Genomic DNA, 57671 nt, shown 5'->3' on the forward strand with positions numbered 1-57671 from the left:
TTGTTAGTTTATTATTAGCACTCTCCGTTATTTTACTATTAATTAGTATTTTTGCCATATTTTCTAACTTGCCAATAAAACGAGAACAACCTTCAAGACCATTTGCCGACCATTCAAAATCTTTCTCTGGCGGACTATCGGAGAGGACAAATAACCTAATAGCATCAGCACTATGGTTGGTCAATATTGACTCTAAATCCACGACATTCTTTTTGGATTTACTCATTTTTTCTATTCGCCCTTGAAATACTTCTTCTCCATTATTCTTATTAACCCACTTGTCAGATTGTTTTATTACCTCATCTGGATAAAGCCAATTATTATTCGTATCTCTATAGGTAGCATGTAGAACCATACCTTGAGTTAGTAAATTAGTAAAAGGCTCGCGAATGCTAAGATAGCCTTGTTCGTTCATTACTTTCGTAAAAAACCTAGAATAAAGAAGGTGCATTACTGCATGTTCAATTCCACCAATATACTGATCAACAGGTAGCCAATAATCGCAGGCTTGTTTGTCAGTGATATCTTTTGCTGCCACACTACAATAACGGGTAAAATACCAAGAAGACTCAAAGAATGTATCTAATGTGTCGGTCTCACGAGTAGCTTGTTTTTGACATTTTGGGCAATTAGTATGTTTCCAAGTAGGATGCAAATCAAGAGGGTTGCCATGCCCAGAAAATGCAACATCGCTTGGTAAAGTTATTGGCAAGTCTTTTTCAGCTACTGGCACAGTTCCACAATTTGAGCAATAGATTATTGGAATAGGGCAACCCCAGTATCTTTGTCTTGATACCCCCCAGTCTTTCAGGCGGTAGTTAATAGTACGTTTGCCCAAACCACGCTTCTCAAGCTCTTCTATAGATTTTTGTTTAGCCTCATGAATAGTCAGATCATTTAGAAAATCTGAGTTGATCATGATACCATCACATGTGTAAGATTCTGAGTGCGCATCTATTGGAATATCCTTATTAATTACCACTTGTTTTATTGGTAATCCCATTTTCTTTGCTAATTCATGATCTCTTTCATCATGTGTTGGGCATCCAAAGATCGCTCCAGTACCATAATCCATTAATACAAAATTTGTTATTATCACAGGAATAATAATTGTCGGATCAAATGGGTGAATAGCAAAAAGGTCAGTAAACACCCCTTCTTTCTCGGCTTTATCTATTGCAGCATTAGTGTGTAATTGTGAACATTTTTCAATAAAAGATACTATATCTTTATTATTATCAACTAACTGCTCTATTATTGGATGGTTATAGGCTATTGCAAGAAAACTTGCGCCAAAGATAGTTTCTGGTCGAGTAGAAAATACTTCAATACTAGCTTGACGATCTTTAATTCTAAAACTAAAATTTACTCCTTCCGATTTGCCTATCCATTTTTCCTGCATAGATTTAACAGAATCAGGCCAGAAATCCAGTTTCGAAATTTCATTTAATAGTTCCTCAGCATAATTAGTGATTTTTAAAAACCATTGTTTTAAATATTTTTTCTCAACTAAGGCACCTGAACGCCATCCACGACCATCTACTACTTGCTCGTTAGCTAAAACAGTATTATCCACAGGATCCCAATTGACTAAAGACTCTTTTTGATAGGCTAAACCTCTCTCATAGAGTTCTAAAAAGAATTTTTGTTCATGCTTATAATAATCTGGATCACAAGTTGTTATTTCTCTTGACCAATCATATGAAAAGCCAATTGATTTTAGCTGATCTTGCATAGTTGCGATGTTTGAATAAGTCCAATCTTTAGGATTAGAGTTATTATTAATGGCAGCATTCTCTGCTGGCAAGCCAAAAGCATCCCAACCCATAGGATGTAATACGTTATATCCCTGTGATTTCATAAAACGAGCTATGCAATCTCCAATAGAATAGTTACGTATATGTCCAACATGAATTTTCCCGGAAGGATATGGTAACATTTCAAGTACATAATATTTAGGCTTGATACTGTCATTTTCTGCTGCAAAAGCTTTTTCCTCAAGCCAAATTTCTTGCCATTTTTTCTCAATATTTTTCATAATTCATACGTTACTTATTGGTATTTTGTAGCTAACCATATTAGCATTTAGCCATAGTAACCTAATGTTATTACGAGAAGGCGTAAGCCGATGAAGCAATCCATTTCTAATCACTTTTCTGGATTGCTTCATCGCTACTAAAGTAGCTCCTTTCAATGACGGGAAAGCTATCTAAATATTTTCTGGTTAGCTATATAGCGAGTATATCATTATTTTCTTTCTGCACTAATATATAATTCTCTAGCTTTTCGTAAAATTTTATCTTCTATGTTATTAGCTAGCTCTGGGGTAGTATGATTGTCTAGCCAGTGACCATTTTTAAGTGTTTGTTCAAATATTCTTACTTGAATTGCATCTGGACTAATAACGTTATCCTTAATAAAAATATTTATTTTAAATCGAAAATCTGTTTTTCCTTTTGGACTATACCATTCAGTAATAATAACTCCACCGATTGAATCGCTTGAAGCAAGAGGAACAAAACTTAAGGTTTCTATAGAAGCTTGCCATAAATATTTATTGATATTACCTACCTCCGTTTTTGTAGATTCATTCTTTATTCTACCTGGTCTAAATATCAAACCTTCTCCTCCAACTATCGATCCCATTTCCTCCATCTGTCTTTCTTGTTCGCTTTCTGGATATTTTGAATCTCTAGCAATTGCCGAAATTGGGGAGAAGAATAGGCTTGACATTAAGCCAATAATGATTTTTTTGGAGTGTTCTTTCATAAATATTCTATTTTTATAGTGTTAATTTGATATAGTTAACTCGATTAGCATTATGCCGTTATTGTGGGCAATAGCGGAGTACGATGAAGTAATCCATAAAGTAACTATAAATTGTTTCGTTCGGACTTCTCGCCTTCTCGCAATGACGCTAGACACTGTTAACAAAGCTTATTTGATTGATGAATTAATGGATTTTTTAGCGAAAATTAATAAGATTTTTGCCGGAATAGTATACCTATTTCAAAAAAATCTTATAATTTGCAGCAAAAAAAAACTTTATTCACCAACTAAATAAGCTTTGTTAACAGTGTCTAGTTATTTTCCTGCAACTTTTAAACTGCTATGATGACCTATAAAACTCCTTCCTCTTCTAATTTTCGATAATTGTAGCGTAAGATCGACTCAAAATATAGAATTTAAATTTTGTTCACAGCAACCTAAAATCATGGCTTTGAATGAATGGATGTACAAACGTTACTTTCATCATGATTACGATTTAATGCTGTTATACCGTATAGTAAGCCCTTATCATTATTTTTCATTGAATTATCAAGGCAAATTTGCTGCTTACCAATCTTGCGACGAACTGTAGATATCAAACATTCAACACATTTACCTCTCTTATCCCTTTTTTTATACTCGAATTATCTGAATACATGATGGACACCTCATAGGAAGATTTTGTATTAAACCAATGATATAAAGCTATACCTATAGTAAGCATTATAATAAAAATACCGAAATAACACAAAGAATGGTAGGTTTTTTGCGTTTTTAGGAAAAAAACTTTATACATATTTTACTACTTACAATCTTTAAGTTGTTTAATATCCGCCCCTACTATGACTTCGATATTTCTAGTAATTTTATCATAATTCCAATCCCACCATTTTATTTGTACTAACTCATTGATTATATCATCTGAGAATCTTTTCCTAATAATTCGACTAGGATTACCTGCAACGATAGAGTAGGGTGGTACATCCTTGGTGACCACTGCATATGCTCCGATAATTGCTCCATCCCCTATTGTTACTCCCGGCATAATGACTGCATTGATACCAAACCACACATCATTGCCAACTATTGTACTTCTAACCTTGTTGCAAGTTGGAGTATAAGTATTCCAACCTTCAAAAATAAAAAATGGATAAGTAGAAAAACCATCCATAAGATGGTTTACATCATCCATGATGAAAGTAGTTCCCTTGGCAATAGCACAAAACTTACCGATAATTAACTTACACTGGTGACAGCCTATAATATTATTACGTTCAAACTGTTCTGGATAGTGGTTATCATGATAGTAACTATAATCACCTACCATTATGTTAGGATTATGAATAAAATGTTTTAAAAATATAGTTTCTTTAACCTGTTTTGGGTAAATATGTGGATAATTATTGCTAGACTGTACCATAAAACCTCGTTCATTTAGTGAATATTAACTTTTATTTTGAGTATATACTAAAAATATCTAGCACTAAGCTTTTCACTTAATTTAACTTAAAAAATATTTATTATTTATAGTGTCTGAGTAAAATCGCTGATGTCATCCTAGGCCAAAGGCATGAACAACAGACCGTCCACGGTCATCCTGAACTTGTTTCAGGCTCTATATACATTTAACAAGATCCTGAAATAAATTCAGGATGACTATAAAATTGATTCTCTAAAAAGGGTTGCTTCGTCGACCTCATGATCTCTTCGCAATAACGTTTGTTTTTGCTTTCATAGAGAATTTACTTTTTGTTGCAATCAGCCAATTTTGGAAGTCTTCCTTGCTTACCACTTCAATGGCAATCGGCATAAAACCGTGATTAACACCACAAAGCTCTGAACACTGACCGTAATATACACCTTTCTTGTTAATTTTAGTCCAAGTTTCGTTGATTTTCCCAGGAACTGCATCCATCTTTATGCCTAATGCTGGTACTGCAAAACTATGTATAACATCTCCTGCGGTAATTAAAAATTTTACAGTAGTATTTTCTGGTATAATAATACGGTTGTCAACTTCTAATAGTCTTTTTTGACCAAGTTTTAAGTTTTCATCAGTAATTAAATAACTATCAAACTCAATATTATCATGATCAGGGTAGATATAGTGCCAGTACCATTGATATCCTACAACTTTAACCGTCATATCTACTTCAGGAATTTTTTCAGCAAACCGTAAAATACGGAACGATGGTACAGCAATAATAATCAAAATTATTATCGGAATTATTGTCCAAATAACTTCAATCAATATATTATGAGAGAATTTTGCTGGAATGGGATTTGCTTTAGCATTGAATCTGATACAAACATACATTAGTAGAACAAAAATAAAGAGAACTATTTCCCCTGATATGAGTAGCAAGAAATTATGAAACCCCTGTAGCTCCTCCATAAGAGGGCTTGCTGGAGTTTGCAGCAGCATTTGCCACGCCTGAGGTTCTGATGCTAGGCAATCGTGAGCAAATAAAAGATATAAAATTACAAATTTTTTCATAAATAATACTTAGTGGGCTTAACTCTATATGCTATAGTCGGACAATATAGCTAAATTGTTATTAGTTCCTAAATGTCATTGCGAGGAAGAGGATTGCTGCTACGAAGCAATCCTCTTCTGGTCTTTTGGATTGTGCTTCGTCGCTACTAAAGTAGTTCCTCGCAATGACGGAGAGGCTATCTAGAACCTTAACGAATTAGCTAATAATAAGATGATATGTAGTTTTATTAAAGTAAAAAATAAGGGATGCTAAAAAAACTTGAAGAATTTATTATTAAATTATTGGAGATTCAATTATGGAAAGTGTGGTGCGAGGGTTTAACAGACGAATAAGTATCAGCAAAGAATTGATAGAAGCCTCAGGAGGGGTTCTAGTATTAGGAGTTATTACAGCAAAGGTGCAAGTAAGTTCATTAAACCAAAACTTATGGGATTTATTGCAAGATAGTAGCAAAAGTCAAAGAAAACATGATCCTAAAACAATTAGTGAATTGATTCCTATTAAAGCTTTACGCGATGCTTACAAGAACTTAGGAGTAAAAGTTTCTAGTTATCTAGGATCTAATGAAGCTTTATTAAAAAGAATTCTTTCAGATAAGGGATTATATCAAATTAATACGGTTGTAGACATAAATAATTATGTTTCTATTACTTCGTTACGGTCTGTAGGATCTTATGATTTATCTAAGTTATCAGGAGATATTGAATTTCGACCAGGAAAATCAGGGGAAACTTATATTGGCACTACAAATAGGGCAATTAATCTTGAGCATTTACCCGTATTATGTGATCGGGATGGACCATTTGGCAGCCCTACATCTGATTCAAGTAAGGCTTTAATTCAGGACTCAACGACTGATATTATTACAGTAATTTTTAGTTTTGATGGAGATCGGTTGTTAAAAGAGCAAATGCATGAAATGACAAGGTTATTGATACAATATGCTGGTGCTACTAATGTGCATACTTATTCGATCAAAGATGGGTTTCAAGAATTACTTCTGTAACTTGAAGAATTTATTATTGACTTTAAGTAGCCTTCTGATACGATCCGGCTTACTATAGTTAACCTGATTAGCTTTACTCCAACGTCATTGCGAGGAGGCGCGAAGCCCGAACGAAGCAATCTATAAAAGAAATTAGAATGGATTGCTTCGTCGGTTTACGCCTCCTCGCAATGACGCCAGTTTGCTGTGGATAAATACTAACCGGATTAGCTATAATGAGTAGATTTTTTAAAATGATTTAAGATTACAATATGGCAGGTCATTCAAAATTTAAAAATATTCAGCATCGAAAAGGTGCACAAGATAAAAAAAGGGCAAAGATTTTTACTAAGTTAGTTAGAGAAATTATTACTGCTGCTAAACTAGGAGTTGATATAAGCAATAATCCACGGTTGCGGAGTAGTATAGCGGCAGCTCGGAGTCAAAATTTGCCAAAAGAGCGAATAGATAAGGCGATAAGTGCAGCCAGTGATTCGAGTAATAACGAAAATTATACAGAAATTAGATATGAGGGCTTTGCTCCTGGTGGGATTGCGATAATAATAGAAGCTTTAACTGATAATAAAAATCGTACGGCTGCGGAGATTAGGGCAGCTTTTAGTAAATTTGGTGGTAATTTAGGTGAGACTGGCAGTGTCAGTTATATGTTTGATCATCTTGGAGTAATACAATATCCAGCAAATTTAGCAACAACAGAAGATATGTTTGACAGTAGCCTAGAGGCGGGAGCAAAAGATATGATTTCTGAAGAAGATACATATTTAATCTACACAGATATTGAGAACTTTGTACAAGCTCTTGAATTTCTAACCAATAAATATGGGCATCCTGAAGAATCTTACATAGGTTGGATGCCTAAGAATGTCACGATCATAGAGGACAAAGATAAGGCGGAGAAGCTACTAAAATTAGTGGATATTTTAGAAGAAAGTGATGATGTGCAGAAAGTTTTTGGTAATTATGAATTATCTGATGCAATTTATGAAACTATGAAGGATGTTTAATATGGAGTGCCAAATTATTGTTTTAGCTGCAGGTAATGGTAAAAGAATGGATTCTACTTTGCCAAAAGTAATGCATAAAGTTGGTGGTAAACCGATGCTTGATAGGGTGATAACCAATGCAAAGCAAGTGAGCAATGAAGTTATTTTGGTTCATTCATGGCAATTAGAAGAACATATTGCTTGTTATAAAGATATTTGTAAATTTGTCTTGCAGCCAGAACCTCTTGGTACTGCTCATGCGGTGTATAGTGCTATGGATTTAATTGATGAGAACAAAATTGTGGCAGTACTTTATGGAGATAATCCTTTAATTACCGTAGATATTATTAATGATTTACTAGAGCATCTAGTGTCAACAAATTCTGCCATAACAACATTGTGCTTTAAGCGAGATAATCCTGGACAATATGGACGAATAGTTACTGATGAATTAGGGAATTTTTTAAGGATTGTCGAATTTAAACAAGCAACGAGCGAGGAGCTAGATATAACAATTTGTAATTCTGGTATTATGGCTTTTGCCAGCGGTATATTAAAAAAATATTTACCTACTATTTTTTTAGAGAAACCTGATAAATTAAAAGAGTTGTATTTAACGGAACTGGTAAAAATCGTTAAGGATGCTGGAGAAGAAGTATCATATCTTCTATCTTCTGACCATGACATAGTGGTTGGAGTAAATACTAAACAAGAACTGGAGGAAGCTAATAGAACTATTGCTAGGTTAACTGGGGTGTCATCTTGAGGCAAAAGTCATCCTGAAACAAGTTCAGGATGACCTTTACTAGGCGAACTATAAAATTAAGAGCTTAAAAAATGACTAAAAATGAAATATTATCTTATCCGGAAGTAAAAAGTTTGAACAGCGAATGTAAAAAGCTAGTTGTATTATTACATGGACTTGGTTCAGATGGAAATGATTTAATAGGATTAGTTCCTTTTATGTCTAAAGAATTACCTGATTGTCATTTTATTGCCCCGCATGGTGTTGAAAAATTTGATAATGCTCCTTATGGCAGACAGTGGTTTAGTTTAAATAACCGTACCCCTGACATAGTCAAGGAATTAGCTGCTAAAAATAGCGGTTTAGTTACTAGTATAATTCAAAAGAAACAGCTAGAGCTAAATTTAACCAATAAAGATACCATCATAATTGGGTTTTCACAGGGAACCATGATGGGACTATATTTAAATTTTATACAAAAAGAACCTTTTAATTGTGTGGTAGGGTTTTCTGGCAGATTAATTTCGCCACAAGAATGTATCAATAAAACTACACCAGTTTGTGTAATACATGGTGAATCAGATGATGTAGTTGATGTAAGTAGCATGGACGAAATAATAGAATATTTACAGAAACATAATATTGCTTATAGTAACTGCAAAATACCAAATCTTGTGCATTCTATTGATGATAGGGGGATACAATTTGCCGTTAAGTTTATAAAAACCCTTAAAATAGGTCACGGCAGTTAAAAATTATAGGGGAAAACAGCTGGTGTAATTGCGAGAAGCTACTTTAGCGGCAACAAAGCAATCTAGAAAGTAATCAGAAGTGAATTGCCACGACCGCTCACGTGGTCTTGCATTATGCATCCACATCGTCATTGCGAGGGGAAGGTCGTAGGTCGAGGAAGCAATCCATAAAAGCAGCTAAAAATTGCTTCCTTGGCTTATGCCTCCTCGCAATGACCTTGGTTATTAAATAGTAGGTTAAATCAATGAATATCTTTACCAATAAATTGTCTGAAACAGATAACGAAATACACCAAATTATTAATGGTGAAAAAAAACGACAGCATGATTTTATTGAATTGATTGCCTCTGAGAACTTTGTAAGCCCAGCAATATTAGAAGCACAAGGCTCAATTCTGACCAATAAATATGCTGAAGGATATCCGGGGAAACGCTATTATAATGGTTGCATAGAGGTTGATAAAGCTGAGGATTTAGCTATAGAGCGGGTTAAAAAACTATTTAATTGTAAATATGCTAATGTTCAGCCTCATTCCGGCTCTCAGGCTAATCAGGCAGTATTTTTAACTCTATTAAAACCACATGATACTATACTTGGTATGTCGCTAGATACTGGGGGGCATTTGACTCATGGTGCTTCGCCTAACTTGTCTGGCAAATGGTTTAACTCTGTGTTCTATTCGGTAAATAAGGAGACTTATCTAATTGATTATCAGCAAATAGAGCAATTAGCAGTGCAGCATAAACCAAAATTAATTATAGCTGGCTATTCCGCCCACTCACGCCAATTAGATTTTGCTAAATTTAGGGAGATTGCTGATAGAGTAGGGGCATATTTGCTAGCGGATATTGCTCATATTGCTGGATTAGTTGCGGTAGGTGAGCATCCAAGTCCTTTGCCTTATGCTCATGTCGTGACTTCTACTACTCATAAAACTCTGCGTGGTCCACGTGGTGGTCTTATTCTGTCAAATGATGAGGAATTGGGTAAAAAGATAAATTCTGCTTTATTTCCTGGGCTGCAAGGTGGACCATTAATGCATATTGTTGCAGCAAAAGCAGTAGCGTTTTTGGAAGCCTTAACACAAAATTATCATCTTTATATAAAACAGGTTATGAGTAATGCAAAAGCTCTTGCTAACAGTTTAATGGCAAGAGGCTATGATATTTTAACTAACGGTACTGATAATCATATAGTATTAGTGGACTTACGAAAATATGGTATAACTGGTAAGATGGCAGCAGATTCACTTGAAAGAGCAGGGATAACCTGTAATAAAAATGCTATACCATTTGATGCCACTTCACCATTTATTACTTCTGGTATTAGGCTTGGTACTCCCGCATGCACCACTAGAGGATTTAAAGAAAAAGAATTTGTCGAAGTTGGTAATATGATTAGCGATGTATTAGATGGCTTGAAAACTGCTGAAGATAATAGTGATTGTGAGCAAAAAATTTTCCAACAGGTTGAAAAGTTGCTAGATAATTTCCCAGTTTATGTTTAAACTATATCGTTATTGCAGAAAAGTACAAGACGCTATTAGCGAGAAGCCACCTTGGTGTGGCAACGAAGCAATTGTAACGAATGTGGATTGCCACAACCACTACGTGGTTTCGCTAATAGCGTCTTGTACTTTTCTGCAATTTTTAAATTGTCATGGGGGTTATGCGTAAGGTGAGTTATTTTATAGATATTTCAACCATCTCTGATCGCTTGAAATTGAAGGTTTTATAAATCTTCCTTGCCTCATGTTGCCTAACACTTAACAAAGCTTATTTAGTTGGTGAATAAAGTCTTTTTTGCTGCAAATTATAAGATTTTTTTGAAATAGGTATACTATTCCGGCAAAAATCTTATTAATTTTCGCTAAAAAATCGATTAATTCATCAATCAAACAAGCTTTGTTAAGTGTCTAGTATACTCAAATGATTTGGAGAATTGGAATGTAAAACAAGGAGGGAGTGAGAGGAGGATAGACTCTTACCAACTTAAAATCAACATATCCCGATCTATTCTGAAACTTTTAAAACGCTCTAATACTGACATGCCTAGTAGTGATATATCAAGACCACCAGTACCTATGTGAGCTTCGACATTTCTAAAAAAAGCCCTGTTATCAATCTCTATACTATTTAATCTCACGGGAGCATCCTTACTCGTACCGTTAGCTGTCGAGTAAGTTCTAGTGTAATTTAGTTTTGATAAGTCAAATCCTAACATTTTAGCATCGCTAGTAGTAAGGGCAACATCACTTGCTCCGGTATCAATCATAAATTTAATTTTTATTCCATTTACTAATGCATTAATATAAAAATGTCCATCACTACTACGACTAATCACTAGTTCCCCTTGTTTATTAACCCAATTATGTGATGGTATTAGTACGGATATGACTCTTTGTGTTGTATAATTTAATTCAAATCTGAAAGCATAACCAATAATTACGATTAAGAAAATTGCCCCCCAAGTTAATAATTGAATAAAAACTATCTTTATTCCCTTCTGACTAAGGGAATTATAAACGATACTGATAATAATCAAAATCATTATAAAGCAAGATATACTATTCTGATTACTCCAAGAAAATTCAGGAAATTGTGTATCTATCAATTTACGTATCAAGAAGGTAATGACAGTACTAATACATAGAAGCATTGTTAATTTTATAAGACTTTTATTGCTCACATTAAGTCACCTATATTCTCTAAAAATAATCTTGCTCTATGAGATTTTGGTTTTTCAAAAAATTCTGCTGCTGGTTGATCACCTAAAACTTGTCCGTGATTCATAAAAATTATCCTATCTGCTATCGCTTTGGCAAATTTAATATGGTGAGTAACAACGATCATCATCATTTGACTTCTTAATAAAGAGATAATATCAATAATATCTTTAATATTTTCAGGGTCTAGAGCTGAAGTAGGCTCGTCAAATAACATTATTTCTGGATTCATCATCAAGGCTCGACAAATTGCTATTCGCTGCTTTTGCCCCCCAGATAGATTGATAGGGAAAGCAGTAATTTTCTGTTTTAAACCAAATTGTTCTAATAATTTTTCCGCATTAGAAATGGCAGTCACTGGTTTCATTCCTAAAATATTAACAGGAGCATATATTAAATTGTCTTGAACATTTAAATGCGGGAAAAGATTAAAGGCTTGAAAAACCATACCAATTTTAAGACAAAGTTTCCTTTTATTCTTTTGAGTCAACTTTTTGTTATCGATGAATACTTGCCCGGTAGTAGGTATTTCTAAAGCATTGATAATCCGCAATAAAGTGGATTTACCACTACCAGAAGAACCTATAATTGCTATAGTTTCCTTTTTTTTGAACTCGAGACTAACATCTTTGACTGCATAGGTTTTACTATACTTTTTTGAAACCTTATCAACTATTATCATACTAAACTATAAATTTATAACCATCATATAGAGGTTTTATATTGTTTGGCAATATTTTTGATATTTCGTGATAATCAATAAAATGATTCATATTAGTTAATAATATTTGTTGTGGCTTGTATTCATCGTTCCATTGTAAAATTTTATCTAATCCTGCATGGCAATCATTAGATTCATACGCCATACAATCTAATATCCACACTTTGATGTTTCTTAAGAATGGTTTGGATTCTACCGGGAAAGCTGCCACATCACTAGAATATACAAAATCACCCACTCTAATACCCAAACTATCTATAGGACCGTGATGCTGTCTAAGAAATTGTACATCTATGGTCTTAATTTTAAATTTTGCAAACAAATCTACCGGTCTTACAATCAGCCTATCAGGAGCAAACAAATGTTGGTGATGATTCTCAGTTTTTAATGCTGTAGCATTATCAGTAAAAATTTCTAAAGGTCTCTTCTGAAAGAATGGGAATACCCGTAAATCATCAATACCATTAACGTGATCTGCATGATAGTGGGTTAATATAGCACCATCCACTTTTTTAATCTTTTCTCGTAGTAATTGTCCTTTAATGTCGAAACCAAAATCAACAAGAATTTGACTATTACCATCATCCATATATATTGATGATCTAGTTCTTTTATTGTAACTTGAAGTCGAGCTACATGTACTGCAATCACAATTAATTATTGGTAAACCAAGAGATGAGCCACATCCTAGTACTGTTATCTGTAGCATAATATTATTTTACTTAAACTAAATAAAATTAAAAATGTTTGAACTTTTATATAATTTCCAAGGTCTTAATCAAGAAATATTCTTGTGGATCAATAGAATAACTAACCATTTTAGCATAATAGCTCATGTTCTACAAATTATCTCTTATTGTTTTAATATTGCCAACTTTGCTATCGCCTATTTGATATATTGTGTATATTTTTACATTCAGCTAAAAAAGATGCAAGATTTTAATCAACGTCATATCAAATTTTGGTCTATCTATAATAAAATGGTATTGATTGGTATAATTTATACGATATTCGGTTGTACTTATGCTCTACTTAAGTTTTCAGTTAATCTACCTAGACCATTCTGCTCATTGCCTATTAACAGTTTTGTAACAATTGCTAATATTGAACTTGAAAGATGTTTATCCAGCTTTCCAAGCAGTCATTCTGGGTTAGCATTATTAACTACCTACTTTATTTGGTCATATATAACAATGGGACAAAAAATTATAGCCCTTTTGATTGTTTTGTTAGTGGCAATCTCACGTATTACTCTTGCTATGCACTATCCAGCTGATATTATTTATAGTTTCCTTATCACCATAATAATTATAATAGTTGGCAGAATAGTTTTTAGAATCTTTGCCAACAATTTAATAAAATGTTTAGGTAATAGTATTTTCAAGATTTTATAGCTAACCCGATTAGCATTACCCAGTCTATTAGACACTGTTAACAAAGCTTATTTGATTGATGAATTAATGGATTTTTTAGCGAAAATTAATAAGATTTTTGCCGGAATAGTATACCTATTTCAAAAAAATCTTATAATTTGCAGCAAAAAAGACTTTATTCACCAATTAAATAAGCTTTGTTAACAGTGTCTAAAGTTTCTGTTTCGGCTTTGCGTAATGATGAAGGAGAGTTAGTAATTATAGCAACCAATGATAATCCTTATCATGCTTTGGATATTTACAAAAGACGCTGGGAAATTGAAAGTCTTTTTGCTTGCCTTAAAACTAGGGGTTTTAATTTTGAAAATACTCATTTGGTACATTTAGATAGAATAAGCAAATTACTAGGAATATTAGCTATAGCTTTTACATTTGCTTATACTGTTGGCATATGGAGACATTCCATTAAACCTATAAAATTGAAAGCCCACGGTAGAAAAGCAATGTCAATTTTCAGATATGGACTTGATTATTTACAAAGAACATATTTAAATCAAGATAAAATGCATAAGGAACTAACTGGCATTATTGACATGTTTATTAAACCATTAATTCCCAGATTGCCCATTATTATATCATGTTAATCTTTTTATCATGTACTGAGGATTTCTCTATATTTTCTATCGGCATAAATCAACTAATCCATAAGGTTTATGCCCTTATTATAGCATTTTCTTATGGATTTTCTATCTTTTTTTACTCGCTACACATATTAGATATTATATCTCTAGACTTTTGACGGGGAGACTAATTAAAAGATGTGAAAATTACGTCTTAAAATTTGGTTTATAGAAGCAAAATCATCTTTTAGTTGCTCCATCGCCAAATCTCAGCTAATCCCTTGAACAGATACGCTTATTTAACAATTTCCCACTGACCATCAGGTTTACGACAAGCTTTACCATAAACTTTCTCCTGCTTACCACCCACAACAGCTGTTTGAGTATATTCACGACAATATTGACCTTGATCATTTTTAAAAGCTCTTTCTGGTGTTACATATCCGTAATTACCACTATCCGGATTACGCCACTCTACGCTTTGACCGCTAGCGCCAGTTTCTAGTGCTTTCTGAGAGCTTAATTGTGCCAACTGCCTATCATGTTCATCCATAGTCTGACCAATTTGACCACCAATAAGGGCTCCAGCTAAAGCCCCTATACCAGTTGCTGCAAGTCGCCCTGTGCCTTTACCAAATTGCGATCCTAAAAGTCCACCAGCTACACCACCAATTAATGTTCCACCACCTTGTTTATTCATACCGGTACAACCATGCAACATTGTTGCTGCCAAAATAATTGCCGTAATTTTGAATGTTAAATTCATAAAAACCATATAATTTTAAGTTAAAGATATACAAGAAACCTTATTAAGAGTTGTTAAATTTGACACATCTCTTGATTAGAGTATACTAAGCCGGATAATAATGTATTTTATATTATAAAACAATTGAAATTTTATATGGCTACTTTAGAGCATCAAAATTTAATTAAATCTGCATCTTACGTATCTTTTATTGTAGCTACATGTATTTTACTTATTAAATATTATGGATGGCTTGTGACTGATTCTCAGTCTATTTTAGCATCTTTAATTGATGCTATGCTTGATATTTCATCGTCTTTTATTAATTTAATTGCTATTCGTTTTGCACTGCAACCTCCTGATTATCACCATAGATTTGGGCATGAGAAAATCCAAGATTTAGCAATTTTTTCACAATCAGTATTCTTTTGTGTTTCTAGTTTATTTATTTGTTCTTCTTCAGTAAAATCTCTTGTAGATGGATCAGTTCCAAACAATATAGAGTCTGGCATCAATGTAATGTATTTATGTATTATCCTAACTTTTATTTTGGTGGCTTATCAAAGTTATGTAATAAAAAAGACTGGTTCGGAAATAATAAAAGTAGACAAATTACATTATTTTACAGATTTATTAACAAATATTGCGGTAATTGTTTCCATAAACTTAACTACTAGTTTTTGGTTTATAGATTCATTATTTGGTATAGGTATTTCAGTATATATAATGTATACTTCTTATGTTTTATTCAGAAAGGCTTTTAAGAATCTTATTGATGAAGAGCTGCCGGAAAAAGATAGAGCAAAAATTCTATCAATAATTACTCAATTTAAAGAAGTAAAAGGCATCCATGAAATGAAAACTAGATATGCTGCAAGTAAACCATTTATACAATGTCACATAGAAATGGATGGAGATATGTCATTATATAGTTCTCATTATCATAGTGATCAAATTTCTAGTGCATTGCTATTAGAGTTTCCAGGGGCAGAAATAATTATTCATCTAGATCCATATGGTTATGAAGAAAAAGTTAATTACCGTGAAAACATCAAGCCAGTTTAACAATTTTTTCATGGAGGAGGCTCTAAAGCAAGCACAACTTGCTTTAGATAACAATGAAATTCCAGTAGGTGCTGTTATAGTCAATAGAGTAAGTAACAAAGTTATTGCAAAGACTCATAATATTGTTGAACAAGTAAATAATCCGATATTGCATGCTGAAATTGTAGCAATAAATCAGTCTTGTCAGATTTTGGCTAGTAAGAATTTATCAGACTGTGATATGTATGTTACTTTAGAACCATGTGCAATGTGTTCTGCTGCAATATCTTTTGCCAGAATGGGTAGATTATTTTATGCTGCAAACGATCCAAAACAGGGGGCAGTTGAGAATGGGGGACGTTTCTTCAATAGTAAATCTTGTTTCTACCGTCCTGAAATATATAGTGGCTTTTCAGCAAAATTTTCTGAAAATCTAATCAGAAAATTCTTTAAAAAAATAAGATATAAAAAATGTCATTCCTAGGTGTTCCTCTCTTGATGGTAATTCTTCATAATACACACCACCACTCTTTGGGACTAAACCCCTAGACACTTATATCATAATTTAAAGATATAAGTGTCTAGAACATTATCGGGTTAGCTATATAATCTGTTTCGAATTATTGAACTTTAATTTTAATTCATCAAGGCTAAATGTTATGTTGATAATAGCGCCACCTTCTGACCGGTTTGCTAATTCTAATGTTGCACAATGATCTTGTGCTATTTTTTTGATAATAGCTAACCCTAAACCAGTTCCTTTAGATCTAGTTGTTATATAAGCTTCTGTTACCCTATCAATTAAATTTGCTTGGAAACCCACCCCATTGTCATCTACTGTAATAGTAACTTGATGATTAGATTTAGTTATAGAAACAGTAATAATACCCTGTTGAAATCTAGTAAGCCTTATAGATTCTTCGGCATTTTTTAATAAATTAACCATGATTTGATTAATTTGAGTTGTGTCGCAAATAAAATCTATATACTGATCAGTTGTGATAAATTTATATAATATTTTATCATTAATTAATTTTCGTGATTCAACCATATTTTTTATAAGAATTACTAGATCACAATCCATAAATACTGGGGCTGGTAATCTTGCAAAATTAACAAATTCAGAGACAATCTTCTTAATATCATCAGTGTGACGTACTATCATTTGTATGTATTTGTTAAATTCCGCTTTATCTTCAACTTGATTACTAAATTTTCTCAACAATCTTTCGGAGGCAAGGTGAATGGGTGTCAAAGGGTTCTTAATCTCATGTGCTACTTTCCTTGCAACATCAGACCAAGCAAGTGCACGCTGAGCTATAACTAAATCTCTTTGTTGACGATCAATTTGTTTAATCATCCTATTAAAAGCTGAGGATAAAACACTTATCTCATCTTTATTAATAACGTCTTCTGGCACTTGGATGGTTAAGTCACCATTTTTAACTTTTTCAGCAGCACTCACTAATTTTCTAATAGGCGTTACTATCTTTGTAGCAAAGATCATACCCCAACTTATTGCAGCTAACAACAGTAATAATGCAATAAAAATAAATACTATAAAAAATTTAATCTGCATACTGGATATATGTTTTTTAAGACGATAATATTCCTCAGCTGCACCGTTAGTTTTATCAATATGATCGGTAATTTTAGCATCAATCAATCTACCTACCAATAAATATATATCATTCTGCTCTTTAAGTTTTATAAGCATTCGAATCTTTGTTGGATCAGATTTTATCTCAACAATCTCTCCTATTTCAGCTCTTTTCATTAAATGAGCTGGAATAGTAGCGAATGAAATTGCAAAACTTAGGAAGGTGTTAGCAATAACAGTATTAGTAGGTTTATGTAAAACTATAACTTCATCAAGAGAACGCATTTCAGCTTCAGAATTTAATGTTTCATTAAATAAAATGGGGTTATGTATTAAGTCATAATACATTTCACTTAAATCATAAGCGACAGATAACGCTGTTTCTCGCAATTGCAGTTTATGCTCATTGATATAAGATTCTGCTACTATTATCGATTGATCAAGCACCGCAGAAATCTTTTTATCGAACCAAGACTGAATGCCAAAATTAAAAAAATATGCTGAAAATACTGAAACAACAATAGTTGGGATTGTAGCAACCAAACTAAAGGCAATGATGATACGATTTTGTAATTTCGAAGACTTATCGATTTCTTCTTTATCAACAAAAGCTCGTAAAAATTTACGAGCTAATAAAATACCTAAAAGTAAGAATATAGTAAGATCTACTAATATGAGTCCGATAACTCTAATTGGGTCTGGTCCAAGAGACTTTGACTCAATTGAAATTACATAATAGGTTGAGCAAGCCAATAAGATGGCTATAATTATTAGGACAAATAGTAATTTACTGCTATCACAATATTTTCTAAGATATCGATAAAAGTGATTCAACATTTTTTTACCTAAGCAAATTCTAGTAATACCTGACCACTAACCACCTGATCCTTTTCATTAACTAGGATTTTAACAATTTTTCCATTACGTTCAGCAACAAGTATATTTTCCATTTTCATAGCAGTTAAAACCATAATCTCTTGACCAACAATTACTTCACTACCTTCTTGCACTTTAATTGCAATAATTTGCCCTGCAAGCGGAGCTTTCATCTCTGTTTGCTCTTCTTGGATATTTTTGGTAATCATTAACGCTTCTAGTTCGGACATTCTTGGAGAACGAACATAAGCTTTCACAGTAATGCCTGAATGTGATAACATATAGCCTGTTACGATATTTTCAATTTTTACATTGGCTTTTCTACCATTTACAATACAGGGAAAAAGCCTACTACCTAAAGTCCAATTACTGCGTATGTAGATTCTATCATTTTCTTGTCTTATGTTATAACCATAATCTACGGATTTAATTAACACTGAAAATAGCTTGTCATCAATTGATACAACCCATCTAGTACCAATTTTATTGGTTTGATCGATTATTTGACCAGAAATTAACGATGCCCGTTTCTGCTCAGCCATATAAATAAAAATGGTTGTAGCAAGGAATATTTTAGTAATTTCAGATGTTAAGCTTGCCCCAGAGAAACCATCTGGATATTCTTCTTCTATAAACGCGGTATTTATATCACCTACTATAAAGCGAGGATGTGATATTACTGCTTCTAGAAAACTAATATTATGGGAAATACCTTGTATTATATAGGAGCTTAAAGCAGAACGCATAACTTCAATAGCTTGCTCTCTAGTTTCTCCATAAGTACAAAGTTTTGCAATCATTGAATCATAAAACATACTGACTTCCCCTCCAAGTCCGAAACCAGTATCCACACGGATATTAGCATTCTTTGGGGGCTCTGAATATTCAGTAATTCTACCACCAGACGGCAAAAATCCACGTATTGGATTTTCTGCACAAATTCTAGATTCAAATGCGTGACCCTTTAACTTTATATCTTCTTGGGAAAATGATAATTTCTCACCAGCAGCAATTTTTATCATCTCTTCTACTATATCAATACCAGTAATTAGCTCCGTCACTGGATGCTCAACTTGTAGTCTAGTATTCATTTCAAGAAAATAAAAATTCTTATTTAAATCAACTATAAATTCAACTGTACCAGCAGAATAATAACCTACTTTACTAGATAAAGCCACGGTCTCTTGATACATTTTTTGTCGTATTTCCTCGGTAATAAAGGAGCTTGGGGCTTCTTCGAGCACTTTTTGATGATAGCGTTGAATTGAACATTCTCTCTCACCTAGACACACACTATTACCATACTGGTCAGCTAATAATTGTATTTCAATATGCCTTGGGGACTTAATTAATTTTTCAATGAATAATCTACCATCACTAAAATTATTTACTGCCTCAAGCTTAGCTGATTCAAAGGCATTAGCCATTTCCTCAGAGTTCCTCACCACTCTCATTCCTCGTCCACCGCCACCAGCTGTTGCTTTAACTATAACAGGGAAACCTATTCCCTCTGCAATTTCTATTGCCTGATTTATAGTACTGATAGTACCCATATAACCAGGAACTGTGCTGACTCCTGCTTCCAAAGCGATCTTCTTTGCTTCAATTTTATCGCCCATTTTCTTAATGGCAGAAGCATTTGGACCTATTAAGGTTACTCCTTCCCTTTTTAGAATATTTGCGAAATTTGAATTTTCTGATAGAAACCCATATCCTGGATGTACCGCCCCAGCACCACTCGCTCTAATAGCATTTATAATATTTTTAATTGACAAATAACTTTCAGTGGCAGGAGAATTGCCGATATAATAAGCTTCATCAGCATATTGTACATGCATTGAATGTGTATCAGTTTCCGAATATACTGCAACTGATGTAATACCCATCTTTTTTAGTGTTCGCATTATTCTCAAAGCTATTTCACCACGATTGGCGATTAGAATTTTATCAAATAACGGTTTAGTCATAAAATCTCGTGCTTAAATATAATATTAGGTATTATACCAGATGTTCTGCTCCCCACTAATAGGTAATTAGAAATAATTTCACTAATTTTTGTGTGTATCTTCTTCACAGCTATGAGATACACACAGAATTAGTAAGATGGTGTGTACCTAAGTGTTATTGTGAGGAGCAATAACACTGCTTGTTACTAATAGACGAAGTATACACTTTACTAATTTTTGCGTATATCTCTTTGATTAGTGCCTATAGTGGCAAGTTATCATGTTTCTTCCATGGTAACTGTACTTTCTTGTTTTGAAGAAAGTTTAGTGCTTTGCATATACGCCATCTAGTGTTTTGAGGTTTGATAATATCATCTAGATAGCCCCTAGACGCTGCAACAAAAGGAGAGGTAACAGTATCTTTATACTCCTGAATCTTCTGTTTTTTTGATTCTGGATATTTACATTCTTCTTTAAATATTATTTCAGCAGCCCCTTCAGCCCCAAGTACCGCAATTTCTGAATTAAACCAAGCGTAATTGACATCACCACGAAGATGCTTTGAGTTCATTACTATATAAGCTCCACCATAAGCTTTCCTAGTAATTATGGTAATTTTTGGTACAGTTGCTTCAGCATACGCATATAATAATTTTGCTCCATGTTTAATAATCCCATTATACTCTTGAGCAGTACCAGGTAAAAAACCTGGTACATCAACTAGAGTCACTATCGGAATATTAAATGCATCACAAAAACGTACAAATCTTGCTGCCTTTCTTGATGCGTTAATATCCAAACAACCAGCTAAATGTAATGGTTGATTCGCAACAAATCCTACAGATTTTCCTTCCATATAACCAAAGCCGATTATAACGTTTTTAGCAAAATCTGGTTGCAACTCAAAAAAGTCTCCTTCATCCACAATACGCTCAATTAATTCTTTCATATCATAAGCTTTGTTTGGAATGTTTGGGACTAAGGTGTTTAGAGACATATCAACTCGATCAGCTGGATCTTCGGTACGACGACATGGTAGTGGATTACGGTTTGATAGAGGTAAAAAATTAAAAAATCTTCTAGTTTCTAGAAGTAGCTCTATATCATTTTTAAAAGCAAGGTCAGCAACGCCACTCTTTGTAGTATGCATTTTTGCACCACCAAGCTGTTCTTGGCTTACCTCTTCACCTGTAACAGTTTTAACTACCTCCGGTCCTGTTACAAACATATAAGAAGTATTTTTAACCATGAAGATAAAATCTGTTAAGGCAGGAGAATAAACAGCCCCTCCAGCACAAGGTCCCATAATTAAGGTGATTTGTGGAATAATACCGGAAGCAATTACATTGCGTTGGAATAATTCGCCATAACCAGCGAGAGCATCGACTCCCTCTTGGATTCTTGCTCCTCCCGAATCATTTATTCCAATAACTGGGGCTCCTACCGCCAGAGCAGAATCAAGTATAGAACATATCTTTTTAGCATGATACTCACCAAGGGAACCACCGAATACCGTAAAATCTTGACTATATACAAAAACTAACCTACCATTTATGGTGCCATGTCCAGTTATTACAGCATCACCTAGGAATTTTTTATCGTTCATTCCAAAATTACTACATCTATGTTCAACAAACATTCCTGTTTCTTCAAAACTCTCAGGATCTAGCAATAGTTCTATTCTTTCCCTAGCAGTAAGCTTACCTTTCTTATGTTGTACGGCAATTCTTTCTTCCCCTCCCCCTTGACGGGCATTATTACTCTTTTCATCAAGTGAATCAGAAAAATTTGCAATATGTTGATTCATATATGGCTATTATAGTTCATTATAATCATAACTCGTAGTATAATAACAAAATGATGAAAAGATAGTAGAAATTTATTTGAATAGTTATAGAATTTAACTTATTACTGAATTTGTCAGTTCTTTACTTGACAGATGAAATGGTTTAGATATAGACATTGTTCAGGAATAATATTTACTAAATAACTAAATAATACTAAAGGAAAAAAATGAATTATGCCGAAATCTCTAAGAACACAATGTCATGTATATATAAATCTTATGAAAGTCTTAATGAATCTCCTCTTGATAATGGACTAAGATCCTTAATTGAACTGAGGGTATCACAAATAAATAGCTGCTTTTATTGTTGCAATTTACATCTTACAGATGCTAGAAAGAATAATGTGCCTCAAAAGAAATTAGATTTATTACCAATTTGGTCCTCTAGTAAAGAGGTATTTAGTGAAAAAGAAGTTATAGCTCTAAGATGGTGTGAATTAATAACGCGGGGTTTCTTCGAGGAAGTTGACGCAATGAAAGGTGAAATATTACAGTATTTTTCTGAGAGAGAAATTGTAGATATTACTATTTGTATTTCAATTATGAATGCCTTAAACAGAATAGCTATAAGCTTAAAAACACTTTAACTGTAGGTATATATCTATAGTTTTTGGGTGGTATAACATAAGTGATATGTATTTTATAGAATGCAGTGAAAAACTTAAAAAAGTTTATAGGAAGGGTTTTATAACAAAGGAAAAGTAGCAGAAATTATAAAATAGTGACAGTAAATTTCAAGAACTGTCTCGTGCTTTAAAACAGAATATAGTAAGAAGGCAAAATAGCCAAAAAGTTCATATTGAGGATAAAAACAAAAGTGAAAATAATTAAGATCGCACCTTCTTTACTATCAGCAGATTTTGCTAATTTACAACAAGAAATTAGTTCTTTGGAAAAGGCTGGTGCTGATATGATCCATATAGACGTTATGGATGGACATTTTGTACCTAATTTAACATTTGGACCTCCTATAATAAAAGCCTTGAGACCTCATACTATATTACCATTTGATATCCATTTAATGATTAATAACCCAGAATATTCGGTTAAAGATTATGCTAATAGCGGAGCGGATCTTATCACTATTCACCCCGAAACAACTACCCATCTTGACAAAACTTTAAGCATTATGCAAAATTTAGGGGTAAAAGTAGGAGTGGCACTACTTCCTTCCACTAATCCAAATTCTATAGATTATATCATTGATAAATTGGACATAATTTTAGTAATGACCGTAAATCCTGGCTTTTCTGGTCAAAAATTTATCGAGAATCAGTTAGAGAAAATCGAAATTATTTCAAAAAAAATCAAAAATTCCGGCAAGAGCATATTGCTGTCTGTTGATGGGGGAATAAATGATGTTACAGGCAAGAATTGTATCAAAGCCGGAACAGATATTTTGGTATCAGGTAACTTTATTCTTCAATCAAAAAATTATCAAAAACAAATAAATTTACTAAGACGTTAATCTATTTGTCCAGCTTTTAAATTTCCCTACTTGTCTTTATTGTTAAAAATGAAATTTAACTCTTAGTTGATGTTATATGTTTGTCTTTTAATAATGAAACAAGATCACCATTTTCATACATTTCACGTACTATGTCGCAACCACCTATAAATTCTCCTTTTATATAAAGCTGTGGTATGGTAGGCCAATCACTGAAAGATTTGATATCCTCACGTAAGCTAAGACTGGTCAAAATATTAATATCACGAAATTCTATGCCAAGTTTTTTTAAGATAAAAACGACAGTAGCAGAAAAATTACATTGAGGAAAATTGCTAGTGCCTTTCATAAACAACACAACATCATTATCAGCAATTTCATTTCTTATAAAATCAAAATTTTTATTCTCTAACATCCTCAAACCTGATACAAATTATAATTTCTTTTTACTCTTAAATGTTGTATTATGCAAGCTCAAATAATAGATAAAATTTTTGAAATTTTAAGCCAGAATAATGCTAGCCCTCGAACAGAATTGGAATATGTTAATAATTTCACACTATTAGTATCAGTCGTATTATCCGCACAAGCAACTGATATTTCAGTTAACAAAGCAACAAGGTTGTTGTTTGGGGAATATAATACACCGAAAAAAATATTAGAACTTGGGGAGGAAAGATTAAAAAATTATATAAGATCAATAGGTTTATTTATAACCAAAGCAAAGAATATTGTTGCGCTTTCTCGTATTTTGATAGATAAGTATGATAGCAAGGTGCCAAATAATTTTGACGAATTAATTAAATTACCTGGCGTTGGAAGAAAAACTGCTAATGTAGTATTAAATTGTCTATTTGATAAACCAACTATAGCAGTTGATACACATGTATTCAGAGTTTCTAGAAGATTAGGGTTAGCAAGTAGTAATACTCCCAAAAAAGTGGAATTTGAATTACTTGAAATTATCGATACAAAATGGTTACAACACGCTCATCACTGGTTAATATTGCTTGGTAGGTATATTTGCAAAGCACGAGTACCAAATTGTCCTGCTTGCCCAGTGAAAGAATATTGTGAATATTATGCTAATAATTTTCTGAAGTAGCAAATTATTAGTTTTATAGCTAACACGATTAGTATTTAGCCATAGTAAATTGACATCATTGCGAGCGAACGTATGTGAGCGTGGTAATCCATGAAGGTGGTTATAGTGACCCCAATTGTCAAACCAAAAAAAATAAGTTAATCCATTAATTCATCAATCAAATAAGCTTTGTTAACAGTGTCTAATAACCTTGCTTGTTGCCTAATTGACAGATTATCGTGAATATCTAACATACTGACTCTACTATTATAATCTACAGTTTTAATTTTTTTTTAAGAAAATTATTTTCAACTGTAATTTCTCCAATCAGCTTATGTAAAATATTTATCTCTTGCTCTAATATTTTCAACTGCTTATTTCTTTCTGATTCGGGCAGAAAAATATCTTTAGCAGAGTCAAGTAATTTTGCTTTCCACTCATGTAAATTAGTTTGAGGCACCTTATGTTCACTACTAATCTCCACTACACTCTTTTTATCACTAATTAATTCTATAGCTAACTTCGCCTTAAATCCTGGTGCATATTGTTTCTTAATACTCATTTTCTTTCCTTTCAATTTACTTGTTTTTAATAAATTTACTCGGATTAATATATTTTTTTGGTCCTATTTTAGGGGGCATTATAGTTCAATTTATCAAAAAGGTTTAGCAGGAAATTGCCCTAATTTTTATGATAAATTGACAAATATATTAAGTTTAGATAGTGTTTAAATATTAATGCAAATTATAGGAGAAAAGCTTATTAGTACTAAGGCTTTAAGGGTTGCAACTAATAAAAATCTGGGGCGAAAGACGGGACTTGAACCCGCGACCCTCAGATCCACAATCTGATGCTCTAACCAACTGAGCTACATCCGCCATATAATCTGTGCTAAAGTAAATTATTATCACTTGTAAGTCAAGTATATTTAAGGAAAAATATTTCTAGGACGGTGTAAAAGTTGCAGGAAAAACAGTCTAGAGACCCAAAACGTTATTGCAAGGAATACCAATAAACCAAAGAAAAACCTAGGAAGAATTTATACAAAGGATGTAACTTAAATAGAACAAAGTATAAAAATTACTTATTTTTTTAATCAATATATAATAAACTATTGCAAGAAATTTTATTTCTAGTTATTATATACTTTATAATTAAAATAATGTAGTGGATAGTTATATGGAAGATTCTAATACTTTAGAGTATGCTTGGGAAGAAAGATATACAAATTGTCAATATGCTGAAAAATTACTCAATAGGCTATCTGAGCTTAACAAGCAAGTAACGCATCCAGTAGATATTAATGAGATTCAAAAAGGTATCTATTATGCTAAAAAATATCATGGTAGCCAAATACGACAATCCGGCGATCCCTATTATTCTCATCCGATAGAGGTGGCATACATGGTTGCAGAATATACTACATTAGAAATGTCACAATATTTCAGGACTGATATGATTATTACTAGCTTACTGCATGATACTCTTGAAGATACGGATTTGAGTGAAAAGATGATTTTCATGGTTTTTGGTGAACAAATTGCTAGCCAAGTAGTAGATTTAACCAGAGTTAAAACCTATGGCAAGATTAGTGCGGCAGAAACATTGAATATACTATTTCAACAAAAGAAATATGATATTTTATTGATTAAGCTATTTGACCGACTTCATAATATGCAAACTATTAGTGCTAAATCTCCAGATAAGATTCAGAAGATAATAAGAGAGACTTTAAGAGAGTTTATAGTGGTGGCTATGTACCTTGGAATGCCAAAAGTAGAACAAGAATTTAAAAGAATTTGTTTACAGAAGAAAGTTATACTTCCTAATTTCATGTCGGTTGAACAAATATTTAATTATGAGCATAACAGCCAGCTTGCTTCTCCAATTTTATAAAATGTCTTAGGCCAAATGCATAGCCTGCACAAGTTGGTATCATTACAATTAATAGTCCCCAGTGACCAAAATATTCTGTTAAGTATACCATGCCAAAGACGGTGATAATAGACATTATCATACGTGCAAAAGCATATGCAAGGCTACCAGCAGTAAAGCGTTTGAAAACAGGTAAGTGTTTAAAAAAGATTGGCATAGCAGTTGTAACGCTTGGTCCTAATGCAACAACAAAGGATTGAATTAAAAATAATTCAAATGTACTGTGGATATTATACAAAAAATACGGACATAATAAAATAAAGGTAAAAATTATTATTATCATTACTTTAAGAATCTTTAATGGATATATTCTGTAACTTAAGTAAGTTAATACTATAGAAGCAGCTAACTCTATTATTGATATGATAAAGTTCTGATGAATTACTTCTGCAGTCGTATAATCAAAAGAATTTTTTAGGATATTGCCACAATGAATATATGAGAAATAAAGCCAAACTGGCCAAGAACATTGTAATAAAAACAAAGAAAAGAGTGTCTTTTTACTGATTTTTTCTTGTACAATAGGATTATCATTTAATATATTCACATCTTCTTGAGCTTCCTCTAAAGTCTTTTTTATTCGACGTTTTGCATCTGCGAAATCTGGTGTTTCCCTTAGGGTTGTCCTAGCAACTGAGCCTATTACGGCAATCACCATGCCGAAAGCAAAGGCATAACGCCAATTAACTCCATATAATGTTACCAGCGATGCTATACCTAAAGCAAATGTTGTACCTATACTGCCACAAACCGAAATTGATGTTACAGCTGGATATTGTATAGGAGGTTTTATTGTCTCAGTTAAATAAAGTTCTGCCCCTATTCTTTCTCCCATGGAGGTTATACCTTGTATCACACGACATATTGTAATAATCCAAGAAGCAGTAACACCTATCTGGGCGTATGTCGGGAGAATAGCTACTATAAAACAAGAGAAAGCCATCAGTAACGTTGTAATAATCACTGTTTCTCTACGACCTATATTATCACCTATCCAGCCAAATAACAAGGCGCCAAATGGTCTAAGAACATAAGTAGAACAAAAAGCAAACGCAGTAAGCAAAGAAGTGCTAAGGGGACTAGCTGGTTCAAAAAATAGTTCATTCAACAATGCTGCCATGTGAATATAAAGCATTAGATCAAAATACTCCAAGAATGTTCCTACTGAGAGTAATCCGATAGCAGATTTTTGTTCTCTAGTGAGACTAATGCAATCATGAGTAACCCTAGCATTTAGTTGAATATGTTCACTCATAGCTGATTTAATGTTACTGTTAACCTCGGATAGTTCATATTTCTCCAATTACTATAAAATGTTATCCTGAATTTATTGCAGGATTTAAGCTACACTTAACATATCCCTCGCCCCTTTCATGATAACCTTTTCTGTTCCGATTTCGCAAGGTTAACGCAAAACAGGATTGCTTTGTTGGCTTATGCTTTTCGCAATGATAGTTTTTTCTAAACTCTTGCATAACCAAACAATATACCAATGGGAATGGTAAGAATTCTTCCCACCAAGCTTAATATCTATTGCCCTAGCTAAAGAAGCTAAATCATCAGTCATTGTTACATTTTTATCATCTTTAAAGTTTAGTCGAAATAGCTACTAATTATGATTAAATATAACCTAGATTAAATAGTCAACTAATTTTATATTAGAATATTATTTTTCGTTAATAAAAATAATATTCAATAATTCACAGCATTGGATATGGTTTTAATGGTTAATATCTCCTTAATTTCATGTGGTATTTTAGCAATATCTCTTTTATTACCTTTTGAGATGAGTACTTAGACACTTATATCTTTAAATTATGATACAAGTGTCTAGACACTGTTAACGAAGCTTATTTAATCGGTGAATAAAGTCTTTTTTGTTGCAAATTATAAGATTTTTTTGAAATAGGTATACTTTCCGGCAAAAATCTTATTAATTTTCGCTAAAAAATCCATTAATTCATCAATCAAATAAGCTTTGTTAACAGTGTCTAATAAATTCATCAATTTAAGCATCTTGCCTCTATTTATCCTTTATCTACCATAGAATAAGGCATAGTGTACTCTAAAATTTGGGGTTGAATGATTTCATTTTTGGTTTGTTAGGTGGTTTGAATCAGATTATTTGACATAATGCAAGGAATTGCATACTATACCGCAATTATAATGTCTTTGGAGAAAGCATGCCATCAAATCGATTATATTTATTTCGAGATACGCGTTTTTTGCCTATCTTTATAGTGCAATTTTGTGGTTGTCTGAATGATAGTATACTAAAAAATGCTTTAATTATATTAATTATCTATAAACTATCTAGTCAATTGATAGGATCAACCCAATTGCTTGTACTCGCTGCTAATACTATTTTTGTATTGCCTTTCGTCATATTTGCAAGTATTGCAGGACAAATAGCTGATAGGTATGAGCGATCAGCTTTAGTTAAAATTATTAAATTATTTGAACTCGCCATAGTGCTTCTTGCTACTTATGGATTTTTTAATAATAATTTAGTAATACTTTTTTTATCTATATTTCTTATGGGTATACATTCGACATTTTTTGGGCCAATTAAATACAGTGTTCTACCAGACCATTTATACCGGAATGAATTATTGGGAGCTAATGGATTCGTTGAGGCAGGAACATTTATTTCTATTTTAGTTGGTACTATTATTGGAGGATATTACACCATAAGTGGCAATTTAATAATCACTATTCTGATAATAATTGCTATAGTTGGCGTTGTTGCTAGTTATTTTATGCCAAAATCGAATAATTCTAACTGTGAAATCAAAATAAATTTAAATTTATTTCGTGAAAGTATAGAGATGATTAAATATGCTAAAGCTAAAAAGCAAGTATATCTGGCAATTCTTGGTATATCTTGGTTTTGGTTTATTAGTGCAGCAATACTTGCTCAAATTCCATCTCTTGCTAAAGATACTTTTGGAGCTGATGAAAATGTTGCTAATTTGTTCCTTGCAACATTTTCAATTGGAGTAGGGGTTGGTTCTTTTTGGTGTAGTAAGATTCTTGGAAATGAAATTACCACGAAATATGTTTTTGTCTCGGCGATTGGCATCAGTATATTTGGTATTGATTTATTCTTCGCCAGTCGAATTAGTGCGGTTCATTATGAACCGGAACAGTTAAAGAGTATATTTGTCTTTTTATCTAAAAAGCATAATTGGCGGATCATTATCGATTTATTTTTTATAGCTGCTATTGCGGGGCTATATATTGTTCCACTTTTTGCAGTATTACAATATTTGAGTTCTTCAGCTCATCGTAGTAGAATAATTGCTATAAATAATTTTGTTAATGCTATATTTATGGCTGGGTCTACTGTAATACTATCACTGTTATTCTATTGGGAATATTCAATACCATCTGTTATATTATTCATTAGCCTGCTTAACATAGTGGTCGCTTATTATATTTATCAATTAATTCCTGAAGTAAAAATAGTACCTTTTGCTGTCAATCGAGCTATTTTAAAATTTCTTTTTGATTGTATGTACAGAGTGGAAGTGAAAGGTATTGAAAATTTTTATAAAGCTGGCAAAAGATCAGTAGTTACCGCCAATCATATTTCATATCTTGATCCTGCATTACTTGCAACTTATCTACCTGAAGAGATGACTTTTGCCATTAATACAACTATGGCTAAAGTGTGGTGGGTAAAACCATTCTTAACAATGGCAAAAACTTTACCAATTGATCCTACTAATGCAATGGCTATAAAGAGCTTGATTAGGGAAGTACAAAAAGATAAAAAAGTTGCTATATTCCCTGAGGGAAGAATAAGTATTACTGGCTCCTTAATGAAGATATATGAAGGACCTGGCATGATTGCTGAGAAAGCTGATGCAACAATTTTACCTGTAAGAATAGATGGTACACAATTTACTCATTTTTCTAAACTTAAGAATATATTAAAAACACGGATATTTCCTAAGGTTACTATCACTGTTTTACCACCAGTAAATTCTCCTACTAATCAGAATATGGATAATAGGGAAAAACGTAAATATATAGGTCAAGCTCTCTATGATATCATGGTTGATATGATATTTGAAAGCTCCGATTACCAGAATACCATATTTCAGTCTCTCATTGATACAGCAAAAGCTTATGGTTTTAACAAAAAAATAATCCAAGATATTGATGATAAGTATGTTACCTATCGTCAATTAATATTACAATCTTTTACTTTAGCAAATTTAATAAAACAGGATACAGAAGTAGCTGACTATCTAGGTATTATGCTACCTAATATGGTTGAAACTATTATTATTTTTTATGCTATGCAAGCCTGCTGCCGTCGACCAGTGATGATTGATTATATGAGTGAGGTTAGCAATATAGTAGCTTCGTGTGAAACAACTTCAGTAAAAACAATATATACTTCAAAACAATTTGTTGAAAAAGCTGGTTTACAAGAAGCGGTGGTAAAGATTTTGGAAGTTAATATAAAAGTTATTTACCTTGAAGATTTAATATCAAAAATTAGTTTATATTTAAAAATTAAGGCGGTGATTGGTAGCTTCTTTCCACAGAGTTATTATAGCAGTATGTGTAATAGTTATGATGACAGTGATCCAGCAGTTGTAGTATTTACTTCAGGTACTTCGGCAACTCCTAAAGCTGTAGTCTTATCACATAGAAACCTGCAAGCTAATAGATGCCAGGTTTTAGCTAAGTTACATTTTAGTCTAGATGATTTTGCCTTTATGGCTTTACCATTATTTCACTGTTTTGGTTTATCTGGTACAATAATGATGACACTTAACGGTATACCAGCATTTTTATATCCTTCTCCTTTGCATTATCGGAGTGTTCCTGAGGTAATATATGATATCGGAGCAACGATTATGTTTGGTACGGATGTATTTTTACATGGTTATGCCACCTATGCTCACCCTTATGATTTTTATTCTATAAGATATGTGTTTGCTAGTAGTGAGAAACTGAGAAAAGAAACAACGCAATTATGGCTTGATAAGTTTGGTATAAGAATTTTTGAAGGGTATGGTGCGTCTGAAACATCTCCAATAATAGCGTGTAATACTCCAATGCATTATCGTGGTGGAAGTGTAGGCCGCTTGATGCCCAAAATAGAATATTATATTAAACCAATTAACGGAATAGAAGAAGGGGGGCAGCTATTTATCAAGGGACCAAATATTATGCTTGGCTATATGTACTCTAATAATCCTGGGGTTATTCATCCTACATCATCAGAAGATTTGGGTCTAGGTTGGTATGATACTGGGGATATTGTAAAAATTGATAAAGATGGTTATCTTACCTTATTGGGTCGTACACAACAATTTATTACAATAGAAGAAGTAAACTCATTGCTATTAATAGAGGATTTAGCTAATATGGTTGATGTTGATAGTAGGCATGTAGCTGTTTGTCCTGATGATGGTAATAAAGACAGGCAAATTTTTCTCTTTACCACCAGTCAGACTATGAATAGAGAAAATTTTATAGAAATGATGGCTAAAAATGCAGTATATTTGAAACAAAATACTGCATCAAAAAGCTATTTACCAGTAGTTATTTCTGTTAAAGAAATACCAATTCTACCAATAGGTAAAGTAAATTATAGGCAAATAACTAAAATGCTTGAAAATTATAGAAAAGTCACTACAATGCTAGAATGAGGTAGGAAACTTATATTTTATAGAAAAATTGATGTAGCTAACGTTACGCCAAATTCACATATGTCATTGTAAGAAGGCGCTTTAGTGGCGACGAAACAATCCAAGAAAGTGATTATATTTGGGTTGCTTACACACTTCTAGCAATGATGGAGTAATGCTAATCAAATTAGCTATATAAACCTTTTTTCGTAATCTAAAATTGAATATATTTAATAGAAAAGATATTATGCATAATGTTATTAGTAAAGTATTATTGATTATTGTCGTTGTCCTAATAGCATTATTTGCTTATAAAACTATTAAGACTCCTAATGCTGTTTCTGCTACGGTTTCGATTAACACTGCCGATCAGCAATTATTAGAAAAAAAAGAAGCAGTAGAAAAAATTGAGCAGATTGTAAAAGAATATTTACTAAAAAATCCTGAAGTAATAATTCAGTCAATAGAAGGTCTTCAGCGGCGTAAAATGCAGGAAATGGAAATAAAAACTGCTGAATATATCAGAAACAATAAATCTGAAATAGAAAATTCTCCTACATCTCCAGTGCTTGGTAATACTAATGGCGATATAACCATCGTTGCTTTTTATGATTATAGTTGTGGTTATTGTAAAAAAGGTAGTCATTTTATTAATCAGTTAATTAAATCAGATGCGAACGTTAAAGTTGTTTTGCAACTATACCCACTTCTTGGTGATGCATCTAATTATGCTGCAACTATTGCTTTGGCTGTTTATAAGACAACTCCTGATAAGTTTCAGGATATTCATAATGGTTTAATGGAGCTAAAACCTATTACCAAAGAATCTGTAGAAGAATTGCTACTAGCAAATGATTTAAATCTTGAAGTAATCACAGAAGAAATTAATAAAGGGGAGGTAAAAAATCTTCTTGACAAAAATGTTAAATTAGCAAAAGGCTTAAAGATACAGGGAGTTCCTGCCTATATTGTTAATGGTAAATTAATAGCGGGCATGATGGATATAGAACAATTACAAAAAATAATTGCCGATATAAGAAGTCAAAATAAATAATAATTATATACTGGTATATTTCAAATAGATTTGGAGAATTGGATTTGAAGGTGTGGGGCAAGCCCACTCAGCGTATATGGGTATGCGAATCTCTAATATTTTCAAAAATAATGCTTTAAAGCAGCATGGTATATTTGCTATTGATTGTGACCTTTTAATTACTTTGGTACGGTTGTTTTGTATAAATTGTTTGACAAATGTGAAATAATTTGATAAATACTAGGTTCTGTGAAGTTTTGTAAAAAAATAAATTAAAAAGAAGGAGAGGTAGTGTATTTTCTATTTTAGACAATCAAAAACACTACCGGAATGAATTATCATATAAAAATCAGAGAATGGCAACAAATTATTGAAATATTAAGAAAAAGAAAAGATATAAAAACAAGAAATGAGGATAAGCTTAGACGATTTATTGAAGCAATATGGTACATAACACGTTCAGGATGCCAATGGCGGTTGTTACCGAGTGTTTATGGTTCATGGCGAGCAGTGCATATGAGGTTTAAAACTTGGTCTAATAAAGGAATATGGACCGATTTGTTTGAGCAAGTACAAGCTAATCCTGACATGGAATCAACAATGATTGACGCTACTATAGTTCGTGCCCATGCATGCTCAGCAGGTTATAAAAAAGATAGCCAAGATCAAGAAGCTTTAGGGCGTAGTAAAGGAGGTTTTACTACTAAAATCCATGCCTTAGTTGACGCTCTTGGTAATCCTTTAAAGTTTATTTTAACTGCAGGTCAAAGACATGACATTACACAAGCCAACTCATTGGTTAAAGATATTAAAAATACTATGCTCCTTGCCGATAAGGCATATGATAGCAATGCTTTTATTGAGCAGCTTGAAGAGCAAAATTGTATAGCTGTTATTCCATCAAAAAAGAACCGAAAACAGCAAAGGGAGTACGATAAACATATCTATAAAGAACGTCATTCGATCGAATGTTTTTTTGGTAAAATTAAACATTTTAGACGAATTTTTTCGAGATTTGATAAAACTGCTACTGCTTTCTTGTCTTTTTTGCAATTTGTTGGAGCTTTTATATGGCTTCGTTAGAAAACTTCACAGAACCTAATATAATTGGTGCTAGTGTTAATATCCCAAAGTTAAGTTAGTTACCCGAAAATATAAATGCTCTCTATGTTTTACTTAAACCTAGCTGGGTTGTTGGAATTTTGTGATGCTAATTTCTTAGAATCATTCTAGTAGTAGTCTAAACCTCAATCTTTAAGTAACTTAATCTTTCATAGGTTTCATGATTTTTCCGGTTTTTAAGCAATAAACCTCTTGCAAAACTAGCTATGAGAGAAGAATTTTTAATAAAAATTAATCAAAAATCGTAACTAGTACTTAAAATAAATGTACGCGAATATCCACTCGATTGATTTTGACAACAAAATGACCTGAAAGAATAAAATTTCTATAGCAGTCTCATCTTAACTAATCTAAAGAAAATAAAATATGGCAAGAAATACAGTAGCTGACAATAAGGAATCATCTGATAATCATTACAATAATGGTATCAAGTATGATAGTTCTAATAATGATGGTATTATTACCGTCAATCTTAAACAATTAAAGCGGAAATCACCTGAAGAGTTACAAGTACAAGCAGAAAATCTTAATATTGAAAACTCTAGTGCTTTGCTAAAACAAGAGCTAGTCTTTGCTATACTCAAGAAATCTGTTGAGCAGGGCGATTTGATTTCAGGAGAAGGGGTGCTGGAAATTCTACCTGATGGATTTGGTTTCCTTAGATCCCCAGAGGTAAATTACTCCGCCGGTCCTGATGATATTTATATTTCCCCAAGCCAGATTCGTCGTTTTGGATTACGTACAGGGGATACGGTAGAAGGGCAAATTAGAGCCCCAAAACCGGGAGAACGTTATTTTGCATTATTAAAAGTAAATAAAGTTAACTTTGAAGACCCTTCTAAGGCATATCATAGAGTACATTTTGACAATTTAACGCCACTTTATCCTGAAGAGAAATTATCACTAGAGCTAGAAGATAATAGCAAGGATTTTAGTACAAGAATAATTGAATTGGTTGCTCCCATGGGTAAAGGACAGCGGGCGTTGATTGTTGCTCCCCCAAGAACTGGCAAAACTGTTCTATTGCAAAATATCGCACATGCTATTACCACCAATAATCCAGAAGTATTTTTAATTGTTTTGTTAATAGACGAACGTCCAGAAGAAGTTACTGATATGCAGCGTTCAGTGCGTGGTGAAGTAGTTAGCTCAACTTTTGATGAACCAGCTATTAGACACGTTCAGCTTGCAGAAATGGTTATTGAGAAAGCTAAACGGTTAGTAGAGCATAAAAGAGATGTGGTAATATTGGTTGATGCGATAACGAGACTTGCACGAGCTTATAATACTGTTGTCCCATCGTCTGGTAAGGTTTTGACAGGAGGGGTTGATGCCAATGCATTACAACGACCAAAAAGATTCTTTGGGGCGGCAAGAAATATTGAGAATGGTGGTTCATTAACTATAATAGGAACGGCTTTAATTGATACCGGTTCACGTATGGACGAGGTGATCTTTGAAGAATTTAAAGGTACCGGTAATTCCGAGATAGTTCTTGATCGCAAAATAGCTGATAAACGTATTTATCCTGCAATTGATATTACTAAATCTGGTACACGTAAAGAGGAGTTGTTGGTTGATAAAGCCATTTTAACCAAAATGTGGGTTCTTCGTAGAATCATTAACCCAATGGGAACTATAGATGCAGCAGAATTTTTAATTGATAAACTTAAAAACACTAAAACTAATACAGAATTCTTTGATTCAATGAATTCATAGAATGCTTTTCAGGAGGAAGTATGGCTAAAAAAACAAAAATTACCTTAATTGGTGGTGGCAATATTGGTGGAACACTAGCACATTTGATAGCCTTTAGAGAACTTGGTGACGTAGTTATGTTTGATATATCTAACGGTTTCCCACAGGGTAAGACTTTAGATATATCACAAGCTGGAGCTATTACCGGTTCAGATGTAGTTACCATAGGTACTAATGATTATAAAGACATGGAAGGTTCAGATGCAATAATTGTTACAGCCGGAGTGCCACGTTTGCCTGGAATGAGTCGTGATGACTTAATTAATGTTAATAGCACTGTTATAAAAACTGTGGCTAGCAATATTAAGCAATATGCACCGAATGCTTTTGTCATTGTTGTAACCAACCCGCTTGATGCGATGGTTTATGTAATGTTAAAGGAAAGTGGACTGCCTAGCAATAGGGTAGTTGGTATGGCCGGGGTACTTGACTCCGCAAGATTTAACCTTTTCTTAGCCCATGAGTTTAATGTTTCTGTAGAAAATGTTAGTAGTTTTGTCCTTGGAGGGCATGGTGACTCGATGGTTCCTTTGGTTAGATATTCGACAATTAATGGGATACCAGTTTTAGATTTAGTAGAAATGGGATGGTCAACGAAGGAGCGTATTGATGCAATAATAGATCGTACAAGAAATGGTGGTGGAGAAATTGTTTCACTACTTAAAAGTGGTTCTGCCTATTATGCTCCAGCAACATCTGCTATTGAAATGTTAGAGAGTTATCTAAAAGATAAACGCAAAATATTAAGTTGTGCGGCTTATCTTCAAGGGGAATATGGAGTAAAAAATATGTATGTTGGTGTACCGGTTATTATTGGTAAAAATGGTGTAGAAAAAATAGTAGAAATAAAATTAAATGATGAAGAACAAAATTTATTTAACAAATCAGTAGATGGAGTTAGGAAGTTGATTGAGTCAGTAAAATTGTAAACTTATGGTTAACCAAAATAGTATTTATCCATAGCAAACTGACGTCATTGAGAAGCTATGTGATGCACGAAAATTAGTAATATTGATACATCTTTTAGTTAAACATCATTGTAAGGAATCACTTTAGTGACGACGTGGCAATCCAAATTACTTATTGTATTTTTTGTGTATTGCTTTGTCACAACAAAGCTATTGTTCGTAATGACGTTGAAGAATTTTATGTGTATCGCCCAGATTGATAGAGACCGATTTAACTGTAACGAAGCAGTCTAGATTTATATAAGCCTAAACATTGGTGATACGCTACGCACCACGTAACAAAATGGAAGAAACTACCAAAATATGTGCAGTTTCTTAGAAGAAGTTTTTAGCTATATGACAGAAAAGAATCTAAATAATCCTTAAAATTTAAGGTCTTAGCAACAGAAGTGTAATTTTTAAACTGTCATGAGTTATAAAAATACTTGCTTTTTGATATTTTTTTTATTAATCTGTGTAATCTTTACATAATCTGCAATAGCCAAGTTATTTCAAATGTAGCTGTGTGAGCCATCAGGATTAACTTACCTTGCCCGCGTGATGGAATGGTAGACATAACGGACTTAAAATCCGTGGGGTGCAAGCCCTTGCCAGTTCAAGTCTGGCCGCGGGTACCATTTATTTTTTATCAAGGAAGATGTGTATGTTTATTCAAACTGAAATTACTCCTAATCCTAATGCGATAAAATTTTTCCCTAATATATCAATTAGCCCTAATCAACCGATGCATTTTAGTAATCTTGATGAGGCAAAAGGTAAAAGCAGCTTAGTAGTTCAATTGTTCAGTATAAATAACATAAAATCGGTATTTCTTGGTAGTGACTTTATTACTATTACTAAGGAAGAAGAGAGTGATTGGTTGGTTTTAAAACCTGAAATTTTGATGATTATTATGGATCATTTTACTTCTGGTTTTACTGTTTTTGATGGACAAAATTTTGAAGAGCAAAATGCTAAATCTAGCGTAAATAATTTTGACGAGATGTCTGAAATCGAACAACAGATTGTGGAAATTATTGAAACACGTTTACGTCCTTCTGTTGCCATGGATGGAGGCGATATAATATATCGAGGGTTTGAGAATGGAGTGGTAAAATTACAGTTGCGTGGATCTTGTAAGGGATGCCCTAGTTCTAGTATTACTCTAAAAAATGGTATTGAATCAATGCTTAAACACTTCATTCCTGAGGTAGAATCTGTTGAAGCTGTAGAAGATTAGATACTGTTAACAAAGGTGTATAGTGACCCGAATTGTCAAACCAAAAAAAATAAGTTAATCCGTTTTTAACTATGTAGAAATTAATTATTTTTTATAATTAAAAATACAGATAATACAAAATTTCAACATAGTTAATTCTCTTTTATTGGCCGATAAACATCAGCTGGTCTTTTATAATTGAGAGATTGTTTTAGTAAATAAAGACATAAAATTTTTGGAAGTAGCATTTGCTATTGTTTCTATATTTGTTTCTTTTATTTCAGCTATTTTCTCTGCTACATATTTAACAAAAGCCGGTTCATTTTGTTTGCCTCGCATCGGAACAGGGGCAAGATAAGGAGAATCTGTTTCAATTAATAATCGGTCTAGTGGAATATAACGTACTATACCCTGCAAAGCGGTGGCATTTTTAAAAGTTACAATTCCAGCAATTGATATATACATACCAAGGTCAAGCATTTTCTTTGCCAAATGCTTTGAAGCGGTAAAGCAATGAATAAGACCGCGAAACGCGGTATTTTGCATTTCGCTACTTATAATATCAATAGTATCTTCTTCTGCTTCTCTTGTATGGACTATAATTGGCAATCCCGTGCTTTGAGATGCTTTTATATGTTCTTGAAAAGAACATATTTGTTTATTTTTGTCGAATGTCTGGTAATAATAATCAAGACCAGTTTCACCAATTCCAATAATTTTCGGGTGATTACAATATTCCATTATAGTTTCACACGAGATAATTTCCTTGACCTCATTAGGGTGAATACCGCACGAAGCAAATATGTTACTGTATTTTTTGATTATTTCTAGAATATCCGGGAATTCCTCAAGAGTAGTACATATAGTCTGCATGTACTTAACATTATTATTTTCAGCCCTGCTTATTATTGCTGATAAATCTTCTCTTAACATGTTAAGGTGACAATGAGAGTCAATTAATATACCATTCTGAATCATGATTTTACCCAATTTTTTGCAACTATTATATTAGCTATTTTTTCTACTTCATTAAGTGGAGTATAATTATATTGTTCAAGTTGAGTTACAGATTGGTCTAATATTTTAGCTATTCCTAACTCTAGCAAATTTTGAGTAAATGATAGATGTTTAGGTGATTTAAAATTACTAGGACAGAATATATAAAGAGGTTTGCCAGTGGAAGCTGCCTCACTACACATAGAAATCGAATCAGCAGTAGAAATTATGTAATCTGCCTGTGCCAACATACCAAAATAAGGGTTAGGTTTAGATTCTCCCTCTGTTGGATCATAAATAATAGCAGACGAAGGTACCTTATTTTTGATAATTTGTTTTGCTGAATTAGGAGTACGTCTACTAAAGCTAATAAACAGGGTATATTCTGCATCTTGATTTTTACTAATATTAGATAATATTGCAGCAAATTCACGAGCATTCTCGTCGGTAAACTGATAATTTTTGCTATTACCACCAATAATTACCGATATAAATTGCTTAAGATTTGGATAATTTTTATGTAATTCGATACCACCAGCCTGTATTTTTGCTTGGACATTATTAAGAGCCCCAGTAATTCTTAGTATATTCTTTTCATTTGTACATAGCTCTTCTCTGCTAACCTTATCGTGATGTGGTAAAATAATTAGGTCAAATTGCTCAAATGGTAGGTTAGGGTGCATAATTTGCACAATTTTTACTTTACCAGCAGACTTGTGTTTTAAATAACTTGCTAAAGAAGCAGTTCTTCTCCCAGCAGAAATTATTAAATTAGGAAACCCCTCCATTTCCCACGATTGTAACAGCTGCTTTTTTACATGGATAGGGCTGAAGGCTAATAAAAAATTTGGTAATTTACCCCAAAAATTATAGTCAACAGGTTTTAATTGGTAACCAAAACCGATTTTCTCTGCTAGAGCTATGGCTTGATTTACATTACCTACCCTGCTATCAGCTAATACCCAAATTTTAGCTTTAATAGTATACATGTTTAATAATTCTCATTTTTCTGGGTTGTTTAGTCGCAGCGAAGTTGCTTCCTATAAGTTTTATAACACTCTCCGCACTATACCTATTGCCACGAGATTTTTTTAAATCTTTGACTTTTTCTAGAGATAAAGATATGCTCATCATGATCTATTATTTATAGTTGAAAAATCTTTAACGGAATACTTACACTATTATCATTTATTATATTCTAGATTTTTTTACTTTTATTCAATTTTTTAAAATTTTCAATCATTTTACATATTAGCTAAAAGTAATTAATATTCAACTTATAACCTTTGCCGTATAATGGTTACAACGATAGAACCTCCTACAAACTTTTAATATTTATAGTACTATTCTTAATACAATTGTCTCACCCATCCTCCCAAATTAAGCTAATATTAGCTTAATTGATTATGACTTTTAAACTGTCATGTTATTCTGGCTAGCTATAAAGGTGTTGCATTACAAAACTTTTTATGTTTAGATTATACTGCTGGATACATAGTTTTTTCGGAAAAAAGAGATTCTCCGTTACATCCCGAAACTTTTTATTTATACGTGTTACAAATCTTTGAACGTTCACCAATAAAGTTGCTGATACAGAAAATCTTATTCATTTTCCCACTCAGGCAAGTATTATGATGCTTATTACAAGCAATAAATTCAGCGATATCTTTTTTGTTTTATGTACCAGTTCACAGGATCATTGTATACCAAGAAAGTGTAAAAAATCTCGCAATTCTTGACGAGCAGCTACATGTGATATACTAAGCGTTTTGCCATGATTAGCTGTTGTTAAGTCAAGTAATGTTAGTCCTTGTAAAAATAATTCTCGAAAAATTACTCTTTCACTAAAGCCTGGAGCAATCTTAAAACTAATTCTTTTGGCTAATTGTTCAAGAGCAGTACCAACCTTCCTTTTATTTACAGCATCTAAGTTGCTTAATCGATTACGCATAACAATCCAATTAATTGTTTCACCATTACGATTAGCTTTCTGCATTTTTTGCTCCCAAATCATTTGGCTATAGATTGATGGGGAAATAATTGACAAATTGTCAGCGTTAACTTTGGCTAGTACGTCAAAATCAAGGAAACTATCATTAATTGGGGTGATTACCGTATCAGCATAAGAGTGAGCTAATCTTGATAAGAAAGAGTAACTTCCTGGTGTATCAATTACTACATAATCAGCATTTTTGGTCTGTTCAATTATTTGTTCAAACCTAGTTTTTTCGTCCTCTTCTTTAGCCCCAACAACTTGTTCTTGACTTTCAGTCAAATGAAAATGTTGAGGAATTTTAACCGTATTATCCGGATTTTTTGAATTGTAATCCCCTCTGTTCTTTAAATAATTTGTTAAAGAACCTTGGCGTGAATCAGTATCAATACTAGCTACCGTATGACCATTATACAATAAGCCAGTAATTAGATGCATGGAGCAAGTAGTTTTACCCGCTCCACCTTTTTCATTACCAACTACAAAAATACGATTTGTTTGATTTGCTTGATTATTTTTCATAGTGATCTTGGATAAATTGGTTAAGAAGCCTTACACCATAACCTACTGCTCCTTTGGGACCAAGAGGATTACCTGTTTTATTATAGGCAACACCGGCAATGTCAAGATGAGCCCAAACCATACCTTCCTTAATAAAATTTCCTATAAATTGAGCTGCCGTACAACTACCAGCCGCTCCAGGGACATTAGCAATATTGGCAAGATCAGCAATGTCAGACTTTATCATCTCATCAAAATCTTTATGCATAGGCATACGCCATAATTTTTCATTAACTTTATTACCAACCTCTATTAGTTTATTAGCTAATTCATCATTATTGGCAAAGCAACCAGCATAAGTTTTGCCGAGAGCTACAACAATAGCTCCAGTAAGGGTAGCAAGATCGATTACGCATTGGGGCTTAAATTTTTCTTGAGTATACCAAATTGCATCAGCCAGAACTAACCTACCTTCTGCATCAGTGTTATCTACCACCACTGTTTTTTTAGACATAGTGGTTACCACATCTCCTGGTCGTTGGGCATTGCCTGACGGCATATTTTCCACAAGACCAACTACCCCGACCACATTAACTTGGGCGTTACGACTAGCCAAAGCCATTATTGCTCCAACTACTGCAGCTGAACCAGCCATATCATATTTCATATCTCCCATGTTGGCTGCTGGCTTAAGAGAAATCCCCCCACTATCAAAAGTAACTCCTTTACCAACGAAAGCTACAGGCGGGGTGTCATCATCCAAACCATTATATTGCATTACTACAAGTTTAGATTCATTTTGCGAACCTTGTCCTACACCGAGTAAAGCACCCATGCCAAGATTCTTCATTTCTCTTTCACCGATAATAATAATCTCAACTCCCAATGGTTCAAGATGTGCTAATATTTTTTCGGAGTAAGATTGAGGGTTTTTGATGTTGGATGGTTCATTTATCATATCTCTAGCAAAGAATACTGCCTCAGCCAATGATTTTTTATCATTAAATAATTCTTCTGCTTTAGACTTGTCATCTATAGAAATCTCCAAAGAATCTACAACAAATTTCTCTCCTTCACTTTGGGTAGTTCTGTATTTATCAAATCTATATGAAGCAAGCAAACAGCCGCTAGCTATAAGAGAAGCTACAATAGCTGGTTGATATTGTCCAATATTATGAGAAATTTTTATACCAATACTGCTAATTTTACGGCAAGTACTACAGGACAAGATTTTAGCTCCAAGCTCTTCAATATAAGAGGTTGTTAATTTTGTTTCATCACCAATGCCAACTATGATTAAATATTTTATTTCCCCATCCTTAGCAACAGAGTTAACAATTTTAATTTGCCCAAATTTCCCAGCAAATAGTAATTTATTTTGAATAGTTTTAGAAATTAAACCATGATGTTGTTGGTCAAGTAGTAATAAATTACTGTCTAATTTCAGCTGTTCGTTAATCAATACTATAGTTGCTTGATTATTTGATAATTCCTTACTGATAAAGTTAATGTTATTGAGCATAAATTCCTCTTGTAATTTAATGTTCTAATTCTATTGATGTATATTTACTTTGCAAGTATAAAAAATTCTAGTTAAGATTGATTCTTGTTATAACCCAAAATGTTCTGCAAAATTAAAAGGTTATTTTGTTACAGTGCCATAAAACACCCTAGGAAATGATGAATTTTAAATTATAGGTAATTTTTAATATGACTCCAGACAGACCAAAACATGATAAAATATTTCGTAAATCTATGGAGAATCCAATAGTTGCCAAGGAGTTTCTGGCAACTCACTTACCTAAAGATGTACTGGCTTTAATTGATAGCCCAACTTTAAAATTAGAAAAAGATAGTTTTATTGAACCAGACCTTTCTGAAACTATCTCGGACGTATTATTTTCTGTTAAGTTCAATGATACGGATGGTTATATTTTTTTGTTATTGGAGCATCAAAGTACTGTTGATCAGCTAATTGCGTTCAGGTTATTTAAATATATGGTGAATATTTGTGATAGATATTTAACTATTAATCCTAAATCTAAAAGCCTTCCATTAATCTATCCGTTAGTGTTGTACAATGGCAAGAAAAAATATGATGCCCCGCTTAACATATGGGATTTATTTACCTACTCAGACTTAGCAAGATCCTTCTGGACAAATGATTGTCAGCTTATTAACGTGCATGATATCCCAGATGAAGAGCTTAAGAAAAAGCTGTGGTCTGGTATTCTGCTATTTTTTCTTAAACATATCCACGAGCGTCAGTTACTGAAAAGATGGCAAGAAATCTCTGATCTCTTACCTGAATTAACTAAAGTGAGCATAGGTTATGACCATATAAGAAATCTATTACACTATACTTTGACCTTTATTGAGCAAAGTGATAAAATAGAATTAGAAAAAATGTTAATTACCAGTTTAACTAAAGAAAAAGGAGGGGAACTTATGCCTAGTATAGCTCAAGTATGGAAAGAAGAAGGGATAGAGATTGGTAAAAGAAAAGGTATTCAAATTGGAGAAGCCAGAGGGGAAGCCAAAGGGGAAGCCAGAGGGGAGGCTAAATTAATAAAAATGATGATAAGTAATGGTAGCTCTATTGAAGAAGTAGCTAGAATGACTGGACTATCTATTACTAAAATCAATGACCTGCTGAAAGTACAGTAAATGGCGGATTATTAAACTAAAAATTATGTCATCATTTCTTTCACAAAAGCATAAGAATATAGGTATCGTTGGCTTAGGTAAGACTGGTATGGCTGCTTATCAATCATTAAATAAAGTAGCTAGAATAATTTGTTATGATCAAGTAAGTAGCAGTAGGGATGCTTTCAGTAAAATTTATGGAAATGATAACTTGGTTGCCTTGTCTGATCCACGGTGGTATGATCTTGATAAGATACTACTGAGTCCAGGGGTTCCCTTGTCGCATGACATTGTTACAATGGCTAATTCCCGTAATATACCAATAACCTCAGATATAGACCTATTATTTGAGGAAGTTAAGTTTAGAAGAGGGAATAAAGCTAATTTTATCGGTATAACTGGTACTAATGGCAAGAGTACTACAACTGCTTTAACTGGTCATATTTTACAATCTTGTGGTTTTGATTACTCAGTTGGCGGAAATATTGGTTTCCCTGCTTTAAGTATGGGATTGGATTGTCAAGGGTATGTATTAGAGTTATCTTCGTTTCAGTTAGACTTATTGAGCAGTTTTAAAGCTAAAATTGCTGTGTTACTTAATATCACCGAGGATCATTTAGATCGGCATAATAATATGCAAGGCTATATTGCGGCTAAAAAGAAAATTTTTGATCGAATGGATAAAGATTCATTTGCCATAATTAGTGTTGATAATGAAATTACCAATAATGTTCTTCTAGAATTACAAAAGGAAAATAAAACAAATGTAATACCAATCTCTGTTGGTAGAATTCTTGATAAAGGAGTGTCAATTTGTAATAATGTCGTTTATGACCATGTTTTTGAACCGATTACTATTAATCTCCCAAATAATAACTATCTACAAGGTATGCATAATCAAGAGAATATTGCTGCCAGTTATGCGGTTTGTCGAGTTATAGGGGGAAGACCAGAACAAATAGTTGCTGCCATTGAGTTGTTTAAGGGATTGCCGCACAGGATGCAATATGTTGGCACAATATACTCAAATCATTCGAGTAAGATAAATTTTTATAACGATAGTAAGGCTACTAATAGTATCGCTGCTTCTAAATCCATTGCAGCACTTGATAATATTTATTGGTTAGCTGGAGGGGTAGCAAAAGAAGGGGGAATAACGAATTTAGAGCCATGGTTTGATAGAATTCGCAAGGCTTATCTTTTTGGTCAAGATAAAGAGCTTTTTGCACTATCACTTAAGGGTAAGGTAGATTTCCAAATTTGTCAAGATTTACAGGAGGCCTTTAAAGCTGCTGTTGCTGATGCAATGCAGGATACAGGGAAGTTAAAAAATATTTTGCTAGCACCTGCTTGTGCTTCTTACGATCAATTCAAAAATTTTGAGGAACGCGGAAATCTGTTTATAGAGTTATATAATGTTATTATTAACCATGATTAAAAATAATCATAATAATGAGTTATCTAACAATTATCTAAAATGGTGGTGGCGTAGTATCGACCAGCAAATGATTATTGCTTTAGTAATCCTGTTTATTTTTAGTGTAATGTTGGTTACCACAGCAGGGTCAGCAGTAGCAAATAGAATTGGACTTAATGAGCATTATTTTGCCTCTAGACAATTAATTTATCTTGCTAGTGCCTCGTTCCTTATCATTATTTTTGCTTCTTTTTCAAGAAAATGGTTAAAGAGATTATCAATTCTAGGATTTATTGCTAGTATAGTATTATTAATTTTAGTTAGATTTTATGGTTATGAGGTTAAGGGTGCTATTCGTTGGATTAATATTCTAGGTCTTTCGATGCAGCCTTCAGAATTTATAAAACCATTTTTTGCGGTAGTGGCTGGTTGGATATTATCATTGAAATTTGAGGGAGAGTTCCCTAGTTTTTCTATCTGTATAGGTCTGTATGCTATCATTGCTTTATTATTAATTATCCAGCCAGACTTTGGTATGTTAGTGATGGTTACTGCGGTTTTTGGTATTCAACTTTTTATCGCTGGTATGCCGATATTTTGGATTATACTTGCTGCTTTTATGTTACTATTTGGCGTTACAGCAGCCTATTTTTGGCTACCTCATGTAGCACAGAGGATTAATAGTTTTTTCGATCCAGAGAGTATTAGTAATTATCAAGTTAGTAAGTCAATTAGAGCATTTGAGCATGGCGGTTTGTATGGTTGCGGTCCTGGTGAAGGAGCGGTAAAACAAGTATTGCCGGATTCGCATACTGATTTTATCTTTGCCGTTGCTGGTGAGGAATTTGGGGCAATTATCTGCTTGATAATTGTAGGAATATTTGCTTTTATAGTGATTCGTAGTTTACTAAAACTCATTAATGAAGAAGATAAATTTGCCCAATTTGCAGCAAGTGGTATTATTGCCCAGATAGGTTTACAGGCGATAATTAATATAGGCGTTACCTTGAATTTATTACCAACCAAAGGTATGACCTTACCCTTTATCAGTTATGGTGGTTCTTCAACTTTTGCCATAGCTATTGCTACTGGGATGTTGCTTGGTTTTACTAAATATAAAACTTCCCTTACTAACTATAAGATTCAAGATATTGACGTATGAAGAATATAATTGTTGTTGGTGGTGGTACGGCAGGTCATCTGTTTCCAGCTATTGCTTTGGCTGAAGAATTAGTGAAACGCGGGTATAAGCTACACCTTATTACTGATGTTAGATGTCAAAAATATTTAACTGAAGATTTACCGTTCATTCCACATATAATAAATTTTAGATTACCACCTAAAGGGTTAATTAATAAGTTTAAATTATTGATTTCTTTATTATTTGTGACTTTTAAGATGCTATTGCTATTAGTGCAGACTAAACCTTGTGTTATAATTGGGTTTGGTGGCTATCCAACAGCTGCTCCTTTGATGGCGGCTGTATTGTTACGCATTCCTATCGTAATTTATGAACAAAACTGCTTTATTGGTAAAGTTAATAAATTTTTCCTAAAATATGCCAAGAAAGTTGCTCTTACCTATGAGGAAACTAAAAATTATAATATTGTTGATAATAATAAGAAATTAGTTATAGGAAATATAGTACGGGAGAATGTTAAAAAGCTGAAAGTTAAGAATGATTTTAGCAATGATACTTTTCGAATATTCATTTTTGGTGGAAGTCAAGGAGCAAAGATTTTTTCTACTTTAGTACCGGAAGCGATTAAAATATTAGTGCAATCAAATCCTGATATTAAACTACATATTACCCAACAAGCTCTTCTAGAAGATCATGATAATATTGTTAAAATTTATAGTGAATTAAACATCCCACATAAAGTATCCGATTTTTTTTATGATATGGATCAGCAATATGCCAATCAAGAACTAGTAATATCAAGAGCTGGGGCGTCAACTATTTCTGAGCTTAGTTATATTGGGTTGCCGGCAATTTTTATTCCGCTACCTGCGGCAGCTGAAAATCATCAATTCTATAATGCCAAGGCTCTGGAAGATAGTAGGGCAGGGTGGTGTTTCGAGCAAAATAAAGTCACTCCCAAAAAATTAGCCGATAAACTCTTAGTGCTAATAAAGAATCGTGATATACTAGGGTGGGCGTCTCGTGAATTATTAAAGCGAAGAAATGACGGTAGTATAGTTTTAGCTGATACCGTAGAAGAAATGGTAAGTTGATGATGGTAACTTGCATCACCCTACAGGGGGCTATTCCACTGTTCCCAGTAGAGGAGCATCAACATGATCGCTAAGAAATAACTTTGACCAATCCTCTTGTATAAATAAATCTATTTTTTGGTAATCTAAACCCCCATTATTTTGCTTAGCAAATAAAGCTATTAATTCTTTATCCGTCCTTTCATGAGATATTAAACATGCTTTATCATTAGGCGTAATTGTAATTGTTTTATCAATTGCAAGAAAAGAGAGAGTTCTTGCTAATTCATAAGTATTTATAAATGAATTTAAATCTGTTATGGATAGTGGTTTTGAAGTTGTATTTTCAAAATGATAGCTAATATCTTTTTGAGTAAAACTGACTTTTGTACTTATAGGTAGTAAAAGTGAGGTAATAGAATCCTCGTTTAATACAAGTATTTGTTTAGACCGATCGTAAGAATCTCTAAAAGAATCTATAGCACTTTGATTCTGAAAGCTACAAGAATTGCTATTTTGAGGTAACTTAACTGTCCCTCCAGGTCTTAAGGCAATTTTTATATCAATTGGATGTATTACAGTTAGAGTTACGTCTTTAGGTATTTCAACGTGATAATGTTCCGGTTTAGCGCAATCTAATATCGTCCTGTGGTCGTAGGTTGTGTCCTCATTAAGAATTGAATAAACTGTACTAAATCTCAACATATATACCCCTACACCAATCCACTCAGAAAAGTGTATAATATTTATAAAAAAATACAAGATAAATTATTATTAATTACGACTTTTAAATTGCCCTGAAATTGTTCGGGTTAATTGAGTCTTGCAACTTTAGTGATTTTGTGCCATTAATTATGTTACTAGAAAATTATCGGACTGATTTATGTTAAAAAAATTTATTATTATAGTTTTGGGGTTATCCTTACTTTCGGGTTGTACTGATGGTTTTAGAGGATATTTCAAAAAATCTGCTAATAATAAAATTATAGATAGCAAAGGTTTTGCCGGTGGCAAGCGTCCACCGCTTTATAATAAAAAATATATAGCAACGGCAAAAAGAAACGTCATGGAAGAAAATTTTGATGATGACGAGGGAGATTTGCTTAGTGAGTATGATACTGAAACAATCAATCCAACTTTAAGAAATCGTCAGATGTATCTTAAGATGGTAAAACAAGATGCGGAACTTAGTGAAAGGTACAAGCAGAATCAAGAAAAAGAATATCCTTCATTGAATTTGGCAAATGATAAGGTGAATAGACAAAATAATGATAAGAATAATAAGGCAAATATTGAATTGTATAAAGAGCTAGAGCAGATTAAATATATGCTGCGTGAGACTAAGAAAGATTTAGAGAAATATAAATGTCCTGCACGACAAAACACTAACCAACAAAATGTTGATAGAATGTTACCAAATAAACCTAAAACAGATAGTAGTAAAAAAATTAAGGGGGTAGAAACTAACAAAAATAACAAAACTAAGAATGTACTAGGTAAGTCAGAGATGCAAAGAAAATTTCTCAGTGAAGATCATGATGATATAAAGGCAACAGGTACTAATAAGTAATTTATAGCTAACCCGTTAAAGTTCTAGATAGCTTCTCCGTCATTGTGAGGAGCTACTTTAGTGAAGACGAAGCAATCCAAAACATATGCTAAAACAATATATTCATGTATACTCAAATGATTTGAAGAATAAAAAATATGTAGAACTAAGCTATTTTTATATTATTTTTAGTCGGAGAGGCAATGAAACTAATTATATTAATTTGTTCTATAAAAGTGGATGTAGCATTACTTAGAATAGAAAGCATTTGCTTCGATATTAGGTTGTGAGGGTTTGGAAGTAATGCCCCAGATTCTCCAATATTCTTTAATTCTCTAATGAAATCTAAAGGACTTTTATAGCTTAGCTGAATATTTTCATAATCAATGATAACTTCTGTGAACCCTGCTTGTTGCAACAAAGGGGTTACGTGATCAAAATGTATAAAAGGGGAAACATGTTGGAAGTGAGGACGGTTTGTTGCTATTTCAGCTTCAATAAATTTCATTCGTAGTTCCTTTAGACTGTTACCACCGATAAAATTACCAATAAATAGACCATTTGGTTTTAAAATACGTTTTATTTGTAATAGGAAATTTTGTACATCATTGATCCAATGTAGTCCTAGGGAGAAAGTTATTAAGTCAAAACTAGCTGTTTCAAGAGATAAGTTTTCTTCATCCATTAGCAATTTTGGATTATGCTCAAAAGATTGTAACATACTATTAGATGCACTAGCCACTACAATTATAGCATAGTTATAGTTCTGCACTAATAGTTTTGTTAGTTGACCAGTACGACATCCTAAATCTAAAATATTGGGGAATTTTTTATCAATAATGTTCAGTCGTTCAATAATATCTTCTGCTGCACGTTGAAAAAACGAACAGTCAGCAATATTATGTATCACTTTGTCACGGTTAGATTTTAACTTATCACGATCAAATATAATTGTTACCTAAAATTTTAACCTAGCTAGCTTTTGGTAATGCTACCATAATACCACTCTTATATTTCCTGATATTGCTTGCAAATGAACTGCTACGTTTGCTTACTGGGTTCGTTAATAATTTGTTGTTTGTTGGCAGAGTAGAGGCATCGTTATAGTAATCCCCACTATACATATTAACAGAATTTTTATACAAGTCCATATTGTTAGCAATCTTGAGAACATCTTGTTTATATCTAGAACCAAGCTCGTGGGTAGCCGAATGGTAGTAAGCGATAGCTTTATGCCAACTGCCTAACTGGTTATATTTCTCTTTTAGAAATTTAGCTCCATATGCAACGTTTTGCTCAGGATCAAAAGCTTGATTTAAGGAGTTAAAAGCGTTAAAATGATGCTTTAGGTTAATTTGCATGCACCCTACATCAATATTTTCTTTGCCGTAAATAATTTGTTTTTTTACAAAAAATATTGCCTCTTTCTTAGTATTAAAATAATATCCCTTCCCTTCAACATTGACAGTCCAAGGCCAGACCACCCTGATATTATATCCAGTATGTTTCTTACCAGATTCTTTTAAAGCTATTGAGTGTAGGGTATCAGGAGGAATCTGGTGTGTTTTTTCAAAGTAAGGAAACATCCTTGAGCATTTATGTGATTCAGCAATTTCTGCATCCATATTAGCATATGAATATAACGGAAAAAGACAAAATAAATATAGGACTAATATGAACCTAATAGACATAGTATAAACGTAATTTTGACTTAAACAGGAAGTTTTTTGTCTTTGTATTATATTAAAATTTTCTCTATAAGACAAGTTATGGTTCTAAACTATTAAAACTTTTATCATAATGAAAAAATTTTACTAGACTTAGAAAGCTAATAATTATATAAACTTTAATAATCGTTATATAGCTAAATGTATACGTCTTTTAGTTAAACGTCATTGTAAGCGTAATCGGGATTTTCTAGGAGACTGTTATAGATGACTAACTCACCTTACGCATGGCATTTAAAACTCATAGGGAAAGTAGCTTGGCATCATTGTGAGAAGCCGCTTTGGTGGCTGAAGCAATCTAATGAATTTGGATTGCCACTACACTTACGTGGTCTCGCTAATAGCGCCTTGTACTTATTCTGCAATTTTTAAATTGCCGTGTAGAGTATGCGTAAGGTGAGTGACTAATTATTATTTTGAGCTATTTTTCGGCTAGAATAAATAGGATTTTTGAAGGAATAATATACATATTTAAAGAAAATCCTGTTTATTAGCAGCCAAAAAGAGCCAAATATAGAATTACTTTAGTTATTTCCGACGGTCTCCTAGATACAGCTTTGAAGTATGGATGACACAAAACAGGATTGCTTTGTTGTAGTAAATACTTTCCTTGCAATGATGGAAAAGCTATCTAGAACCTTTTTGAGTTAGCTATAAAAGGGCCTGTAGTTCAGTTGGTTAGAACCCACCGCTCATAACGGTGTTGTCGCAGGTTCAAGTCCTGCCGGGCCCACCAAAAATTAACAGGTGAACATTTTATTTTAAAATGATTAATTTCAGAATACTTTCAATTTACCTGTTTAGGCTATATTGTGGTTATTTTATCACTATATTGCTTCTGGTTATTGGGGTTTTAATTCTTTCAAATATCTTTGATTTTTTACATAAATTTAAAGATGTCTATGTCCCAACTCATTCTTTTTGGAAACTGGTGTTATATAAAATACCTTACTTGGTTAATGAAGTAGCTTCTTTGCTCAGCTTTATTGCGATGTTATTTTTTCTAAGAAGACTAACTAAACATAACGAATTAATAACTATTTTATGCAATGGTATCCATATTTGGCGGGTTATTGCTGTTCCATTTTTTGCAGCGATCATTCTTGGTATAATATTAATAACTATATGTAACCCTATTGGTACATTTGGTTTACACAAATACGAATCTTTACAAGCAAAATTGTTTAAAAAGCCAGCTAGTAACCTTAGCATATCAAAATCTGGGCTACTATTTCTTGAAAATTACCAAGGTAATAAAAGAATTATTCAGGCTGGATATATTGATGTAGTGAATAATAAGTTGAATAAGATTATTATATTATTTTTGGATAATGAAAATAATTTTATAAAAAGAATTGATGCACAATATGGCATTTTAATAGATAATAATTTTATACTAACTTCTGTAAAATTTTCAGATTCTAATAGCTTCAAAAAATATGAGAATCTTACTGTTCCAACAAACTTGTCAATAAGTAACTTACTAAATAGTTTTATAAGCCCTGAGATGATTGCTATTTGGGATTTACCAGAAACAATTAGCCAATTAGTACGATTTGGCTTACCAATAACTAACTATCAGATTTATTTCTATAAGCAATTATTTAAACCTATAATTATGGCAACTACCGTAATTTTGGCAGCCTGCTTTTTTAGTCTCAGGCAACGTGATAGTTCTCAAGAAAAAATATTAATAATTGGTTTATTTCTAGGAGTTATTATTTATTCTCTATTAGAAATTTTATTTAAAATATTTGCATATAATGCAACTCCCCCCTTTTTAGCTATTTTATTACCAAATATATGTATATTATTTTTTAGTAATTTTGTTATTATGCATTCTCAGGAAGTGTGATATATTCAAATGATTTAAATAACTCACCTTACGCATGGAGTTTGAAAGTCATAGGTAAAACAGCACAACGCTATTAGCGATAAGCTACCTTGGTGTGGTGACAAAGCAATTGTAAGTTATCATCATTCTTAGTAATTGCGGGAATCTATATTTCGTACCGAGACATGGATGATACAAAACAGGATTACTTTGTCGACCTACGGCCTTCCTTGCAATGATGGTTTGGGTTTTTAGTATATTTTGTTTGCGATTTTTAAATCGTCCTGTAAATGGGAAATAATGTTGGTCTGGTTAGCTATGAGATGGTTAGAACTTAAGATTTTGGAGAAATAAAAATGCTAACAAAATTTTTTAGTAAATTTGCAAGTGATATGGCGATAGATCTTGGTACGGCTAATACTTTAGTGTATGTCAAAGGCAAAGGAATCGTACTTAACGAACCTTCTGTAGTTGCGTTGATTAAAGTGGATGGAGCATTTAAACCATATGCATTTGGTCATGAAGCAAAAAATATGTTAGGGCGTACCCCAACAGACATTGAAGCTAAGAGACCACTAAAAGATGGGGTTATAGCTGACTTTAAAGGGGCTGAAGAAATGATAAAACATTTTATCAGAACAGTACATAATCGTCGCTCATTTACTGGTCCAATGATTATAATTTGTGTTCCCTCAGGTTCTACACCAGTTGAGCGTAGGGCTATCCAAGAAGCAGCAGAGAGTGCAGGGGGTAGAGATGTGTATCTTATAGAAGAACCTATGGCAGCAGCAATCGGTGCTGGCTTACCAGTCACAGAGGCAACTGGTTCAATGATTGTTGATGTAGGTGGCGGAACAACAGAAGTAGCTGTCTTATCATTAGGCGGTATTGTATATGCTAGATCAGTACGAGTTGGTGGTGATAAAATGGATGAGTCTATTATTTCTTATATTAGAAGACATTATAATTTGTTAATCGGTGAAGCTACAGCAGAGAAAATCAAAAAACAGATTGGGGCTGCTTATGTAGATGATAGTCTAGAGCCAAGAGTAATGGAAATTAAAGGGCGGGATTTAATTCATGGCATCCCTAAAGAAATGCTACTAAACGAGAAACAAATTGCTGATAGTCTAATTGAACCAGTTAGCCAAATTGTCGAAGCAGTAAAGGTAGCGTTGGAATGCACTCCCCCTGAACTTTCATCGGATATTGTAGATAAGGGAATTGTTATGACTGGTGGTGGTGCATTACTTCGAAACCTAGACCATGTCCTCAAAGAAGCAACTAAATTACCGGTAATTATTGCTGAGCAAGCCCTATCATGCGTAGCTCTGGGTACTGGGAAAGTACTGGAAGATTTTCAAAAATTAAAACATGTGTTATTTAAACAAGATTAACAAATGGCATTACTGGCAAATAGAATAAAGAGCTCTAGTAGAATATTAGGGCTATCTAAATTTATACTTGTTACCGCGAAACGCGGTTTAGCTTTATTTTTTATCATAGCTTCACTTTACTTATTTATCGTTACTCCAAAAAGATTTTCTTCTATGTCTCTTGAAGTCTTTGGACATGTTATGTTTAGTAGCTTGCTAATTCATGAAAATATATTTAAGCAAATTAACTTAATAACCCAAAATTTCATTTATTTACGGGACTTAGCAAGAGAAAATATCGAACTACAATTAGAGGTAGCAAGATTAAGAAGCTTGCAGAGTGATATATATTTAATCCAATCTGAAAACAAAGAACTAAAACAGCTGCTATCAGTTATAGAAGAAGAGCAATATAGCTATGTTAGTGCTAAATTACTAAGTGTTTCATTAAATCCTTTCAGTAAAACTGCTTTACTATCAGCTGGGGCAAAACATGGTGTGGCAATTGATCAAATAGTTACCAACAGTGAAGGATTAGTTGGACGAGTAATACAAGTAAGCAACAATTACTCTAAAATAATTTTAGTTAATGACATAAATTCTAGAATCCCGATCACTACAGCCTCTTCAAAAGAGAAAGGTATCATGAGTGGCTATGGTAGCGGTAGTAAAATATTATATTTATCCAAAACCCACTTAGTACAAGAAGGTGAAAAAGTTATAACCTCTGGTCATGGAAATATTTATCCTTATGGCATAACAGTTGGCTATGTAAACAAAGCAAATTCAGAAAACGTTCTTGTAAAACCTGTAGTTGACTTATCTAAAACCAAGTTCGTCACCATATTGCTCCCACAATGAATCTAATAACAGATTACTAATACTTTATGCACGGACAAAATCCCAAAAGAGCAGCAATATTTAATGATGGAATCACCCTAGAAATTAAGAGTATTTTTAGGACTATCCAGGGTGAAGGGCCTTTTGTCGGTATGCCTGCTGTCTTTATTAGGCTTGGTGGATGCAATCTGGCTTGTAATTTTTGTGACACCGACTTTGAAGATTTTAATATATTAACTATTAATAATATTATCGAAGAAGTCAAAAGACTTACAATTAATATCAAATTAGTGGTTATAACTGGTGGCGAACCTTTTCGCCAACCTATAGAGTTGTTATGTCATAAATTAATAGATTTGGATTATTTGGTGCAAATAGAAACTAATGGCACATTATATCGTGATCTTCCGGATAAAGTGCATATAGTTTGCTCCCCAAAAGCTGCAAAAAATGGGGGTACAAAAAATAGTTATTCCCTATTACGAGATGATTTACTATCTCGTATTAATGCCATAAAATTCCTAGTAGCTAAAAATATACCAGAATATTCTAGCATACCTGAAGTCGGGCAAAGTAAATATAATATACCAGTATTTATTCAGCCTATGGATCAAAACAACCCATTGCTAAATAAAGAAAATGCAAAACTGGCTATTGATTTGGCACTTAAGTACGGTTATCGCCTTTCTATACAAATCCATAAAATTTTGGATATCGAGTAAACATTTATTTATCTCCCTCCTCTAATTCCTTATGATATAATTTATAATATTCTGCTTTATTTTCTATAAGCTGCGAATGAGTCCCTTGTTCAAATATCATGCCAGATTTCATAACAACTATGTGATCAACATCTTTAATACTCGATAAACGATGGGTTATAATTAAGGTAGTCTTGCCTTTGCGAAGATTTACTAAAGAATTTAAAATTAATCGCTCAGAATTTTGATCTAACGAACTTGTTGCCTCATCCCAAACTAAAATTGCTGCCGGCTTCAAAAATGCTCTAGCTATCGCTAAACGTTGACGCTGCCCACCTGAAAGTGTTGTACCTTGATTGCCAATCATCGTATCATAGCCAAATGGAAGGTGCGAAATAAATTCATCAGCATCAGCATATTTTGCCGCGGTAATAATTTCACTGTGAGTAGCATTTGGATTACCATAAGCAATATTTTCTGCAACGCTAGTGTCAAATAATGTAGTATCTTGCGTTACTAAAGAGATTTGCCGTCTTAAAGAGTCAATTTTTATGTCTTTAATATCGTAATCATCAATTAAAATTTGTCCACTAGTTGGATTATAAAATCTTACTAATAAATTAGATAATGAAGTTTTGCCGCTACCAGAACGTCCTACAACCGCTGTAGTTTTCCCTTGCATTAATTGTAAATTAATCAGTTTTAAAGCTACCTTATTATTAAATTTTAGTTCTACATTGTTAAAGACTATTGATGGATTAACTAACTGAACAGTTTGAGCATTGATGCTGTCTTTAACGATAGGCTCAGTATCTAGAATATTAAATACTCTTCTTGCCGCAGCAATACCCTCTTGCAAATTGACATTTAAAGATACCAAACTTTTAAAAGGTCTATAAGCTGCAAGAAAAGCAGTAATAAAAGCAAAAAGTGCCCCTGGAGTAGTTTCCCCTTCTATGACTAACAATCCACCATACCAAATAAGCCCCCCAACGGTTATACCACTTAATATTTCCATAATTGGTGAGATCAGTGCATCCAATTTTGCAGTTTTTTTTAAAAAACACAAAATATTGCTAGCAATCAATAAAGCTCGATTGCTTTCAATCTTCTCTCCTAAGAAAGATTTAACAATTTTAATCGATTGAAAAGTTTCATCTAACCTTACAGTATAATTAGCCAATTCCTCTTGAGCTTGACCAGATATTTTACGAATTTTTCGTCCTAATTTTTGTATTGGATAAATTGCTACTGGAAATGCCATAAATACAATACAAGATAGTTTGGGCTCTAGCTTAAACATCACTACGATCAAACCTAGTACTGTTAAAAAATATTTGGCACAACCTACCAGTAAATTCGATACAGCTCCGCGCATCATCGAGATATCGTTAGTAAGACGCGATATTAAACGTCCCGATGATTGAGACT

51 protein-coding genes and 3 tRNA genes (2 of these 54 only partly in view) are annotated in these 57671 nt (G+C 33.0%); 30 read left to right on the forward strand and 24 right to left on the reverse strand.

Annotation, left to right across the window (positions count from 1 at the left end; all coding sequences use genetic code 11):
- The 4 genes from leuS to coxB all read right to left on the reverse strand — a co-directional run.
- Positions 1 to 2038, reverse strand: the 5' portion of a protein-coding gene (gene leuS / locus AAGD39_RS04935; RefSeq protein ID WP_341756284.1) for a leucine--tRNA ligase. Its footprint begins 473 nt before the window's first position; only the first 2038 of its 2511 coding nucleotides appear in the window; it begins with the start codon at positions 2036 to 2038; its stop codon lies off the left edge, out of view.
- Positions 2039 to 2247: 209 nt separating this feature from the next.
- A complete protein-coding gene (locus AAGD39_RS04940; RefSeq protein WP_375318626.1) occupies positions 2248 to 2769 on the reverse strand; it encodes a DUF3576 domain-containing protein in 522 nt (173 codons plus the stop codon).
- An 802-nt stretch (positions 2770 to 3571) separates the two neighbouring features.
- A complete protein-coding gene (locus AAGD39_RS04945; protein WP_341756285.1) occupies positions 3572 to 4189 on the reverse strand; it encodes a CatB-related O-acetyltransferase in 618 nt (205 codons plus the stop codon).
- A gap of 276 nt (positions 4190 to 4465) precedes the next feature.
- Positions 4466 to 5266 (reverse strand): cytochrome c oxidase subunit II, encoded by an 801-nt coding sequence (gene coxB / locus AAGD39_RS04950; protein WP_341756286.1) that lies wholly within the window; start codon positions 5264 to 5266, stop codon positions 4466 to 4468.
- 296 nt (positions 5267 to 5562) lie between these two features.
- On the opposite strand from coxB, the gene AAGD39_RS04955 reads away from it, so the two are divergent.
- The 5 genes from AAGD39_RS04955 to glyA all read left to right on the forward strand — a co-directional run bounded on the left by AAGD39_RS04955 (position 5563) and on the right by glyA (position 10261).
- Positions 5563 to 6273 carry a B3/4 domain-containing protein gene (locus AAGD39_RS04955; RefSeq protein WP_341756287.1) on the forward strand — a complete coding sequence of 237 codons (711 nt, stop codon included), beginning with the start codon at positions 5563 to 5565 and terminating at the stop codon, positions 6271 to 6273.
- A 251-nt stretch (positions 6274 to 6524) separates the two neighbouring features.
- Complete coding sequence (locus AAGD39_RS04960; RefSeq protein WP_341756288.1) at positions 6525 to 7277, forward strand: YebC/PmpR family DNA-binding transcriptional regulator; 753 nt, start codon at positions 6525 to 6527, stop codon at positions 7275 to 7277.
- Positions 7270 to 8022: a sugar phosphate nucleotidyltransferase gene (locus tag AAGD39_RS04965; protein WP_375318620.1), complete on the forward strand. Its 753-nt coding sequence runs from the start codon at positions 7270 to 7272 to the stop codon at positions 8020 to 8022. Before AAGD39_RS04960 ends, AAGD39_RS04965 begins: the two co-directional genes overlap by 8 nt.
- A 71-nt stretch (positions 8023 to 8093) precedes the next feature.
- Positions 8094 to 8753: a dienelactone hydrolase family protein gene (locus AAGD39_RS04970; protein WP_341756290.1), complete on the forward strand. Its 660-nt coding sequence runs from the start codon at positions 8094 to 8096 to the stop codon at positions 8751 to 8753.
- A gap of 245 nt (positions 8754 to 8998) precedes the next feature.
- Positions 8999 to 10261 carry a serine hydroxymethyltransferase gene (gene glyA / locus AAGD39_RS04975; protein ID WP_341756291.1) on the forward strand — a complete coding sequence of 421 codons (1263 nt, stop codon included), beginning with the start codon at positions 8999 to 9001 and terminating at the stop codon, positions 10259 to 10261.
- 476 nt (positions 10262 to 10737) lie between these two features.
- Here the strand turns inward: glyA and AAGD39_RS04980 are convergent, their stop codons facing one another.
- From AAGD39_RS04980 to AAGD39_RS04990, 3 genes are read right to left on the reverse strand one after another with little or no spacing between them, the layout of a single operon-like run.
- A complete protein-coding gene (locus AAGD39_RS04980) occupies positions 10738 to 11412 on the reverse strand; it encodes a TIGR02281 family clan AA aspartic protease (protein WP_341756292.1) in 675 nt (224 codons plus the stop codon).
- A gap of 26 nt (positions 11413 to 11438) precedes the next feature.
- Positions 11439 to 12161, reverse strand: a complete 723-nt coding sequence (locus tag AAGD39_RS04985; RefSeq protein ID WP_341756293.1) for an amino acid ABC transporter ATP-binding protein — start codon at positions 12159 to 12161, stop codon at positions 11439 to 11441.
- Position 12162: 1 nt separating this feature from the next.
- A complete protein-coding gene (locus AAGD39_RS04990; RefSeq protein WP_341756294.1) occupies positions 12163 to 12909 on the reverse strand; it encodes an MBL fold metallo-hydrolase in 747 nt (248 codons plus the stop codon).
- Between the two features lie 34 nt (positions 12910 to 12943).
- Between AAGD39_RS04990 and AAGD39_RS04995 the strand changes: the two genes are divergently transcribed.
- Together AAGD39_RS04995 and AAGD39_RS05000 are read left to right on the forward strand one after the other, a co-directional pair.
- Positions 12944 to 13594, forward strand: coding sequence for a phosphatase PAP2 family protein (locus AAGD39_RS04995; RefSeq protein ID WP_341756295.1), 651 nt, complete (start codon positions 12944 to 12946; stop codon positions 13592 to 13594).
- A gap of 185 nt (positions 13595 to 13779) precedes the next feature.
- The gene (locus AAGD39_RS05000) at positions 13780 to 14217 is read left to right on the forward strand and encodes a transposase (RefSeq protein ID WP_341756296.1); all 438 of its coding nucleotides are present in this window, start codon (positions 13780 to 13782) and stop codon (positions 14215 to 14217) included.
- A 271-nt stretch (positions 14218 to 14488) separates the two neighbouring features.
- On the opposite strand, the gene AAGD39_RS05005 is transcribed toward AAGD39_RS05000, so the two are convergent.
- Positions 14489 to 14959: an RT0821/Lpp0805 family surface protein gene (locus tag AAGD39_RS05005; RefSeq protein WP_341756297.1), complete on the reverse strand. Its 471-nt coding sequence runs from the start codon at positions 14957 to 14959 to the stop codon at positions 14489 to 14491.
- A gap of 135 nt (positions 14960 to 15094) precedes the next feature.
- Between AAGD39_RS05005 and AAGD39_RS05010 the strand changes: the two genes are divergently transcribed.
- Together AAGD39_RS05010 and AAGD39_RS05015 are read left to right on the forward strand one after the other, a co-directional pair.
- Positions 15095 to 16003 carry a cation diffusion facilitator family transporter gene (locus AAGD39_RS05010; protein ID WP_341756298.1) on the forward strand — a complete coding sequence of 303 codons (909 nt, stop codon included), beginning with the start codon at positions 15095 to 15097 and terminating at the stop codon, positions 16001 to 16003.
- A complete protein-coding gene (locus tag AAGD39_RS05015; protein WP_375318613.1) occupies positions 15960 to 16466 on the forward strand; it encodes a nucleoside deaminase in 507 nt (168 codons plus the stop codon). The genes AAGD39_RS05010 and AAGD39_RS05015 overlap by 44 nt, the downstream gene beginning before the upstream one ends.
- 117 nt (positions 16467 to 16583) lie before the next feature.
- Here the strand turns inward: AAGD39_RS05015 and AAGD39_RS05020 are convergent, their stop codons facing one another.
- The 3 genes from AAGD39_RS05020 to AAGD39_RS05030 all read right to left on the reverse strand — a co-directional run bounded on the left by AAGD39_RS05020 (position 16584) and on the right by AAGD39_RS05030 (position 22211).
- Entirely contained in the window at positions 16584 to 18419 is a 1836-nt protein-coding gene (locus AAGD39_RS05020) for a sensor histidine kinase NtrY-like (RefSeq protein WP_341756299.1), read from the reverse strand.
- 8 nt (positions 18420 to 18427) lie between these two features.
- Complete coding sequence (locus AAGD39_RS05025; protein WP_341756300.1) at positions 18428 to 20425, reverse strand: acetyl/propionyl/methylcrotonyl-CoA carboxylase subunit alpha; 1998 nt, start codon at positions 20423 to 20425, stop codon at positions 18428 to 18430.
- A 241-nt stretch (positions 20426 to 20666) separates the two neighbouring features.
- Positions 20667 to 22211: an acyl-CoA carboxylase subunit beta gene (locus AAGD39_RS05030; RefSeq protein ID WP_341756301.1), complete on the reverse strand. Its 1545-nt coding sequence runs from the start codon at positions 22209 to 22211 to the stop codon at positions 20667 to 20669.
- 206 nt (positions 22212 to 22417) lie between these two features.
- Between AAGD39_RS05030 and AAGD39_RS05035 the strand changes: the two genes are divergently transcribed.
- Together AAGD39_RS05035 and rpe are read left to right on the forward strand one after the other, a co-directional pair.
- Complete coding sequence (locus tag AAGD39_RS05035) at positions 22418 to 22837, forward strand: carboxymuconolactone decarboxylase family protein (RefSeq protein WP_341756302.1); 420 nt, start codon at positions 22418 to 22420, stop codon at positions 22835 to 22837.
- 230 nt (positions 22838 to 23067) lie between these two features.
- The gene (rpe, locus tag AAGD39_RS05040; RefSeq protein ID WP_341756303.1) at positions 23068 to 23718 is read left to right on the forward strand and encodes a ribulose-phosphate 3-epimerase; all 651 of its coding nucleotides are present in this window, start codon (positions 23068 to 23070) and stop codon (positions 23716 to 23718) included.
- Between the two features lie 55 nt (positions 23719 to 23773).
- Here the strand turns inward: rpe and grxD are convergent, their stop codons facing one another.
- Entirely contained in the window at positions 23774 to 24112 is a 339-nt protein-coding gene (grxD, locus tag AAGD39_RS05045; protein WP_341756304.1) for a Grx4 family monothiol glutaredoxin, read from the reverse strand.
- Between the two features lie 51 nt (positions 24113 to 24163).
- Between grxD and nth the strand changes: the two genes are divergently transcribed.
- A complete protein-coding gene (gene nth / locus AAGD39_RS05050) occupies positions 24164 to 24802 on the forward strand; it encodes an endonuclease III (protein ID WP_341756305.1) in 639 nt (212 codons plus the stop codon).
- A gap of 253 nt (positions 24803 to 25055) precedes the next feature.
- On the opposite strand, the gene AAGD39_RS05055 is transcribed toward nth, so the two are convergent.
- A complete protein-coding gene (locus AAGD39_RS05055; RefSeq protein ID WP_341756306.1) occupies positions 25056 to 25343 on the reverse strand; it encodes a transposase in 288 nt (95 codons plus the stop codon).
- A 239-nt stretch (positions 25344 to 25582) separates the two neighbouring features.
- Positions 25583 to 25659 (reverse strand) — tRNA-His (locus tag AAGD39_RS05060).
- Positions 25660 to 25960: 301 nt separating this feature from the next.
- Between AAGD39_RS05060 and AAGD39_RS05065 the strand changes: the two genes are divergently transcribed.
- A complete protein-coding gene (locus AAGD39_RS05065) occupies positions 25961 to 26677 on the forward strand; it encodes an HD domain-containing protein (protein WP_341756307.1) in 717 nt (238 codons plus the stop codon).
- Here AAGD39_RS05065 and AAGD39_RS05070 read toward each other — a convergent pair.
- Positions 26634 to 27971 (reverse strand): MFS transporter, encoded by a 1338-nt coding sequence (locus AAGD39_RS05070; protein WP_341756308.1) that lies wholly within the window; start codon positions 27969 to 27971, stop codon positions 26634 to 26636. The genes AAGD39_RS05065 and AAGD39_RS05070 overlap by 44 nt on opposite strands.
- 150 nt (positions 27972 to 28121) lie before the next feature.
- Positions 28122 to 28283 (reverse strand): hypothetical protein, encoded by a 162-nt coding sequence (locus AAGD39_RS05075; protein WP_341756309.1) that lies wholly within the window; start codon positions 28281 to 28283, stop codon positions 28122 to 28124.
- 616 nt (positions 28284 to 28899) lie between these two features.
- On the opposite strand from AAGD39_RS05075, the gene AAGD39_RS05080 reads away from it, so the two are divergent.
- From AAGD39_RS05080 to AAGD39_RS05110, 7 genes are all read left to right on the forward strand, one after another.
- On the forward strand, positions 28900 to 32388 hold the full coding sequence (locus tag AAGD39_RS05080; RefSeq protein WP_341756310.1) for an acyl-[ACP]--phospholipid O-acyltransferase: 3489 nt from the start codon (positions 28900 to 28902) through the stop codon (positions 32386 to 32388).
- Positions 32389 to 32614: 226 nt separating this feature from the next.
- Entirely contained in the window at positions 32615 to 33421 is an 807-nt protein-coding gene (locus AAGD39_RS05085) for a DsbA family protein (RefSeq protein WP_341756311.1), read from the forward strand.
- A gap of 309 nt (positions 33422 to 33730) precedes the next feature.
- Positions 33731 to 34483 carry an IS5 family transposase gene (locus AAGD39_RS05090; RefSeq protein ID WP_341756107.1) on the forward strand — a complete coding sequence of 251 codons (753 nt, stop codon included), beginning with the start codon at positions 33731 to 33733 and terminating at the stop codon, positions 34481 to 34483.
- A gap of 405 nt (positions 34484 to 34888) precedes the next feature.
- Positions 34889 to 36241 (forward strand): transcription termination factor Rho, encoded by a 1353-nt coding sequence (gene rho / locus AAGD39_RS05095; protein ID WP_341756312.1) that lies wholly within the window; start codon positions 34889 to 34891, stop codon positions 36239 to 36241.
- A gap of 20 nt (positions 36242 to 36261) precedes the next feature.
- Positions 36262 to 37209, forward strand: a complete 948-nt coding sequence (mdh, locus tag AAGD39_RS05100) for a malate dehydrogenase (protein WP_341756313.1) — start codon at positions 36262 to 36264, stop codon at positions 37207 to 37209.
- Between the two features lie 570 nt (positions 37210 to 37779).
- Positions 37780 to 37865 (forward strand) — tRNA-Leu (locus AAGD39_RS05105).
- A gap of 26 nt (positions 37866 to 37891) precedes the next feature.
- On the forward strand, positions 37892 to 38467 hold the full coding sequence (locus AAGD39_RS05110) for a NifU family protein (RefSeq protein ID WP_341756314.1): 576 nt from the start codon (positions 37892 to 37894) through the stop codon (positions 38465 to 38467).
- A gap of 171 nt (positions 38468 to 38638) precedes the next feature.
- On the opposite strand, the gene AAGD39_RS05115 is transcribed toward AAGD39_RS05110, so the two are convergent.
- The 4 genes from AAGD39_RS05115 to AAGD39_RS05130 form a co-directional block, all read right to left on the reverse strand.
- Entirely contained in the window at positions 38639 to 39379 is a 741-nt protein-coding gene (locus tag AAGD39_RS05115; protein WP_375359840.1) for a TatD family hydrolase, read from the reverse strand.
- 41 nt (positions 39380 to 39420) lie between these two features.
- Positions 39421 to 40431, reverse strand: a complete 1011-nt coding sequence (locus AAGD39_RS05120; protein WP_341756315.1) for a mitochondrial fission ELM1 family protein — start codon at positions 40429 to 40431, stop codon at positions 39421 to 39423.
- Between the two features lie 707 nt (positions 40432 to 41138).
- Complete coding sequence (locus AAGD39_RS05125) at positions 41139 to 41957, reverse strand: division plane positioning ATPase MipZ (RefSeq protein WP_341756316.1); 819 nt, start codon at positions 41955 to 41957, stop codon at positions 41139 to 41141.
- Positions 41947 to 43458: a leucyl aminopeptidase gene (locus tag AAGD39_RS05130; RefSeq protein ID WP_341756317.1), complete on the reverse strand. Its 1512-nt coding sequence runs from the start codon at positions 43456 to 43458 to the stop codon at positions 41947 to 41949. The genes AAGD39_RS05125 and AAGD39_RS05130 overlap by 11 nt, the downstream gene beginning before the upstream one ends.
- 188 nt (positions 43459 to 43646) lie before the next feature.
- Between AAGD39_RS05130 and AAGD39_RS05135 the strand changes: the two genes are divergently transcribed.
- The 4 genes from AAGD39_RS05135 to murG are packed head-to-tail and all read left to right on the forward strand — an operon-like array spanning position 43647 to position 48234.
- Entirely contained in the window at positions 43647 to 44603 is a 957-nt protein-coding gene (locus AAGD39_RS05135; RefSeq protein WP_341756318.1) for an Rpn family recombination-promoting nuclease/putative transposase, read from the forward strand.
- A 25-nt stretch (positions 44604 to 44628) separates the two neighbouring features.
- Positions 44629 to 46020: a UDP-N-acetylmuramoyl-L-alanine--D-glutamate ligase gene (gene murD, locus AAGD39_RS05140; protein ID WP_341756319.1), complete on the forward strand. Its 1392-nt coding sequence runs from the start codon at positions 44629 to 44631 to the stop codon at positions 46018 to 46020.
- The gene (gene ftsW, locus AAGD39_RS05145) at positions 46013 to 47161 is read left to right on the forward strand and encodes a putative lipid II flippase FtsW (protein ID WP_341756320.1); all 1149 of its coding nucleotides are present in this window, start codon (positions 46013 to 46015) and stop codon (positions 47159 to 47161) included. Before murD ends, ftsW begins: the two co-directional genes overlap by 8 nt.
- Positions 47158 to 48234, forward strand: a complete 1077-nt coding sequence (murG, locus tag AAGD39_RS05150) for an undecaprenyldiphospho-muramoylpentapeptide beta-N-acetylglucosaminyltransferase (RefSeq protein WP_341756321.1) — start codon at positions 47158 to 47160, stop codon at positions 48232 to 48234. The genes ftsW and murG overlap by 4 nt, the downstream gene beginning before the upstream one ends.
- A 30-nt stretch (positions 48235 to 48264) precedes the next feature.
- Here the strand turns inward: murG and AAGD39_RS05155 are convergent, their stop codons facing one another.
- Positions 48265 to 48918 carry a hypothetical protein gene (locus AAGD39_RS05155; RefSeq protein ID WP_341756322.1) on the reverse strand — a complete coding sequence of 218 codons (654 nt, stop codon included), beginning with the start codon at positions 48916 to 48918 and terminating at the stop codon, positions 48265 to 48267.
- A 178-nt stretch (positions 48919 to 49096) separates the two neighbouring features.
- On the opposite strand from AAGD39_RS05155, the gene AAGD39_RS05160 reads away from it, so the two are divergent.
- Complete coding sequence (locus AAGD39_RS05160) at positions 49097 to 49783, forward strand: hypothetical protein (RefSeq protein WP_341756323.1); 687 nt, start codon at positions 49097 to 49099, stop codon at positions 49781 to 49783.
- A gap of 145 nt (positions 49784 to 49928) precedes the next feature.
- Here the strand turns inward: AAGD39_RS05160 and AAGD39_RS05165 are convergent, their stop codons facing one another.
- Together AAGD39_RS05165 and AAGD39_RS05170 are read right to left on the reverse strand one after the other, a co-directional pair.
- The gene (locus AAGD39_RS05165) at positions 49929 to 50603 is read right to left on the reverse strand and encodes a methyltransferase domain-containing protein (protein WP_341757240.1); all 675 of its coding nucleotides are present in this window, start codon (positions 50601 to 50603) and stop codon (positions 49929 to 49931) included.
- 130 nt (positions 50604 to 50733) lie between these two features.
- Positions 50734 to 51453 (reverse strand): lytic transglycosylase domain-containing protein, encoded by a 720-nt coding sequence (locus tag AAGD39_RS05170; RefSeq protein WP_375359764.1) that lies wholly within the window; start codon positions 51451 to 51453, stop codon positions 50734 to 50736.
- A 695-nt stretch (positions 51454 to 52148) separates the two neighbouring features.
- Between AAGD39_RS05170 and AAGD39_RS05175 the strand changes: the two genes are divergently transcribed.
- From AAGD39_RS05175 to AAGD39_RS05195, 5 genes are all read left to right on the forward strand, one after another.
- A tRNA-Ile gene (locus AAGD39_RS05175) sits at positions 52149 to 52225 on the forward strand.
- 30 nt (positions 52226 to 52255) lie between these two features.
- A complete protein-coding gene (locus AAGD39_RS05180) occupies positions 52256 to 53344 on the forward strand; it encodes an LptF/LptG family permease (protein ID WP_341756325.1) in 1089 nt (362 codons plus the stop codon).
- A gap of 335 nt (positions 53345 to 53679) precedes the next feature.
- Positions 53680 to 54720, forward strand: coding sequence for a rod shape-determining protein (locus AAGD39_RS05185; protein ID WP_341756326.1), 1041 nt, complete (start codon positions 53680 to 53682; stop codon positions 54718 to 54720).
- A gap of 3 nt (positions 54721 to 54723) precedes the next feature.
- The gene (gene mreC / locus AAGD39_RS05190; RefSeq protein ID WP_341756327.1) at positions 54724 to 55560 is read left to right on the forward strand and encodes a rod shape-determining protein MreC; all 837 of its coding nucleotides are present in this window, start codon (positions 54724 to 54726) and stop codon (positions 55558 to 55560) included.
- 26 nt (positions 55561 to 55586) lie between these two features.
- On the forward strand, positions 55587 to 56261 hold the full coding sequence (locus AAGD39_RS05195; protein WP_341756328.1) for a 7-carboxy-7-deazaguanine synthase QueE: 675 nt from the start codon (positions 55587 to 55589) through the stop codon (positions 56259 to 56261).
- Between the two features lie 4 nt (positions 56262 to 56265).
- Here AAGD39_RS05195 and AAGD39_RS05200 read toward each other — a convergent pair whose 3' ends face one another.
- Positions 56266 to 57671, reverse strand: partial view of an ABC transporter ATP-binding protein gene (locus AAGD39_RS05200; RefSeq protein WP_341756329.1) — the 3' portion only. The gene runs 367 nt beyond the window's last position; the window shows 1406 of its 1773 coding nt (coding positions 368–1773); the start codon falls outside the window, past its right edge — the gene reads right to left on this strand; it ends in the stop codon at positions 56266 to 56268.

Source organism: Candidatus Tisiphia endosymbiont of Nemotelus nigrinus (assembly GCF_964026475.1).
Taxonomy (GTDB): Bacteria; Pseudomonadota; Alphaproteobacteria; order Rickettsiales; family Rickettsiaceae; genus Tisiphia.

Excerpts from the sequence above, each read along its gene's own strand:
- AAGD39_RS04940 (WP_375318626.1), bottom strand. The coding sequence starts at position 2,769 with ATGAAAGAACACTCCAAAAAAATCATTATTGGCTTAATGTCAAGCCTA.
- AAGD39_RS04945 (WP_341756285.1), bottom strand. The coding sequence starts at position 4,189 with ATGGTACAGTCTAGCAATAATTATCCACATATTTACCCAAAACAGGTT.
- coxB (WP_341756286.1), bottom strand. The coding sequence starts at position 5,266 with ATGAAAAAATTTGTAATTTTATATCTTTTATTTGCTCACGATTGCCTA.
- AAGD39_RS04955 (WP_341756287.1), top strand. The coding sequence starts at position 5,563 with ATGGAAAGTGTGGTGCGAGGGTTTAACAGACGAATAAGTATCAGCAAA.
- AAGD39_RS04960 (WP_341756288.1), top strand. The coding sequence starts at position 6,525 with ATGGCAGGTCATTCAAAATTTAAAAATATTCAGCATCGAAAAGGTGCA.
- AAGD39_RS04965 (WP_375318620.1), top strand. The coding sequence starts at position 7,270 with ATGTTTAATATGGAGTGCCAAATTATTGTTTTAGCTGCAGGTAATGGT.
- AAGD39_RS04970 (WP_341756290.1), top strand. The coding sequence starts at position 8,094 with ATGACTAAAAATGAAATATTATCTTATCCGGAAGTAAAAAGTTTGAAC.
- glyA (WP_341756291.1), top strand. The coding sequence starts at position 8,999 with ATGAATATCTTTACCAATAAATTGTCTGAAACAGATAACGAAATACAC.
- AAGD39_RS04980 (WP_341756292.1), bottom strand. The coding sequence starts at position 11,412 with ATGCTTCTATGTATTAGTACTGTCATTACCTTCTTGATACGTAAATTG.
- AAGD39_RS04985 (WP_341756293.1), bottom strand. The coding sequence starts at position 12,161 with ATGATAATAGTTGATAAGGTTTCAAAAAAGTATAGTAAAACCTATGCA.
- AAGD39_RS04990 (WP_341756294.1), bottom strand. The coding sequence starts at position 12,909 with ATGCTACAGATAACAGTACTAGGATGTGGCTCATCTCTTGGTTTACCA.
- AAGD39_RS04995 (WP_341756295.1), top strand. The coding sequence starts at position 12,944 with ATGTTTGAACTTTTATATAATTTCCAAGGTCTTAATCAAGAAATATTC.
- AAGD39_RS05005 (WP_341756297.1), bottom strand. The coding sequence starts at position 14,959 with ATGAATTTAACATTCAAAATTACGGCAATTATTTTGGCAGCAACAATG.
- AAGD39_RS05010 (WP_341756298.1), top strand. The coding sequence starts at position 15,095 with ATGGCTACTTTAGAGCATCAAAATTTAATTAAATCTGCATCTTACGTA.
- AAGD39_RS05015 (WP_375318613.1), top strand. The coding sequence starts at position 15,960 with ATGAAGAAAAAGTTAATTACCGTGAAAACATCAAGCCAGTTTAACAAT.
- AAGD39_RS05020 (WP_341756299.1), bottom strand. The coding sequence starts at position 18,419 with ATGTTGAATCACTTTTATCGATATCTTAGAAAATATTGTGATAGCAGT.
- AAGD39_RS05025 (WP_341756300.1), bottom strand. The coding sequence starts at position 20,425 with ATGACTAAACCGTTATTTGATAAAATTCTAATCGCCAATCGTGGTGAA.
- AAGD39_RS05030 (WP_341756301.1), bottom strand. The coding sequence starts at position 22,211 with ATGAATCAACATATTGCAAATTTTTCTGATTCACTTGATGAAAAGAGT.
- AAGD39_RS05035 (WP_341756302.1), top strand. The coding sequence starts at position 22,418 with ATGAATTATGCCGAAATCTCTAAGAACACAATGTCATGTATATATAAA.
- grxD (WP_341756304.1), bottom strand. The coding sequence starts at position 24,112 with ATGTTAGAGAATAAAAATTTTGATTTTATAAGAAATGAAATTGCTGAT.
- nth (WP_341756305.1), top strand. The coding sequence starts at position 24,164 with ATGCAAGCTCAAATAATAGATAAAATTTTTGAAATTTTAAGCCAGAAT.
- AAGD39_RS05055 (WP_341756306.1), bottom strand. The coding sequence starts at position 25,343 with ATGAGTATTAAGAAACAATATGCACCAGGATTTAAGGCGAAGTTAGCT.
- AAGD39_RS05065 (WP_341756307.1), top strand. The coding sequence starts at position 25,961 with ATGGAAGATTCTAATACTTTAGAGTATGCTTGGGAAGAAAGATATACA.
- AAGD39_RS05070 (WP_341756308.1), bottom strand. The coding sequence starts at position 27,971 with ATGAGTGAACATATTCAACTAAATGCTAGGGTTACTCATGATTGCATT.
- AAGD39_RS05075 (WP_341756309.1), bottom strand. The coding sequence starts at position 28,283 with ATGACTGATGATTTAGCTTCTTTAGCTAGGGCAATAGATATTAAGCTT.
- AAGD39_RS05080 (WP_341756310.1), top strand. The coding sequence starts at position 28,900 with ATGCCATCAAATCGATTATATTTATTTCGAGATACGCGTTTTTTGCCT.
- AAGD39_RS05085 (WP_341756311.1), top strand. The coding sequence starts at position 32,615 with ATGCATAATGTTATTAGTAAAGTATTATTGATTATTGTCGTTGTCCTA.
- AAGD39_RS05090 (WP_341756107.1), top strand. The coding sequence starts at position 33,731 with ATGAATTATCATATAAAAATCAGAGAATGGCAACAAATTATTGAAATA.
- rho (WP_341756312.1), top strand. The coding sequence starts at position 34,889 with ATGGCAAGAAATACAGTAGCTGACAATAAGGAATCATCTGATAATCAT.
- mdh (WP_341756313.1), top strand. The coding sequence starts at position 36,262 with ATGGCTAAAAAAACAAAAATTACCTTAATTGGTGGTGGCAATATTGGT.
- AAGD39_RS05110 (WP_341756314.1), top strand. The coding sequence starts at position 37,892 with ATGTTTATTCAAACTGAAATTACTCCTAATCCTAATGCGATAAAATTT.
- AAGD39_RS05115 (WP_375359840.1), bottom strand. The coding sequence starts at position 39,379 with ATGTTAAGAGAAGATTTATCAGCAATAATAAGCAGGGCTGAAAATAAT.
- AAGD39_RS05120 (WP_341756315.1), bottom strand. The coding sequence starts at position 40,431 with ATGTATACTATTAAAGCTAAAATTTGGGTATTAGCTGATAGCAGGGTA.
- AAGD39_RS05125 (WP_341756316.1), bottom strand. The coding sequence starts at position 41,957 with ATGAAAAATAATCAAGCAAATCAAACAAATCGTATTTTTGTAGTTGGT.
- AAGD39_RS05130 (WP_341756317.1), bottom strand. The coding sequence starts at position 43,458 with ATGCTCAATAACATTAACTTTATCAGTAAGGAATTATCAAATAATCAA.
- AAGD39_RS05135 (WP_341756318.1), top strand. The coding sequence starts at position 43,647 with ATGACTCCAGACAGACCAAAACATGATAAAATATTTCGTAAATCTATG.
- murD (WP_341756319.1), top strand. The coding sequence starts at position 44,629 with ATGTCATCATTTCTTTCACAAAAGCATAAGAATATAGGTATCGTTGGC.
- ftsW (WP_341756320.1), top strand. The coding sequence starts at position 46,013 with ATGATTAAAAATAATCATAATAATGAGTTATCTAACAATTATCTAAAA.
- murG (WP_341756321.1), top strand. The coding sequence starts at position 47,158 with ATGAAGAATATAATTGTTGTTGGTGGTGGTACGGCAGGTCATCTGTTT.
- AAGD39_RS05155 (WP_341756322.1), bottom strand. The coding sequence starts at position 48,918 with ATGTTGAGATTTAGTACAGTTTATTCAATTCTTAATGAGGACACAACC.
- AAGD39_RS05160 (WP_341756323.1), top strand. The coding sequence starts at position 49,097 with ATGTTAAAAAAATTTATTATTATAGTTTTGGGGTTATCCTTACTTTCG.
- AAGD39_RS05170 (WP_375359764.1), bottom strand. The coding sequence starts at position 51,453 with ATGTCTATTAGGTTCATATTAGTCCTATATTTATTTTGTCTTTTTCCG.
- AAGD39_RS05180 (WP_341756325.1), top strand. The coding sequence starts at position 52,256 with ATGATTAATTTCAGAATACTTTCAATTTACCTGTTTAGGCTATATTGT.
- AAGD39_RS05185 (WP_341756326.1), top strand. The coding sequence starts at position 53,680 with ATGCTAACAAAATTTTTTAGTAAATTTGCAAGTGATATGGCGATAGAT.
- mreC (WP_341756327.1), top strand. The coding sequence starts at position 54,724 with ATGGCATTACTGGCAAATAGAATAAAGAGCTCTAGTAGAATATTAGGG.
- AAGD39_RS05195 (WP_341756328.1), top strand. The coding sequence starts at position 55,587 with ATGCACGGACAAAATCCCAAAAGAGCAGCAATATTTAATGATGGAATC.